We start from the raw sequence: 56,739 nt of genomic DNA, 5'->3' as shown, positions 1-56,739 counted from the left end.
GCTGGCTAACCGTGGAAGCGAACGATAACGGGGGATTCTACGGCACCGGCTGGAGCCGAAAGCCATCAGGGGAAAGCGTGTTCTACAGGTCGCTGTCCGAAGATGACGTCAGCCTTGAGGCGGCGATAGCTGCTGCGACAGAATGGGCTGAAAAATACAGCGTCCCGAAAATATGGGTTCAGCGCGAACCTTGGAATCTGGACCAAGACTGAACCTGGGAGCGCTGTCCACCCCCTTCAGACATTGTGCAGCGCCTTGCTCCCTAGGGCGCGGGACGTTCTGTGAGGAAGAATCGCGATTTGCGCAGCGCGCCAGCGGCGGGTTTAGACACGCGTTAGACAGCGCAAAGGCTGCTGCTGGGGCTGCTAGCAGACCCACCGACCCATTGAAATGGTATAGAAATTCTTGGTCGGGGCGACAGGATTCGAACCTGCGACCCCCACACCCCCAGTGTGATGCGCTACCAGGCTGCGCTACGCCCCGACCGAGGCGAGCGCGTCTATGCGGGTGTGGCGCAGGATGCAAGTGTCCGCATTGCCACACACCACGAATGTTGCGCGTCCCCGGTGATGATGATAGCGCCCGGCCCTTGTAGCGTGGGGCGTCCGTCCCGCCATCCCGCGATTCAGGTAGACCTATGTTCATCCCCTCCGCCTATGCCCAGACCGCCGGCGCTGCCGCTAGCAGCGGCATCGGCTCATTCCTCAGCCTCGCACCGCTGTTTCTCGTCTTCATCGTCTTCTATTTCCTGATGATCCGCCCGCAGCAACGCCGCATGAAGTCGCTGCAGGCATCGGTCGAAGCCGTGAAGAAGGGTGATTCGGTCGTCACGGCCGGCGGCATCCTGGGCAAGGTGACCAAGGTCGAGGAACAGTTCGTCGAGGTCGAGATCGCCCCGACGGTCAAGGTCCGCGTGGTCAAGGCGACGCTCACTGACGTGACCGGCCCGGGCAACGCCAAGCCGGCGAACGACTGACCCCATGCTGGATTTTCCGCGCTGGAAAGTAACGTCGATCGTCGCCTTCCTGGTGGCGCTGATGCTGCTTGCCGTTCCGAGCTTCCTGCCCGAGAGCACCACCAACTCCTGGGGCAAGTTCCCGCATCCGCGGATCAACCTTGGTCTCGATCTCGCCGGCGGTTCTTATCTGCTGCTCGAGGCGGATACCAAGGACATCGCGACGAAGCGCGTCGAGCTGATGCGCGAGCAGGTCGCGACGGGCATGCGCCGCGCCACGCCGCGAATCGACATTGGCGATATTTCGACACGTGACGGTACGCTGAGCTTCCTGCTGCGCGACGTGACCAAGGTCGACGCGGCGCGGGAAGTGCTCAACAAGCTCACCAGCGGCGTCGCCTTGACCGGCCAGCGCGACTGGGACCTGAACGTCGTCGATTCGAGCCGCATCGTGATGAAGCCGACCCAAGCCGGCCTGAACGCCGCGGTCGACCAGGCGATGGGCGACGCGACCGAAGTGGTGCGCAAGCGCATCGACGAACTCGGCACGCGCGAACCGACCATCGTGCGCCAGGGCTCCAACCGCATCGTCGTCCAGGTGCCCGGCCTGCAAAATCCCGATGCCCTGAAGAAGCTGCTCGGCGAGACCGCCGAACTCGAATTCAAGCTGGTCGACCAGACCGCTGATCCTGCGCTGCTCGCCAAGGGCACCGCGCCCATCGGCAGCCAGATTTTGCCCTATCCGAACAATCCCCAGGGGATGCCGGTCATCGCGGTCAAGCGCTCGCCCAACATCAGTGGCGACCAGCTGACCGATGCGCGCCAATCGTTCAACCAGCAGACCAATGAACCCGAAGTCGTCATCACCTTCGACAGCCAGGGCGGCAAGCGCTTCGCCAACCTGACTCAAGCCAATGTCGGCAAGCCGTTCGCGATCATCCTCGACAAGAAGGTGATCTCGGCTCCCAATATCAACGAACCGATCCTCGGCGGCACGGCGAGCATTTCGGGCAGCTTCACGGTCGATTCGGCCAATCAGCTCGCCATTGCGCTCCGCTCGGGCAAACTGCCGGTCGCGCTGAAGGTGGTCGAGGAATCGACCGTCGGTCCCGATCTCGGCAAGGAGTCGATCCGCGCCGGCATTCTCGCCTCGATCATCGCCGTCACCGCGGTCGTGGTGTTCATGCTGCTGACCTATGGCCGGTTCGGAATCTATGCCAATATCGCAGTGGTCATCAACGTCTTCATCATCGTCGGCGTGATGGCGGTCCTCAACGGGACCCTGACGCTGCCGGGCATCGCCGGCTTCGTGCTGACCATCGGTACCGCAGTCGATGCCAACGTGCTGATCAACGAGCGCATCCGCGAAGAACGAAGGCGCGGTCGAAATGTGGTTCAGGCGGTCGAGCTTGGCTATAAGGAGGCTAGTCGGACGATCTTCGAGGCCAACGTGACCCACGCCATCTCGGGCGTGATTATGTGGTTCATGGGCTCGGGACCGGTAAAGGGTTTCGCGACTGTGTTGCTGATCGGCATCGCCACGTCGGTGTTCACCGCCGTCGTCTTCACCCGGATGCTGGTCGCGCTGTGGCTGCGCAAGAACCGCCCCACCGACATCAATATTTGATCGGCGAAATACCATGCGCCTTCTGAAACTCGTTCCCGACAATACGAACCTCCCGTTCGTATCCTTGCGCAAATGGGCCTTCGCGCTGACCATGGCGCTGTCGCTCGCCGCGGTCGGACTGGTCTGGGCCAAAGGCCTGAACTTCGGCGTCGATTTCGTCGGCGGCCTGATGATCGAGGAGAAGTTCGCTACCGATCCCGATCTCAACAAGGTCCGTGAAGCCGTCGACAAGCTTGGTGTCGGCGATGCCACGCTGCAGCAATTCGGCGGTCCCCGCACGCTGACCATCCGCTTGCCGGCCGTCGCGAGCGCCGATGAGGGCGCGACCAACGCAGTGGTCAAGAAGGTCGAGACCGCACTGGCGGCGGAGTTCCCCGGCGCAACCTTCTCGCGCTACTCGACCGTCTCGGGCAAGGTCTCGGACGAACTGGTCCGCAACGGCATTCTCGCGGTCGTACTCGCGGTGATCGGCATCGGCCTGTTCGCGATCTTCCGCTTCGAATGGCAGTTCGGCGTGTCGACCGTGGTCGCGATCGTCCACGATCTGCTCATGACGCTTGGCTTTTTCGCACTGACGCAGCTCGACTTCGACCTCAACATCGTCGCAGCGGTGCTGACCATCATTGGCTATTCGATCAACGACAAGATCGTCATCGACGACCGTATCCGTGAGAATATGCGCCGCTATCGCAAGATGGACATGCCGGGGATCATCGATCTGTCGGTCAACGAGACGCTGCCGCGTACCGTGATGACCTCGTTGACCATCCTGCTGGCGCTTGGCGCGATGCTCGCCTTTGGCGGGCATGTGCTGCGCGGCTTCACCGCGGCGATGATCCTCGGCATCTTCGTCGGCACTTATTCGTCGATCTATGTCTCGTCGTCGCTGCTCATCTCACTCGGCTTGCGTGCCGACCCGAACAAGCCCGACGCGCCGACGGCACCCCAGAACGCGGAGCGGGTCGGTCCCAAAGACCGCCCCTGATGAAAATGGAAAAGGCCAGGACCGATGGCCCGATGATTTCGGGCTTTTCGGCTGGCGGTTTCAAGATCGATGACGGCGTCTATGCTGCGCTGCTGATCACGCCGGTGCGCGCCGATGGCTGGACGCCCCCCCCGGTCGCCGCGCTGACGCTGGCCGATCTCGACCCGCTGCTCGCGCTCGATCCGCTGCCTGAATTCCTGCTGCTCGGGACGGGCCGGTCTCTCGTCCGCCCACCGGTATCGCTGGTCAGGGCGATCGAGGCGCGCGGTTGCGGGATCGAGGCGATGGACAGTCGTGCCGCTGCGCGGGCCTGGGCCGTGCTGCGCGGCGAGGGCCGCTGGATCGCCGCCGCGCTCTACCCCTTCGCCTAACGGTCATATTCCGCCTGCGAACGCCCTACGCGCCCTCTCGACGCGAGCGCGCCAATCACGCTAGATTATCGCGAAAGAGGGAGGGAATGATGAAATCCACCGCGCTGCTGCTTGCCCTGATCGCGACACCCGCCATTGCCCAGACACCACCGACGACGTCGCCGCAAAACGCGCCGCCAGCTACGGTCAACGGACCGCCCCCTGCCCCTCCCACGCCGGCCAGCCCGGCACCCGCGCCGGATTACAAGCAGGACGCCAGCTGGCTGTGCCGCCCGGGCCGCGCCGATGCCTGCGCCGCCAATCAGGACGTCACGGTGATCCGCCCCGACGGCAAGCAGAAGATCGAGAAGTTCAAGCCCGATCCGCTGATCCAGTTCGACTGTTTCTATGTCTATCCGACCGTGTCGCTCGATGCGACGCCGAACAGCGACATGACCGCGGGGGACGAGGAAAGGAATGTCGCTGCATTCCAGGCCGCGCGCTTCGGCCAGAAGTGCAAGGTCTATGCGCCGCTCTATCGCCAGGTGACGCTGACCGCGCTTCAATCGATACTGCAGGGCAAGCCGGTCGCGATGGACCGCGCCATGGCCTATGCCGATGTGAAAGCGGCATGGGACGACTATCTCGAACGCGACAATAATGGCCGCGGCGTGGTGCTGATCGGCCATAGCCAGGGTGCCGGCATCCTGAAGGAACTGATCGCCAGGGAAATCGAGACCAACCCGGCAGTGCTGCGCAAGATCGCCTCGGCGATGCTGATCGGTACCAATGTCGCGGTGCCGACCGGCCAGGTGGTTGGCGGCGACCTGAAGAAGATGCCGCTATGCCGCGCCGACGGCCAGTATCGCTGCGTCGTCACTTACGTCACTTTCCGCGCCGATTCGCCGCCGCCGGCGACGAGCCGCTTCGGCAAGGTCGCAACTCCAGGTCAGTCGGTCGCTTGCACCAACCCGGCGGCGCTGGCCGGCGGCAAGGCCGTGACCGACGCGATCCTGGGTGCAAAGGGCGCAGGGTTGGGCAGCACGCCAATGGGTCCCTGGGCTGCGGGCGGCGCACCGGTCACCACCGGCTTCGTGAAGGTGCCGGGTTTGATCTCGGCCGAATGCGTGTCGAAGGACGGCTTCGACTATCTCGCGGTGACGGTGAATGCCGATCCGAAGGATGCGCGGACCGACACGATCGTCGGCGACGTCGTGATCGGCGGGCAGACGCTCAAGGATTGGGGCCTGCATTTGATCGACATGCCGGTCGAGATGGGCAATTTGGTAACGCTTGCCGATCGTCAGGCAGCGGAATGGCGCGGAGTGTCGTGGAAAACCCGGAAGTGATCGACCAATACTGAAAGATGCTCGTACAGCGCGGCGGTGTTCGCTTCCCACGTGAAGCGCGCCGCCGCGCTTCGTGTTTCATCGCGCGGCGCGGGTGCTGCAAGCAGGTCGGCGATCGCCGTTGCGAATGCAGCAGTGTCGCGCGGCACGATGCGACCGGCCGCTGGAGACGTCACCACCTCGCTTGCACCTCCAGCATCGGTGATGACGATCGGCGTGCCGCAGGCGAGCGACTCGACCCAGGCATTGGCGAGTCCCTCCGACGATGAGGCGAGCGCCATGACATCGGCGGCGGCAAGCAACGCGGGCAGATCGGCATGCGGTACGCTGCCGAGCAGGCGGACTCGGTCGCTCACCCCTGCTCGCGCAATCTCCGCCTCAAGCGCCGCGCGCTCCGGCCCCTCGCCCGCGATCAGCAGCGAGACGCCCGGCAGCGACGCGACCGCGTGCAGCACGATGTCATGCCCTTTGCGCGGGATCAGCGCGCCGAGCGACACGACCAGCGGACCAGTCACGCCGAACGCAGCCTTGCCCGCGCCTCGATCGCGAGGGGCGAAACGGCCGAGATCGACCCCGGTACTGTGCACGCGAATAGGCTCGGCCGGGATGCCGATCGCAATCATATCGGCCTTCATCGCCTGCGATACCGCGAGCATGCCCCGCGCTTGCCTTCCGGCAGCGACGACCTGAGCGGCGGTGGCCGGCGCCGTGCCCCAATGATGGATGTCCGCGCCCCGCGCCTTGATCGATACCGGCACGCCGAAATGCTCGCCCAGCGTCACCGCGGCTGGACCATCAGGGAAAAAGAATTCGGCGTCGATCACGTCGAACGCGAAATCGCGACGAATCTCCGCAAGCAAGGGCTTCAACCGGCGCACCAGTGCAGCCGCGTGGAAGCGCCCGCCGGTACCCGGGATCGTTGCGAAGCGGGGGCGGTATGTGTCGAGCCCCTTCCATGACTCTCGCCCGGGCAAGGCGGCGAGCGGCTTGTAATGTGCCAACGCGGCGAGCGGCCAGCCAGGCAGTCCGACCGGTGCGACGAGACGCACATCGACATCCGGATGTGCGGCGAGCCCCAGTGTCTGGCGTTCGACGAACACACCGAAATTGGGCCGCGAACTATCGGGGAACAAAGTCGAGAGGGTCAGGACACGAAGCATGGCGGATGCCGGTGTAGCGCGCGAAAGTTACTTTGGCCCTTCCTGCACATCAGATCCGCGTATCGCCTGGATAAGCGAACAACAGGTCGCTCCCGGCCGACGCCACGATCTCGGTCCTGCCGTCCAGCATCAGGCACTCGCCCGCCCGCCACGCGACTCCGTCCGCCATACCGTCACCGCTCACCGCGATGAACCAGCCCGACACGCCCGCCGGCAGCACGACCGAGCGTGTACCACCGGGCCAGCGTTCGAGCACGAATTTCGGCCCTTCGACCAGGATGATCCGGTCCTCCGCCACCCGGCCCGGCGCGGAGGGCGCGACGAACGGCACGGCATTGGCCACCGCTACGCCATCATCCAGATGCAGTTCGCGCGGGCGACCATAATCATAGAGGCGATAGGTCGTATCGGAATTCTGCTGAATCTCGATTATCGTGACGCCCTCGCCGATCGCGTGGATCGTGCCGCTCGCCGAATAGAAGAAGTCGCCCGCCTTGACCGGCTTCCAGTCGAGCTTGTGCTCGATCGACCCGTCGAGCGAAGAAGCCCGCAATTCTTCCTTCGACATCGGCGTGAGCGTACCGAGCGCAATGGTCGAATCGGGTTCGGCAGCAAGAATCACCCAGCATTCGTCCTTGCCGCGCGGCAAGCCGCGGGCACGTGCCTCGGCATCGCCAGGGTGGACCTGCACCGACAATTTTTCGGAGGTGAAGAGATATTTGATCAGCAGGTCGGCTTCGCCCGGATCCGGTGCCTCGAACCACACCTCGCCGATCGGCGCATCGGCGGCGGCCGGATCGGGAAAACCCGGCCACAACTTATGGCGGCCCCATGGCTTTTCCACCCGGCGCGTGGCGAGCAAGGTCGCGGTCATGTGTCGAATCCTCCGTGTGCCGGACTGGCATAGCTGCAACGCACAAATCCCGCCACGCGATCCCGCCGCGCCCCATGGCAAAAAACATTGTGAGGGTGCGGCGGGCTGGGCTAAGGGTAGCCGCGATGCGTATCTCAATGTCCCGTCCGCTAGCGCTTGCGCTCATCGCCGCGCTGGCGCTTCCGATTGCCGGTTGCGCCCGCAACCGCGGCAAGAACGACGTCCCCTATGTCGCGCGCGACGTCGGCACGCTGTATTCGGCCGCGAAGAAGCGGCTCGACCAGGGCCGCTACAAGGAAGCCGCGGCGTTGTTCGACGAAGTCGAGCGCCAGCATCCTTATTCGGTATGGGCACGCCGCGCGCAGTTGATGAGCTCGTTCAGCAACTATCTGAGCAAGGATTACACCAGCTCGATCCAGTCGTCGCAGCGCTTCCTGTCGGTCCATCCCGGCAACCGCGACGCTCCCTATGCCTATTACCTGATCGCGCTCGGTTATTACGAACAGATCAGCGACGTCACCCGCGATCAGAAGATCACGCAGCAAGCGCTCGATTCGCTCGGCGAACTGACCCGTCGCTATCCCAATACGCGCTACGCATCCGATGCGCGGCTCAAGATCGATCTGGTCCGCGACCATCTTGCCGGCAAGGAAATGGAAATCGGGCGCTTCTACGAATCGCGTGGCCAATGGCTCGGCGCGACGCTGCGCTTCCGCAAGGTGATCGACGATTATCAGACGACGACGCACACGCCCGAGGCGCTGATGCGGCTGACCGAAACCTATCTCGCGCTCGGCGTGCCCGATGAAGCGAAGAAATCCGCCGCGGTGCTTGGTGCGAACTATCCCGGCACCGACTGGTATAAGCGCGCCTACAAGCTGATCGACGATCACCCTGCGGTCGCGATGACGCCGGTCGAAAAGGGCCAGCAGATCATTCCAGATGGCACGGCGGGCGCGAAGCCAACCCTGCCCGGCTCCAACGCGGTTGCGCCGAAGGACGAAAAGGCCCCGGCCTCGTCCAACAGCAGCCCGAGCGGCAACTGACGCGGCGGCGTCGGTGCCGCAACCGGCCGCCAAAAGAACAATTCCAGAACACCGTGATTTCCGTTAAGGGCGGCGTGGAACCATGCTGACCGCGCTTTCCATCCGTGACGTCGTGCTGATCGAGGCACTCGACCTGGAGTTTCACGGCGGGCTCGGCGTGCTCACCGGGGAAACCGGCGCGGGCAAATCGATCCTGCTCGACGCGCTTGGCCTCACGCTCGGCGCGCGCGGCGATACCGCGCTGGTACGGCACGGTACGGCGCAGGCGGTGGTCACGGCGAGCTTCGACACCCCGCATCGCGACGGCCCGATTGCGGCGCTGCTGAGCGAGAACGGCCTCGACATCGATCCCGGGGAGCCGCTGATCGTGCGTCGCATCGTCAAGGCCGATGGTGGCAGCCGCGCCTTCATCAACGACCAGCCCGCCTCCGCCGGCCTGTTGCGCGAAGTGGGCGCATATCTGGTCGAGATTCACGGACAGCATGATGATCGCGGCCTGCTTGCGCCAGCCGGCCACCGTGCGCTGCTCGATGCATTCGGCCGGATCGATACCGGCCCGGCAACCCGGGCGCACCGCGTCTGGCGCGCGGCCGAGACGGCACTGGCAACGGCGCGCGACGAACTCGACGTACAGGCGCGTGATCGCGAATGGCTCGAGCATGCCGTCACCGAACTGACCGCCTTCGCTCCCGAAGCCGGCGAAGAGGAAGTCCTCGCCACTCGCCGTGCCGGGATGCAGCGCGGCGAGAAGATCGCCGGCGACTTGCAGGCGATCGCCGATCTGCTCGAAGGATCCGATGGCGGCCTGGCCCGCTTGCGCCAGGCGGCTCGGATCCTCGAACGCGTCGGCGAGGATCATGAAGCGCTGGGCGAAGCGCTCGCGGCGATCGACCGCGCGATCATCGAAAGCGCCGAGGCGCAGGAGAAGGTCGATGAAGCGGCCGCCGCGCTGGCATTCGACCCGGCGCGACTGGAAGAGGACGAGACGCGCCTGTTCGACTTGCGGGCACTGGCGCGCAAGCACCGGGTGCAGCCTGACGACCTTGCCGCGCTGAGCGAGGAACTGGCGGCCAAGCTGGAGCGGATCGAAAGCGGCGGCGCGGGAATCGCCGCACTGGAACGGGCGCTGGCCGAAGCGGCGAAGACTTATGACGCCGAAGCGGGGACGCTTACCGTGCGGCGCACCGAGGCGGCGGCGCGGCTCGACGCCGCGGTGAAGAGCGAACTCGCGCCGCTGAAGCTCGATGCCGCGCGCTTCCGTACCGCGATCGCGCCACTGGCCGCCGACAGCTGGGGCGCGGCAGGCAAGGATCGGGTCGAATTCGAAATTTCCACCAACCCCGGCGCGCCATTCGCCGCGCTGACCAAGATCGCCAGCGGCGGCGAGCTGTCGCGCTTCATCCTCGCGCTGAAGGTCGCACTGGCCGAGGAAGGCGGTGCGGCAACGATGATCTTCGACGAAATCGATCGCGGCGTCGGCGGCGCGGTTGCGAGCGCGATCGGCGAGCGGCTCGCGCGGCTGGCGGGCAATACTCAACTGCTTGTCGTCACGCATAGCCCGCAGGTCGCGGCGCGCGGCGGCCATCATCTGCTGATCGCCAAGAGCCATGACGGCATCGTCACCCGTACCGGCGTCCGGTCGCTCGATGATACGCAGCGCCGCGAAGAGATCGCGCGCATGCTCTCTGGTTCAACCATCACCGATGAAGCGCGGGCGCAGGCGGAGCGATTGCTGGAAACAGCGTAAACCCTGGCGCGCCGAAGGGGCGCGCCAAGGCTTTCATTGGGGTCATCAGAAGCGGAACGATCCGCCCAGCGACAATCGGTTCTGGCGCAGATTTTTGTCGAAATTGGTCCGGTTATACTCGCCGCGCAGCGAGAAGGACGAACTCAGCGCAAGCTCCACGCCGGCGCCATAGGTCCAGCCGCCATCGGTCTGCTTGTACACGCCGTTGCCGGTGGTCTGGCCGGTGATTTCTTCCTTGCTGCGCATCCAGCGATAGCCGCCACGCCCATAGATCAGCAAATTCTTCACTGGCATGACACCCGCGCGCGCGGTGAGGTCATAAGTGAGACCGGGGCGGAAACGGTATGTGCCGCCCGCAAGCGAGCGCTGCTTGAACGAGCGTCCACCCGTACCGATTCCGGCTTCCGCGCCGACCAGAAAATTGGAACCAAGCGCCGCATCATAGCCGACGGCGCCACGGAGTTTGGCGAGGCCCGCCTTGTGCTCGAAGGGCTTCGATGCCGGGGCGCCGTCCTGACGGACCTTGGTGTCGTTGCGGCCGATTTCGACGGTGGCGTGCGTGCCGGCAAAGGGCGACGGCTCGCCCTGCGTCCGCGACGCACCCTGTGCGGAACGGTCCTGCGCTTGCGCGGCGATCGGCAGTGCAAGGGCCGCAACTACCAGGAGCGGAAAAGTCTTCTTCATCATGTATCTCCCTGATGACAATGCAGCCGAAACAGGTGCCGGCCGATGGGCAGGGATATCGATGGCGACTGTGGAGATTGGATCAGTATCGTGTGGAGATCATGTGGAGCGGCCCGCCCCGGGGCAGCCGCATGGTGAAGACCGTGCCGCCGCCATCATGGCTTTCCAGAGTCGCGCTCCCGCCATGGGCTTCGACGATGACGCGCACGATGGCAAGGCCAAGGCCAGTGCCACCGCTATGGCGCGCGCGCGATCCTTCGGCGCGCCAGAAGCGGTCAAAGGCGAGCTCGCTGGTGCCGGGCGGCAGACCCGGCCCATGGTCGACAATCTCCAGCACCACGTCGTCGTCCTCGATCCTGGTATGGATGCGCAGCACGCCACTCTGCGCGGCATAGCGTTGGGCATTGTTCAGCACCGCACTGATCGCCTGGCGCAGCCGGGCGCCATCGGCGACCACCATCGTGGAAACCATATCGAGGACAGGATCGAGGCCCGCCGCCTCCAGGTCCGGCCTGACCACGGCCAGGACATGTTCGACCTGCTCGGACAGGTCGATCGTCACCAGGTCGAGCAACATGCGATCGGATTTGGCCAGATTGAGCGTCTGCAGGTCATCGATCAGGCGACCAAGCCCTTCGACCTGAAAGAGCAGGCCACGCATTTCTTCCGGCCCGCCGGGAAAAACTCCATCCTCTATACCATGCAGGCGGCCACGCAGGATGGTCAGCGGCGTCCGCAATTCATGCGCCACGGCAGCGGTGCTTTCGGCCAGTTCGCGCTCCGCCCGTTGCAGCGACCGGGACATCGCATTGAAATCGGACGCGAGCTGGAACTCTTCGCGGGATGCCCATTTCGGCGCGGATGCCTGGGCCGACAGGTCGCCTTCCGCGACGCGTCGGGCGGCATGGGCGACATTGTTGAGACCGCGACCAAGGCGTCCCAGCAGGACATATCCGAGTGCGAAGCCTGCGGTCGCAGCAAGCAGCGTGAAGAGTGCAAGCGCGGTATTGATTCGTTCGTCGACCAGGTCTTCCATACCCCGGGTTTCCCGAAGATAGGCCGCAAGATCCTCGGTTCGCGGCAAGCGGCTCGCCTCCGACGCCTTGAGCGCACGCGCCGCCGCCGGCGAGAGTGTCTGCTCGATACGTCGCTCTTCTATTGAGACGAAGATGGTCATCGTCACCACGAACAGAACGGCATTCATCAGCACGGCGCCCGCCAGGACGGTCGCAATCTGACGCGACAGCGGCCAGCGTCGCCAACGTCTGCCGCGGATCGGGGACTCGGTCATGCTGCCATCAGCCTGTATCCCACGCCCCGCACGACCACGCACAATCCGGACGCGCCGGCCTGATCGAGTTTGCGGCGAAGATTGCTGACATGGCTATCGACGGTGCGCTCCAGCGCGTTGCTTTCGGGAAGACACGCGTCGACCAGGTCCCCCCGGGTGAAGACACGCCGGGGCGCGCGGGCAAGATGCGCGAGCAGCCGATACTCCGTCAAGGTGAGGTCCAGGACGATGCGGTCGCCGTCCTTTGCGACCGACGCCCGGTAATTCTCGGTATCCACCTCAAGCACGTCGACGCGTAACAGGGGCTGCCCGAAATCCTCTCCCCGCGTTCGGCGCAGCACCGCCTTGACTCGTGCCACGACTTCCATCGGATTGAACGGCTTCACCACATAATCATCCGCCCCGATACGCAGGGCCGACAATTTGTCGAGATCCTCCGCTCGTGCGGTCGTCATGATCACCGGCGTGTTTTCCCGGCCGCGAATCTCGGTGAGAACCGAGAAACCGTCACGCCGCGGCAATCCGATATCGAGCAGCACCAGGTCGGGCCGCAGCGTCTTGAGGTGAGTCAGCGCGATCTCGCCATCGGCGGCGCAAACGGTACGGAAGCCATCGCGCTCCAGATAGGATTGCAGGATCCGCGCGATTTCGGGTTCGTCCTCGACGATCAGAATCAACGCGTTTTCCACGGTCTGCCAAGCTCCTTCGATACTCATGCAGCTTAATGCCGCCCGACAATATTTTCACAGAAATGTGGAGATCGCGTGGAGCGCGCGACCATTGCGCCGGTGACGCCGTGACAATCCCGTTTCCGGCACCAGGACTGCGCCGCTATCGGTCCGCGGAGATGACATGCCCGATCCCGTGCAATGCTTGAATCGCCGCCGACAGCGGCTGCGGGGAAGCCCGGCGAGAGATATGTTACACCCGAATGTAACATATCTCGTTTCGCCACCGTCTTGGCGGACAGTGATAATATCGTTGTATATCAAATATTAAGAAGAATAATCGCGGATGACGCGCGCAGCGTTTTTGTCTAGAAGGGCATCGTCACGGACACCATGATCCGCTTGTCGATCAGTCCGTCGGGGCGACCGACCGAGGTGGAATAGATATTGCCGTGCGCCTGACCGATGTCGAAATCCACGCCCGGGCCGTCGATCGGCGGCTTCATGCCGGCCGGAAGCGGAATCGGCTTGAGACGAAACTGATCGTCATGACGCTTGTCGCACACCATGATTTCGTCCGACTCCGGTGATACCTCGCACGGCCGCCGCACCCGAAGCGGCATATCGACTCGCGTGCCACGAATCTGTGCGCCTTGAGTCGGCGGGCTTTCGGGGGAACTCGCCACCTGCAACAACAGCATCAGGGGAACCATCATCGGACACCGTCTCCGGATCGTACGACATAACGGTATTACGCGGCGATAAGGCGATAATAGGGCCTGAGCTAAACGATGCGACAATTCCGCAAAACCATGCTATAAGTCTTTTATCGCGCGACATTGCCCACAAGCATCGCACGACTGAGAGACCTTCGCGCTCCCGCTTGTTTTAAGCTTCGGAGCTACAGTTGGACCTCGATACGCCGCTTGGCTCCAAACTATTTCGCACCGTCTTCGACCAATCGGCCGACTGACGCGATACGCCTTCGAAATGCACCGGCCGGGGCCGGACGGTGCTTTCGGTTTTTCTTCCCGGCTCCGTCTACCCAAGGAAATATCTATGCCGATCGGCACCGTAAAATTCTTCAACGCCGACAAGGGCTATGGCTTCATCGCGCCTGAAGGCGGCGGGAACGACGCCTTTGTCCATATCAGTGCCGTTGAAGCAGCCGGCATGCGCACGCTCGATAAGGAGCAGCGCGTTTCGTACGAGCTCGAGCAGGATCGTCGCGGCAAGATGTCCGCTGTGAACCTCGCTTCTGCGTGATTGACACGCGGGCGCCGGATTCGTCCGGCGCCCGCGCGCTTTCACCCGGAACCCGAGGAGACATCCCACGAATACCACCGCACTGTTCTATCGCGATCGCGCTCGTCAGGCTGAGGCCGACGCCGATTCCGCGACCCTCGACAATGTCCGCTCGCGCTGGCTCCGCGCCGCAAAGGCATGGGACGAAATGGCGACCCGCGCCGAAAAGACCGCCGAACGCCGCTCCGTCAACGAAGAAGCCAAGGCGCTGATCGGCGAAGACGACGATTAGCGTCTCCAGCCAGCCATCCCGTTAAACCGTTCGTTTCGAGCGTAGTCGAGAAACACGTCCCAAACGCCAAGGCCGGTTTCTCGACTACGCTCGAAACGAACGGGGTCGGGGCGTTCGGCTCCCAGCCATGTCCCGAACCAATCCCGGTTTGACTCCCTGGTTTGACTCCCCGATTTGACTCAAAGCCGCTTGATTGCCCCCCGGCCCCTCCGGTAGCGCTGGCGCATGACCGCGCCCCGACCCGCCGACTTGCCCGAAACCGACGACGAAGCCGCTGCCGAACTGGCCCGGCTCGCCGCCGAGATCGCGCATCACAATGCACTCTATCACACCGACGACGCGCCCGAGATTTCGGATGCCGACTATGACGCGCTGGTGCGCCGCAACGGCGCGATCGAAACAGCCTTCCCGCATCTGGTCCGCATCGATTCGCCGAGTGTTCAGGTCGGCGCCGCGCCCGCGAGCCACCTTGCCAAGGTCGCGCATGCCCGGCCGATGATGAGCCTGGAGAACGGCTTTGCCGATGAGGACATTGTCGAGTTCGTCGCCCGCGTCCGCCGCTTCCTGCTGCTGCCGGAGGGTGAGCCCGTCGCGCTGACCGCCGAACCGAAGATCGACGGCCTGTCCTGCTCGCTGCGGTACGAGAACCGCCTTCTGGTCCGCGCGCTGACTCGTGGCGATGGCCAGGTCGGTGAGGATGTGACCGAGAATGTCCGCACGATCGATGACATTCCGAAGCGGCTCCCCGCCGCCGCGCCCGATCTCTTCGAAGTGCGCGGCGAGGTCTATATGGACAAGGCTGCTTTCGCCGCCCTCAACGCGCGGCTGCTCGCCGAGGCCGAGGCGGCAGGCGACGCATCGAAGGCGCGCCAGTTCGCCAACCCGCGCAACGCCGCCGCCGGATCGCTGCGGCAAAAGGATCCGGGCGTCACCGCGTCGCGGCCGCTGCGCTTCCTTGCCCATGGCTGGGGTGAAACCAGCGCCGTACCGGGCGAGACCCAGACCGAGGTGGTCGCGGCGATCCGCAGCTGGAACATCCCGGTCGCCGCTGCCTTTACCCGGGTCGAATCGGTCGACGATGCGCTGACTGTCTATCGCGGTATCGAAGCGGGCCGGGCTGACATGCCGTTCGATATCGACGGTGTGGTCTACAAGGTCGACCGGCTCGACTGGCAGGCCCGGCTCGGCGCGGTGGCGCGCGCGCCACGCTGGGCGATCGCGCATAAATTCCCCGCCGAGCGCGCACAGACATTGCTCGAGCGGATCGATATCCAGGTTGGCCGCACCGGCAAGCTCACGCCGGTCGCGCGGCTGACGCCGGTGACGGTCGGCGGCGTGGTGGTGACCAATGCGACCTTGCACAATGCCGACGAGATCGCGCGGCTGAACGTCTGGCCGGGCGACCGCGTCGTGCTGCAGCGCGCGGGCGATGTCATTCCGCAGATCGTCGAAAATCTGTCGCGCGACGAAACGCGCGGCCCCTGGCCCTTCCCGAGCGTCTGCCCCGAATGCCAGTCCGACGCGGTGCGCGAGGAAGGCGAAGTCGATATCCGCTGCACCGGCGGGCTGATCTGCCCGGCGCAGCGGATCGAACGGCTGCGCCATTTCGTCGGCCGCGCCGCACTCGATATCGAAGGCCTTGGTCTGAAGCAGATCGAGGATTTCTTCCATGACGGGCTGATCCACAGCCCCGCCGACATCTTCCGCCTGACCGAGGAGCAATTGCTCGCGCGCAAGAAGGACGGCCGTGTCTGGGCGACCAATCTGCTCGCCGCGATCGAGGCCAAGCGCACCCCCGATCCGGCGCGGTTCCTGTTCGGGCTCGGCATCCGCCATATCGGCGCGGTCACCGCGCGCGACCTGGTCAAGGCGTTCGGCACGGTCGAACGCATCGCCGAGGTCGCGCAGGATCCGGAGGCAAAGGCCGAACTCGAATCGGTCGAGGGCGTCGGCCCGGTGGTCGCCGAAGCGCTGGTCGATTTCTTCGCCGAGGAGCATAATCGCGAAGCCTGGGCCGACCTGCTCTCCGAAGTCTCACCCGCCGCTTATGTCTCCAATGTCCGCGAATCGCAGGTCAGCGGCAAGACCCTGGTGTTCACCGGTAGCCTCGAAACCATCAGCCGCGACGAAGCCAAGGCCCAGGCCGAAGCGCTTGGCGCGCGGGTCGCGGGATCGGTATCGGCCAAGACCGACCTGGTGATCGCCGGGCCGGGCGCCGGATCGAAGCTCAAAAAGGCTGCAGAACTGGGGATTCGAGTCGTAGATGAAGCCGCATGGGCGGAGATTGTCATCGCCGCGCAATAAGTTCATCATGGATTCATGTGATGCTTTTTTGCAACGCACCATGATTGAGTCGAACGGGGTCTAGCGTAAGTGCCCCGATGTCATCTATCCGAAATAATCAAGTCGCATGGGGCCAGCAACGGCGAGATACGCCGCAGTCTCAGCGACTTCGCGCTAAAAGGGGAATACCATTGCGACATCAGCTATTTATTGGCGCGGCCGTGGCCGCGCTCATCGTGCCAATGGCCGTGCAGGCACAGCAGATCACCTCGGGAATCGAAGGCATTGTCACCGATGACGCCGGCGCGCCGCTGTCGGGCGCACAGGTAACGATCACCGATACGCGCACCGGTGCCGCGCGCACCGTCACCACCGGCACGTCGGGCACCTTCACCACCACCGGCCTGGTCACCGGCGGACCCTACACGGTATCGGCCTCGGCCAATGGCTTCGAAGGCCAGACCGTTCAGGACATCATCACCACGCTGCAGGGCAACACCAACCTGACCCTGGCGCTGGCATCGGGTTCGGGCGACATCGTCGTCACCGCATCGCGCGCCAAGGTAACGCAGCTCGCCGTCGGCCCGGGCCGCTCGTTCGGTGCCGAAGTGCTGGCCAACGCGCCAAGCTTCAACCGCGACGTCCGCGACATCATCCGCCTCGATCCGCGCGTCAGCCTCGACCGTGACGACACCGGCTCGGGCCAGGACCGCATTTCGTGCCTGGGCGGCAACGACCGCGGCAACACCTTCACCGTCGACGGCATTCCGCAGAGCGACATTTACGGCCTTAACGACACCGGCTTCTCGTCGCGCAGCTCAACCCCGCTGCCTTATGACGCGGTCCGTGAAACGCAGGTCCAGTTCGCACCGTTCGATGTCGATTATGGCCAGTTCACCGGCTGCGCGATCAACGTCGTGACCAAGTCGGGCACCAACAAGATCCAGGGCGGGGGCTTCTTCGAATATTCGAATGCGAACCTGCGCGGCAAGGACATTGCCGGCAAGCCGGTAGCGCCAGTCAAGCCGGAGAAGCGCTGGGGCGTCTCACTCGGCGGCCCGATCATCAAGGACCGGCTGTTCATCTATGGCGCCTATGAGCATCAGGAAGCCGGCCAGTCCCAGGACGACGGCCCGACCGGCGCCGGCTATGCCAATCAGCAGACCGGCATCTCTGCGGCACAGTTCAACGAGATTCGCGATGTCCTGAAGAACCAGTACGGCATCGAGACCGGCGATCTGGTGCACAACCGCGACTATACCAACGACCGCTATTTTGTCCGCGCCGACTTGCAGATCAGCGACAAGCATCGCCTGGAAGTAACCTATCAGCGCCTTGAAGAAGCGACGGTCAAGCCCGACGACCTGTTTACCGGCAACTCGCCTCAAGCAGTGGGTAGGAATACCTTCTATAATAGCGGCACCATCTCGAATTATTATTCGGGCCGCCTCTATTCGCAATGGTCGGATAATTTCTCGACCGAATTGCGCTATGCACGTTCGGAAATCACCGATCGCCAGGATCCGATCGGCGGTGGCGAGGCCCAGTCGGGCAAGCCGATCCCACGCATCATCGTCGGCATCGACAATGCGACGGGCATCGACGGCGCCGTGCTTGCGGGCCCGGGAACGTCACGCTCGGCCAACGACCTGCGCACCAAGGTCGAACAGTACCGTGCGGTCGCCAAGGTCTCGATCGGCGACCATAATCTCAAGATCGGCGCCGAACTGAACCGTGCCGATCTGTTCAACCTGTTCGTGCAGAACGCAACCGGCACGCTGGCTTTCCGGAATGTTGCCGACCTGCGCGCGGGCCTATTGTCGCCGGGTGTTCGGCCGGCGGGCGCTAACCCGCCGTGCACGAGCGCAACGGCCACTGCGACCCCGGTCAACCTCGTCAATGGCTGCACCTTCGGTGCGTTCGGCAACTTCTCGCAGGACGGCAATATCAACAGCGCCGCGGCGAAGTTCACCCGCAGCATTTATTCGATCTATGCCCAGGACGACTGGCGCGTGAACGATTCGCTGAAGGTCACTGCCGGCGTCCGTGCCGATTGGTATGACGGCGGCCATCCGGATTATAATCCGGTCTTCGCGCGTCGCTACGGCATCGCCAACAACAGCAGCTTCAGCAATGTCGACCCGGTAATCCTGCCCCGCGCCGCGGTTACCTATGACTTTGGCGACACCGGCCCGTTCGGCCGCGCCCAGTTGCGCGCCGGTGTCGGCATCTTCTCCGGCGGCGATCCGCTGGTCTGGTTCGGCAATGTGTTCCAGAACGACGGCAGCGGCTTCGGGCTGGGCACCAGCCAAGCAGCAGCCTGCGGGACCGGTCAGATCAGCGTGCTGAACGGCGGCAAGTTCACAGGCGTGCCGTCGTGCATCGCCGCCAGCGGCCAGGCGCAAGCCGCGGCCAGCCAGGGCAGCACTCAGTCGATCGATCCCAACATCAAGATGCCGACCGTATTCCGTGCGAACCTGGGCTTCCAGGCCGAGCTGAATCCGGGTTCGAGCTTCTTCAACAGCTGGAACCTCGGCCTCGACTATATCTACAGCAAATACCGGAATCCGTTCACGCTGGTCGACCTCGCTCAGGCAATCAATGTCAGCGGCACCAAGGGCAAGAACGGCTTTACGGTCGATGGACGCCCAGTCTATTCATCGGTCGACCTGCTCCTTCCGGGCTGCACCGCGCAGTTGACCAATCCAGGCGCGCCGCCGGTCTTTACCGGTCTTACTGCGGCGTGCTTCAACAACAGCACCCGCGGCGCCGATCTGATGCTGACCAACTCGAAGGGCTATCGCAGCCATATCGCATCGGTGCTGCTGTCGAAGGACTTCAAGGGCGGTGTGATCACACCGGGCGGTTCGACCTATATTTCGTTCGGCTATGCCTATACCAACTCGCATGACCGCCGGAGCATGTACAACTCGACCGCGGGTTCGAACTACGGCCAGACCGCCGCGTTCGACCGTCAGAATCCGGACGAATCGACCGGCTTCTTCCAGAGCCGCCACAACATCACCTTCGCGGCGAATTTCCGGAACGAGTTCTTCTCGGATCTCGGCACGTCGTTGGGTCTGACGTTCGTTGCACGGTCAGGACGTCCATACAGCCTGACCTTCACCGGCAACAACGTGTTCAACGCCACCACTGGCGGCCTGACCACCAACGACAACGCGCTGGTCTACATCCCGACCGGCCTGAACGACCCGAACATCTCGCCGACCTCGAACGCAGATGCGGTCAACCAGCTGGTCGGTTTTGCCAAGAGCCTGGATTGCGCCAAGGATTTCATCGGCAAATCGGTAACGCGCAACAGCTGCACCAACGACTGGTATTTCGACCTGGATCTGTCCTTCTCGCAGGAACTGCCCGGACCGGGCCGCTTCTTCGGTCGTGACGACAAGATCCGCCTCTATGCAACGGTCGACAACTTCCTGAACCTGCTCGACAGCAGCTGGAACGTCCAAAATCGCCGCAACTTCTTCGGCGTTCAGGATATTGCCGGCGGTGGTGTCGACGCTCAGGGCCGGTACATCATCACGAGCTTCACCGGAAATACATTCAAGGCCGACAACCAGGTCAACGTCTCCTCGTCGGTTTGGCGTCTGAAGGTCGGTGTCAGCTACAACTTCTGATCCCGATATCAGGACAACAAAAGAGCCGCCGTACCTTCGGGTACGGCGGCTTTTTTCATGCCCGGCGCTGTTTGCACATGCTCTACCGCATCAACACCAGTTCTTCCGCCATCGACGGATGCAGCGCCACGGTCTGGTCGAACGCGTCCTTGGTCAGGCCCGCTTTCACCGCCACCGCCGCCGCCTGCAGGATTTCCGGCGCATCCGGCCCGATCATGTGCAGGCCGAGCACTTTCCCCGTCTCGCTGTCGCACACCATCTTGTAGAGCGCGCGTTCGTTGCGCCCGGCGAGGACATTCTTCATCGGCCGGAAATCGGACGTATAGACCTTGCACGAGCCGAGCTTGTTCTTCGCCTGGCTCTCGGTCATGCCAACGCCCGCCATGGGCGGGTGGCTGAACACCGCGGACGGGATGCAATCATAATCAACCCGGGTCGGCTTGTTGCCGAAGATCGTGTCGGCGAACGCCTGCCCCTCGCGGATCGCGACCGGGGTCAGCTGCACGCGGTTGGTGACGTCACCAACCGCGTAGATGCTCGGGCAGGTCGAACGGTTGTCCGCATCGACCTTGATCGCGCCCTTCTCGTCGATCTCCACGCCCGCGCTGTCCAGGCCGAGCCCCGCGGTATTGGGATCGCGCCCGGTGGCGAACATCACCGCGTCGACCGTGACTGGTTCATGGTTCGACATGCTGACCGTCAGGCAGCCATTCTTTTCCTTCTTGATGCCCTGGAACGCGGCGTGGAAGCGGAACTCGATCCCCTTCATCATCGAAATCTGCAGCAACCGGTCGCGGATCGATTCATCATAGCCGCGCAGGATCACATCGGTGCGATTGATCAACGTGACGTGCGCGCCGAGCTGATGGAAGATGCCGGCGAATTCATTGGCGATATAGCCCGCGCCAGCGATCAGGATGCGCTTCGGCACGGCATCGAGATGGAACGCCTCGTTCGAGGTGATGCCATGCTCATGCCCCGGACAATCGGGCACCGACGGCGTCGCGCCGGTCGCGACGAGGATGATCTTCGCGGTGACCTCACGCCCGCTTGCCAGCTTCAGGCTGTTGGGCCCGGTGATCACCGCGCGCTCGGCAATGATCTCAACACCGTGATTTTCCAGCGTCGCGGTATAGGCGCCGTTGATCCGGTCGACTTCCTCCAGCACATTGTCGCGCAGCACCGTCCAGTCGAAATCGCATTCCGGCACGTTCCAGCCAAAGCGGCGCGCATCGGCGAGATCCTCGGCGAAATGCGCGCCATAGATCAGCAGCTTCTTGGGCACGCAGCCGCGAATGACGCAGGTGCCGCCAACGCGATATTCCTCCGCCACCGCGACCCTCGCACCATGCGCGGCGGACACCCGTGCCGCGCGCACGCCGCCCGAGCCTGCGCCAATGACGAACAGGTCATAATCATATTTGGTGGTCGGCATTATCTTCAATCTCCGTCACCCCGATTCCGGGGAAATCGCTTCCCCGGCGAAGGCCGGGGTCCAGTAGAGGCACAGCTGAATTGATCGCTGCGCGTCGTTACTTCTGACATCATGACTAGGCCAGCATCGGGTTGAACATACCCCGCATGTTCAAGGATCGTCCGGGGGACGATCCGACCCGATGCTCCTTCGCCGGGGAAGCAGCATGGTTTTCGTTTACCCGAACGCCCGCTTGATCAAATCATCGGTCGAAGCATCGAAATGCTGGTTCCCGGCAATCGCCGCTTTGGCCATTTCCTTGCCCAGCTCGACCCCGAACTGATCGAACGGATTGATGCCGAGCAGCACCGCATTCACGAACACGCGATGTTCGTAGAAAGCGATCAGCGCGCCAAGGCTTCGGCCATCGAGATCGTCGATCAGGATGGTCGATGACGGGCGATCGCCCGAATAGCTGCGCGCGGGGTCCTCGACCTGCTTGCCCGCCATCAGCGCGGCGCGTTGCGCAAAGGCGTTGAGCAACAGCTGGCGGTGATGATCCTCGGCCAGCGTGTCGCCCGCCTCGATCACCGCGACGAATTCGACCGGTACGAGATGCGTGCCCTGGTGAAGCAGCTGGAACACGGCATGCTGCGCATCGGTGCCGACCCCGCCCCAGGTGATCGCCGCGCTCGGACGGTCGAGCGGCTTGCCGTCGATGGTCACGCCCTTGCCGTTCGATTCCATCTCCAGCTGCTGGAGATAGGAGGGAAGCAGCCGCAGCCGTTCGTCATAGGCGAAGGTCGCGCGCGTCTCGGCGTGGCGCACTTGCGTATAATAGAGATCGGCAAAGGCGGCGAGCGCGGGGGCATTCTCATGCAGCGCGGTCAGCCGGAAATGCCGGTCCATCTCGGCCGCGCCCTCGAGCAATTCCTCGAAACAGTCCCAGCCAAGCGCCAGCGCCGCCGGAAAGCCGATCGACGACCAGAGCGAATAACGCCCGCCGACCGATTCGCTGAACGGCAGGATACGCGTCTCGTCGACGCCCCATTCGAGCGCCTTGTCGGGATCGGCGGTCAGTGCGACGACGCGGCCATAAATGTCCTCCACGCCATGTTCGGTCATCCATTGCAGCACGCTTTGCGCGTTGAGCATGGTTTCGGTGGTGGTGAAGGTCTTCGATGCGATGACCAGCAGTGTCGCGGCGGGATCGAATTTCGCAAACGCCTCCTCCAGCGCCACGCCATCGACATTGGACACGATCGCCACGTCGTAACGGCCAGATTCGCGGCCCAGCGCGTCGACCAGCAAGTGCGGGCCAAGCGCCGATCCGCCAATGCCGACATGCAAGATGTGGCGGATCGGGCCAAGCGCCTCGCCCTCGATCGCGTCGATCAGCGCACGCATCCGGGCGTGCAGCGCACGTGCGCGCGCAACGCTCTCGGCCCGGCCCTCACCGCGTTCGGCGGTGTGTTCGGCGGCACGGCCTTCGGTGACGTTGATCTCCTCGCCGGCAAACAATGCCTCGCGCTTGCCCGCCAGGCCCTGCGCCTTGGCCAGCGCTTCGAACGCGGACACCGCCTCCGCCGTCAGGTGCGTCTTCGACCAGTCGAAATGGATGCCGGCGACATCGGCGGACAAGCGTTTCACCCGGTCGGGGTCGTCCGCAAACAGGTTCTTCAGCGGGATCGCGGGGAGCGCCTCGATCTTGGTCCAGTCGGCTGCGGGCATGAATACCTCAGGGTTCGGGTTGGCCGGTCGTGTCGATGTGGTGCGCCTTACTGGGTTCACAACCCATCCGCCAGCTTGACGCCCAGCTTGACGGCTCGCCCGCGCATGCCCAAACCGCGCCGATGGCCGATACCGACACCTTGCCCGACTCCCCAGCCCTGCCGGGGACGCCCAATCCGAAACCGGTCAAGCGCCGGTCGGAGACGGCCGATACGCTGATCTTCCTGGTGAAGCTCGCCGCGGTCGTGCTGCTGTTCCGCAGCTTCATCTTCTCGCCGTTCAGCATTCCGTCGCAATCGATGCTGCCGCGGCTGTATATCGGCGACTATCTGTTCATCTCGAAATGGAATTACGGCTATTCGCGCTATTCGCTGCCGCTCAGCCTGCCGCTGATCCCCGGGCGCATCTTCGGGCGTGATCCGACGCGCGGCGATGTCGTGGTGTTTCGCGGCCCCGCCGACCAGGATGGCCATGCCAATGACGTGATCAAGCGCGTGATCGGCCTGCCCGGCGATACCATCCAGATGCGGGCCGGCCAGGTCATTCTGAACGGCACCGCTGTCCCCAAGGAACGCGTCGCCGACTTCACCATCCCGCTCACGCCGAATTATTCGGGCCCGGAATGCCCGGCCGAATTCCAGCAGGTTGATCCCGCCGGCAAGCCGATCTGCCGCTATGAGCGCTTCCGTGAAACGCTGCCCGGCGGCAAATCCTATATGGTGCTCGATCGCGGCGAAATGCCGGTGGCCGACGAGACATCGGTCTATTCGGTCCCTGCCGGCCATGTCTTCGTGATGGGCGACAATCGCGACGATAGCGGCGACAGCCGGTTCGAGCCGCCCCAGGGCATGGGCATGGTCCCGATGGAGCGGATCGAGGGCAAGGCCGTGGTCAGCTTCTTCTCGACCGACGGTTCGGCGAATTATATCCTGCCATGGACCTGGTTCACAGCGGCGCGGTGGAGCCGCATCGGGGAAGGCTTTTGAGCGCCAGTTCCGGAGAGAGCCTCGAACGCTGGATCGTCCGGACCTTCGGCCATACCCCTGCCGACATCGCACCGTTCGAACGCGCGCTGACTCATGGCAGCCAGGCGGCGGCGAACTACGAGCGGCTTGAATTCCTCGGCGACCGCGTGCTCGGCCTGACCATGGCGGAATGGCTGTTCACGCTGTTCCCGAACGAGCCGGAAGGCGCGCTGTCGAAGCGGCTCAACGCATTGGTCACCGGCGCGGTATGCGCCGATGTCGCGCGCGGCCTGGGCGTGGCGGACCATCTGAAACTCGGCAAGCAAGCGCGCGATGACGGCGCGGCGGGCAGCGACAATGTGCTGGGCGATGTGATGGAGGCGCTGATCGGCGCGCTCTATCTCGATGGCGGGATGGAGGTCGCGCGGGCGGCGATCCGCAGCGGCTGGGGCGAGCGGGTCAAGACGCAAGGCTCGGCGCCACAGCACCCCAAGTCCGCACTGCAGGAATGGGCCGCGGCGCATAACCGGCGCACCCCGGCCTATGACGTGGTCGATCGCTCCGGCCCGCACCATGCGCCGCGCTTCACGGTGAAGGCGTCGATCGGAACCCTGGCCGAAGCAACCGCCGAGGGGAGCTCGAAGCAGGAGGCGGAAACGGCGGCGGCGGCGGCGCTGCTGGCGAAACTGGGGTGAGCGCGTGACATGCGCTTCGACAAGCTCAGCGCGAACGGATGTTGTAGTGACGACACTCTTGCCCCCGTTCGCCCTGAGCCTGTCGAAGGGCAAGAACGCAACATCGATCTGATCGCATGACCTTCTGGGCCTATCTGCTTCGCTGCTCCGATGGCAGCTACTATACCGGCCACACCGACAATCTCGAAGCGCGCATCGGCTACCACCAGAGCGGGCTGGTCGAAGGTTACACGCAAAAGCGTCGGCCCGTGACGCTTGTCTGGAGCCAGGATTTTCCCGCACGCCTGGAAGCATTGGAAGCCGAACGCCGCATCAAAGGCTGGACGCGCGCCAAGAAGGAGGCGCTGATCGCTGGCGATTGGGGCCGACTTTCTGTACTCGCACGCAATCATCAGGACGAGAGAAGCCCTTCGACAGGCTCAGGGCGAACGGAAGAGCCGGATGTGCTGGCCCCCAATCCCGTTCGCCCTGAGCCTGTCGAAGGGCCTTTCACGCGTAAGGACAGTTTATGACCACCCAAAAATGCGGCCTCGTCGCCGTCGTCGGCGCGCCGAACGCAGGCAAGTCCACTTTGGTCAATGCACTGGTCGGGCAGAAGGTCGCGATCGTCAGCCCCAAGGCGCAGACCACGCGCGTGCGGCTGATGGGTGTCGCGATCGAAGGCGAGACGCAGCTGCTGCTGGTCGACACGCCCGGCATCTTCGAACCCAAGCGCCGGCTCGACCGCGCGATGGTCGCGGCCGCCTGGGGCGGGGCCGAGGGCGCGGACGTGCTCGCGCTGGTGGTCGATGCCAAGGGCGGTCTGGGCAGCAAGGTCACCACCATCGCCGAGGCGATCGCGCATCGTAGCGAACCGAAATACCTCATCCTCAACAAGGTCGATCTCGCCGACAAGGCCAAGCTGCTGGTCCATGCCGAGAAACTCAATGCGCTGGTCCAGTTCGACGAGACCTTCTTCGTCAGCGCGACGACCGGCGACGGGCTGGCCGATCTCAAAAAGCATCTCGCCAGGGCGATGCCGGAAAGCCCGTGGCATTTCCCCGAGGATCAGGTGTCCGACGCGACCGAGCGCAGCCTGGCTTCGGAAGTGACGCGCGAACAGCTCTATCTGCAGCTTCACGCCGAACTGCCATACGCCAGCGCGGTCGAGACCGAGCAATACAAGGAGCGCGAGGACGGATCGGTCGAGATCCACCAGCAGATCCTGGTCGAGCGCCCGACCCAGCGCGCGATCATCCTCGGCAAGGGCGGCACGCGGATCAAGGAGATCGGCGCACGATCGCGGACCGAACTCGCCGCGATCATGGGCCGCCCGGTGCATCTCTACCTTCATGTGAAGGTGAAGCCGGGCTGGGACGAGGAACGCGATGTGTATCGCGACATGGGCCTCGACTGGGTGGATTGACCTGGTGCCTCCCCGGCGCGGGGAGGAATTAGGCGCTCAAAACCTCGCCCACCCATTCAGGCACCAGCACACCCGCGGCGCCCATGCGCGCTTCGTGAAAATACACGCTCCCGGCCGACGGCTCGAGATTGAGCTCCAGCGTCTGCGCGCCGTGATAGCGCGCGGTCTGCACGAACCCGGCGGCGGGATAGACCGCGCCCGATGTGCCGATCGAGACGAACAGATCGGCCCGCGACAGCGCGCGTTCGATCGCGTCCATGCGGTACGGCATCTCCCCGAAGAACACGATGTCGGGGCGGAGCGTCGTCGCGCCGCATGCCGCGCACACCGACCCGGGCGGCAGGCTGCCGCGCCACTCGGCCTGGACACCACAATCCGCGCACAGCGCCGAGTTCAGCTCGCCATGCATATGCAGCATGCGCGTCGCCCCGGCACGCTCGTGCAGATCGTCGACATTCTGCGTGACGATCAGCAGCTCCCCCGGCCATTCCCGGTCAAGCCGCGCCAGCGCATCATGCGCGGCATTAGGTATCACCGTGTCGAGCGCAGCCCGTCGTAAATCGTAGAAGCGGTGGACCAGCGCCGGATCGTGCGCGAGCGCCTGTGGCGTACAGACATCCTCGACCCGGTGCCCCTCCCACAAGCCGCCCGGCCCGCGAAAAGTGGCGATGCCGCTCTCGGCGGAAATGCCCGCGCCAGTGAGGATGACGATGTTCTGGATATCACGCATAAGGGGCGTTTAACGCAGCAGGAGCAGGTGCGGAATGGGTGGAACCCGAAAACTGGCACCAACGCGCCAAATGCGTAAGGTGATCGCGTGAGCGACCGAATAGCGCGATTCCACAAAGTTGCCGCATATGGCGCAGAACCGACGCCGACCAGGAGATTAGTGGCGGCCGCACTTGCAGGGTCTCTCTCATTCGCCCTGACCCAATTGCTTCTCGGCACGATGTTGGACGCCGGCTGGAGCGCGACCTTTTTCTCTTCCATCGCCTTTGCGGTCGCTGCGGCAGTGGCGGCGATGACGATGAAGCCCGCCAGGGCGATCGTTTACGGGTTGGTCGCCGCGATATGGCTGCTGCTGGAGATTGTGGCGACGGTGATAGGAGTTATCGCCGCAGGATTGGGATGATGACCTGTTGCGTCGCCTGGCGCTTCGGATAGCGTGGATCGATGTCGCTGTTTCCACCATCCGACGAGGGACGCGCTATCCTCGCGTTGAGCTTTGAACCGTCAGCGGATGGCTTTTTCTACTATTGCTGGCGCTGGTCGCGCGGCATTCCCGTCACAATGGAGGAACGCGAGGCCTATCTGAAGATACCCGCCTGGGGTTCGCGACGCGCCTGGAGGAAGGGGATCGCGAACCGGTCGACAGTGCCGCCTCGCCCATTCGGGCCGACGCATCAGAAACTGCTGGTGGCGATACCGGTCAGCGCGATTGTCGTAGTTCTGCTGAGCGGTCTGATATTCTCCCTGTCGGGAGCATCTGACATATCGTCGATCGGCGGCGTTGCCAGCCTGATCGCCGGCCTGGTGCTGATCTGGTTCGGTTGCCGGGTGATCCTTGCGAAGATCAGGCACGCCCGAACGGGTGCAGCCCCGTCTCCTTGATGATCATATGCGCAGGCCATGCACCGCGAAGCGCGGATAATCGACATGCATCCCATGCGCCGAAGATATAGATCAGCTTATGGCCCCGGCAGACCAAATCGAAATTCCGATGCGGATCATCATCGAACAGCCCGTCCCGGGCGTTCTCCACAGCCTGCAATCAAAGGACGACCAGCCGCTCGATCCGAAACGCTCGCACGGCGGCGAACCGCTGGCGTTCGATTTTCCGATCCGCATTGCCCCCGGCCCCCGATTTCTCGGCGATCAGGTGCGGCGTGAGGGGCCGGAGCGGCGGTTCGTCTATATCCGGATCGGGCAATCGGCTGGCGACCATGCGTCGCCCTCGTCGCGGCGGATGAAGATCGACATCCATGACCTCGAACCGGGCCTGCTCGATCGCGCGGCGGCGGGTGACGGGGTGATCGAGATAGCGGTCAATGGCACCGGCAAGGACGGCACGCCCGCTTGCGCCACCGTGCGCCCGACAGGGCGCAGGCTCGCGTAGCGCCGCTCACTCCTTCACGATCAGCCGATACCCAACCCCTGGCTCGTTGATGATCAGCCGCGGCGAGGCCGGGTCCGCCTCCAGCTTCAGGCGCAGGTTCCGCACCACGATGCGCAGATAATCGACTTGCGTCTCATGCGCCGCGCCCCACACGTCGCGGAGCAGCTGGCTATGCCCGATGATCCGCCCCGGCCGCCGGGCGAGTTCCGCCAGCACGCCATATTCCTTGGGGGAAAGATGGATCTCCTCACCGGCCCGATCGACCCGGCGCATGGCGAGGTCGATCGTGACCTCGCCCGCCTGAACCGGTGCGGGATCGGCATCGTCGCGGCGATGGTGGCGCAGCGCGGTGCGGATGCGCGCGAGCAATTCGTCGGTATCGAACGGCTTGGTCAGATAATCGTCAGCGCCAAGATCGAGCGCCGCGACCTTCTCCGCCGTATCGTCGCGCGCCGACACGACCAGCACCGCCGCGCCGCGCTTCTTCATCAGCTGGATCAGTTCGAGCCCATCGCGGTCGGGCAGGCCGAGATCGAGCAGCACCACTTCAGGCTTGTCGATGTCGAGCAGCGACAGCGCCTCGCGCGCTGTCGCTGCTTCGCCGACCTGCCATCCCGCTCGCTCCACCGCCACCCGCAACAGGCGGCGGATATGCGTGTCGTCCTCGACGACCAGGATCCTGGGCATGATCGGCATGCCTCCTTGTTAGGACGCTGCGCGCGTCCGGTCGAGCGCGCGGTTGAGCTCGAGCACATTGACGCGCGGTTCGCCGAGAAAGCCGAACAGGGGATATTCGACTCGCTCCTGCACCAGAGCGCGGAGCGCGGCAGCGTCGAGACGCCGTGCCTTCGCGACACGCGCGACCTGATAAAAAGCCGCCTCGGGGCTGATATGGGGGTCGAGCCCCGAGGCGGAGGTGGTCACCAGGTCAGGGGGAACCAAGGACCCCGGTGAAGTGCGGATGGCGGCGAGATCGGTGGCGACACGGTCGTGCAGCGCCTGCGATGCCGGGCCGAAATTGGAACCTGCCGAGGCGCTGGCGTCATAGCCCTTGCCGGCGGCGGACGGACGGCCATGGAAATAGCGCTCGCTGGCGAAACCCTGGCCGATCAACGACGATCCGATCACCTTGCCATTGTCGGTGATCAGGCTGCCATTGGCCTGGCTCGGAAAGGCCAGCTGGCCGATGCCGGTCAGCGCCAGCGGATAGGCAAGGCCAAGCAGAAGGGTGAAAGCGAGAGTCATGGCGAGCGCAGGGCGCAGCGCGGTCTTGATATCGGTGAGCATGGTTCAAATCCTCAGGCGAGGTGGAGAGCGGTGACGGCGAGATCAATCAGCTTGATGCCGATGAACGGCGCGAGCAGCCCGCCCAGGCCGTAGACGGCCAGGTTGCGCGCCAGCAGCGGCCCCGCCGGCATCGGCCGATAGGTCACGCCCTTCAGCGCGAGCGGCACAAGCAGCGGGATGATCAGCGCATTGAAGATGATCGCCGACAGGATCGCGCTTTGCGGCGTCGACAGGCCCATCACATTGAGCACGCCGAGCCCCGGATAAAGCGCCACGAACATTGCCGGGATGATCGCGAAATATTTCGCCACGTCATTGGCGACCGAGAACGTGGTCAGCGCGCCGCGCGTCATGAGCAATTGCTTGCCCAGGCCCACCACCTCGATCAGCTTGGTCGGGTCGCTGTCGAGATCGACCATATTGCCGGCCTCGCGCGCGGCCTGGGTGCCGGTGTTCATCGCCACGCCGACATCGGCCTGCGCCAGTGCGGGCGCGTCGTTGGTGCCGTCGCCGCACATCGCCACCAGCCGCCCGCCCTGCTGTTCCTTGCGGATCAGCGCGAGCTTGTCCTCCGGCGTCGCTTCGGCGAGGAAATCATCGACCCCCGCCTCGGCGGCGATCGCGGCGGCGGTCAGCGGATTGTCGCCGGTAATCATCACCGTGCGGATGCCCATCTGGCGCAGTTCGCCAAAGCGTTCGCGGATGCCCGCCTTGACCACATCCTTCAGTGCGATCGCGCCAAGCAGAACGCCGTCGCGCGACACGGCGAGCGGGGTCGCGCCGGAGCGGGCGATCTCCTCGGTCACGCGGCGCAGTTCCGCGGCGGCGGGCGTGTCGCCAAGCCCGGCATCGGCGCGCAGGATCGAATCCACCGCGCCCTTGCGCACCACGCTCTCGCCGACCTTCACGCCGGAAAAGCGCGTCTGTGCGGTGAACGGGATGATCGTCGCACCGTCGGGCAATGCATCGAGCCGCTGGGCATATTTGCCGCGCGCCAGCACCACGATCGAACGGCCTTCGGGCGTTTCGTCGGCAAAACTCGCCAGCAACGCCGCGCCGGCCAGCATATCGACGCTGGTGCCGCCGACGGGGTGAAATTCGCTCGCCTGGCGGTCGCCAATGGTGATCGTGCCGGTCTTGTCGAGCAGCAGCACGTCGATATCGCCCGCCGCCTCGACCGCGCGGCCCGACTTGGCGAGCACGTTGAAGCGCACCAACCGGTCCATCCCCGCGATACCGATCGCCGAAAGCAGGGCGGCGATGGTCGTCGGGATCAGCGTGATGAGCAACGCGGCTAGGATCGCCACTGGCACCTGGCCGCCGGCGAAACTGGCGAAGCTCGGGATCGTGCCGACCGCGATCAGGAAGATGATCGTCAACCCAACAAGCAGGATGGTCAGCGCGATCTCGTTCGGGGTCTTCTGCCGCTCGGCGCCTTCGACCAGGGCGATCATGCGATCGAGAAAACCCTGACCCGGTTCGGCGGTGACGCGGACCTTGATACTGTCGGAGATCACGCGCGTGCCCGCCGTGACGGCCGACCGGTCGCCGCCCGCCTCGCGGATCACCGGCGCGCTTTCGCCGGTGATCGCCGCTTCGTTGACTGAGGCGACGCCGAAGATCACTTCGCCATCGGCCGGGATCAGGTCGCCGGTTTCGACCAGCACCTCATCGCCCTTTTCGAGCCGGTGCGCCGCGATCAGCCCCCAGGTCTCGCCCACGCCAAGCAGGCGCTTGGCGGTCAGATCGGCCTTGGTCGCGCGGAGCGACGCGGCCTGCGCCCGGCCCCGCCCTTCGGCCAGCGCCTCGGCAAAAGTGCCGAACAGCACGGTCAGCCACAGCCAGACGATCAGCTGGATCTGGAAGAAAGTGCCAAGCGGCTCGCCGCCGAGGATCAGCAGCACGGTGAGCAAGGTCGCGACCGTGGCGGTCACGAACATCACCGGATTCTTGATCAGCGCGCGCGGATCGAGCTTCTTGAACGAGTCGCCGATCGCGGGGATCAGCAGCTTTGCGGTGAAGATCGAGGTCGGTGTGGAGGTTGATGCGGACATGATCGTCGCTTCTCTCAGGAGAGGTGGCCGCCGAGCATCGCGAGATGATCGGCAACGGGACCAAGCGCGAGGCTCGGCAGGAAGGTGAGACCGCCCAGGATCAGGATGATGCCGACAAGCAGTCCGACCCAGAGCGGCCCGGTGGTCGGGAACGATCCCGACGAAGGCGGCGTGACCTTCTTCGCAGCAAGGCTGCCGGCGATCGCCAGCATCGGCACGATCACGAAGAACCGCCCGCCCCACATCGCGATGCCCAGCATGGCGTTGTAGAAGGGCGTGCCCGCCGACAGGCCGGCAAAGGCGGAGCCGTTGTTCCCGACCGCGCTGGTGAACGCGTAGAGGATCTCCGAGAAACCATGCGGTCCCTTGGCGAGCGGCCCGGCCAGCCCGGCGGTCACCACCGAGGCGATCGAGGTGCCACCCAGGATCATCAGCGGCAGTACGGCGATCGCCAGCACCGCGAGCTTGACCTCTCGGCTCTCGATCTTCTTGCCGACATATTCCGGCGTTCGCCCGACCATCAGCCCGGCGACAAACACCGCGAGGATGGCGAAGAGCAGGAAGCCATAGATGCCCGCACCGACGCCGCCGATCACGACTTCGCCCAGCTGCATGTTGATCAGCGGGATCATCCCGCCAAGCGCGGTGAAGCTGTCATGCATCGCATTGACCGCGCCGCACGAGGCGGCGGTGGTGACGCTGGCGAACAGGGCCGACGCGGCAATGCCGAAGCGCACCTCCTTGCCCTCCAGGTTTCCGCCGGCCACGCCGAGCTGGTGCAGCACGGGGTTGCCCGCCGCTTCCTGCCAATAAGCGACCGAAGTGCCGGCCAGGAACAACAGGGTCATCGCGGCGAGGATCGCCCAGCCCTGACGCGGATTGCCGACCGCCTTGCCGAAGGTCCAGGTCAGGCCGAAGCCGATCAGGAAGATCGACAGCATCTGCACCAGATTGGTCAGCGCGGTCGGGTTCTCGAATGGATGCGCGCTATTGGCGTTGAAGAAACCGCCACCATTGGTGCCAAGCATCTTGATCGCTTCCTGGCTCGCCACCGGGCCAAGTGCGATGACTTGCTTCACGCCTTCCAGCGTGGTCGCGTCGACGCTTTGCGCCAGGGTCTGCGGCACGCCGCTGGCGATCAGGAACACGGCGTAAACGACGCAGATCGGCAGCAGCAGATAGAGCGTGACGCGCGTCATATCGGCCCAGAAATTGCCGATCGCCTTGGCTTCGCGCCGCGCAAAGCCGCGGAACAAGGCGAAGGCGAGCGCGATGCCGGTCGATGCCGAGAGAAAATTATGGATCGTCAGGCCGACCATCTGGCTGAAGTTCGACAGTGCGACTTCGCCCGAATACCATTGCCAGTTGGTGTTGGTTGTAAAGCTGACCGCGGTGTTGAACGCACCATCGGGCGCCATACCGGACAACCCGAGCGGGTTCATCGGCAGCACGCCCTGCAACCGCAGGATCGCATAGGTCAGCAGCAGCAGCGCAAGGTTGAACGCCAGCATATGCACGGCGTAGCGCCGCCAGCCTTGCTCGACCGTCGGGTCGATCCCGGCCAGCTTGTAGAAGCCGGTCTCGACCGGACCAAGCACGCGGTGCAGCACCGTGCGGCGGCCTTCATACAGCGCGAACAACCACAGCCCCATCGGCTTGGCCAGCGCCCAGAGAATGATGATGAATAGGGCGATCAGCCCCCAGCCCTGAAGCGTCATGGCGCTATCCGTTCAGAAACGCTCGGGCCGCAAAAGCACGGCCACGAGATAAAGGAGGAGACCAGCGGCGGTGACCGCGGCGAGCGTGAGGTGCAGCGTCATCGGCTCAGGCCTCGTCACACAGGCGGGCATAAGCCAAAGTCAGCGCGACCAGCCCGGCAAGCGCGCCGAGCCACAGGATATCGGTCATATGAAATGCCTTTGTTGCGGCGCGGGTCGCCGGCTCGGCAAGGCAGATAGGCGCGGGGGGCATTAAGGTGCGCGGGCGAATTCGCGACGATCGCATTAAGATTGCATATAGATTGGCGTTGCGGCGTGGTGTTGACCGCCCCACACGCCTAGCTTGTTGCTTCCAACTCATTGCGTCCCCGGCAAAAGGCCGGGGTCCCGTTGCGGAACGCCGATGAAATGAATGCTGCGCTGAATGACTCCTGCCTTCCCGACTGGATCCCGGCCTTTGCCGGGCAGGCAGAAGTGTGACACCCGACAAGCGCCCCTCCCCCGACGCGCTGCTGCGCACCGCGCGGCGCGAAGCGCGTGGCGCGCTGAAGATCTTCCTCGGCGCCGCCCCCGGGGTCGGCAAGACCTATGAAATGCTCAGCGAAGGCGCGGCACGGGCAAAGGCCGGCATCGATGCCGTCCTCGCCGTTGTCGAGACTCATGGCCGCGCCGAAACCGAAGCGCTGGTCGCGCCGCTGGAAATCATCCCGCGCCGGACGATCGACTATCGCGGCCAGCAACTGACCGAAATGGACATCGATGCGGTGCTGGAACGGCGGCCGCAACTCGCGCTGGTCGACGAACTCGCGCACAGCAATGTCGAGGGCAGCCGCCACCCGAAGCGCTGGCAGGATATCGTCGAACTGCTCGACGCCGGCATCAACGTCTACACCACGCTCAACATCCAGCACGTCGAAAGCCTCAACGACGTGGTCGCCAGCTTCACGCATGTCCGGGTGCGCGAGACCGTGCCCGACAGCGTGCTCGAGGATGCCGAAATCGAAGTGGTCGACATCCCGCCGGACGAGCTGATCGAGCGCTTGAAGGACGGCAAGGTCTATATCCCGACCGAAGCGACGCGCGCGCTCAGCCATTTCTTCTCCAAGGCCAATCTCTCGGCGCTGCGCGAAATGGCGCTGCGCCGCGCGGCGCAGAATGTCGATCGCCAGATGCTCGAGCATCTCGACGCGAGCGCGACGCCCGGCACCGTCGCGGCGGGCGAACGCGTGCTCGTCGCGCTCAACGAACTGCCCGGCGGCGAAGCGCTGGTGCGCACCACCAAGCGGCTCGCCGATGCGCTCCACGCCCCCTGGACCGCGGTGTTCATCGAAACGCCGCGCGCGGAAAGTTTCGACGCCGCGGCCAAGGCACGGCTCGCGGCGACCTTGCGGCTTGCGGCGAGTCTTGGCGCGACGATCGTCACCGTGCCCGCCGAAAGCGTGATCGCGGGGCTTCGCGCGCAAGTCGCGGCGATGCGCGCGACTCAGCTGGTGATTGGCAAGTCACGGCGCAGCTGGTGGTTCGAACTGCGCCACGGATCGGTCGTCACCACCATGTTGCGCGAAGCGGCCGGGCTGGCGGTGCATGTCATCCCGGCGATCGGAGAAGTGGCCGCGAGCCGCCCGCAGCGCGTGCGCGGCAATGACGAGGGCCCGATCGTCTATCTTTATGTCGCCGGGTTGATTGCCATCGCCACGGGGGTCGCGCGCCTTGCCCTGCCGCTGATCGGCACGGGCGCGATCGATTTGCTGTATCTGCTGCCCGTCGCGCTGTCCGCGCGGCTTTATGGCCTGAGGCCCGGCCTCGCCGCCGGGATGATGGCGGCACTGGCGTTCAACTTCTTCTTCCTGCCGCCACTCTACACCTTCACCATCGGCGAGCCGCAAAGCGTGCTGACCTTCGTCATCCTGCTCGGCATTGCCGCGTTCATCAGCCGGCTGACCGGCGACATGCGCTCGCGCGCCGCGATCGGCGTGCGCGGCGCGCGCGAGAATGCCGCGCTGGCCGGCTTCGCCCAGGCGCTGACTCGCGTGTCGGATGCGCAGCAGACCGCCGAGACGATCTGCAGCCAGGTCGCCGGCCTGCTCGACGTCAACACGGTCCTGCTCACCGAAGGCGAGGGCGCGCTGGCGATCGTCGCGACCAGCCCGTCCGAGATCGAGTTGACGCCGGTCGATCGCGCAGCGGCCGAATGGGCCCTGAAGCGCGGCGAGACCGCCGGCTATGGTACCGCGACGCTGAGCGGGTCGGACTGGCAATTCCATCCGCTCAAAACGTCGCTTGGCGTGCTCGCGGTGCTCGGCATCGCACGCGGCGACGGGGGAGAACCGGTGCCGTCCGATCGGGCGGTGCTGCTCTCGACCCTGATCGGGCAAGCCTCGCTCGCGCAGGAGCGGCTGCGGCTTGAGACCGAAACCCGCCAGCTTTCGGTGCTTGAGGAGCGCGACCGGCTGCGCGTCGCGCTGCTGTCCTCGATCGGCCACGATCTGCGCACCCCGCTGACCTCGGTCCGCGCCGCGATCGAGACGATCGCGGCCGAGCATCCGACATCGCCCGCGACACCCGTCGCGCGCAGCGCGGTCGACCGGCTGCAGCGTTTCCTCGACAATCTCCTGTCGATGCTGCGGCTCGATTCAGGGGCACTGACTCCCGCGAGTGAAGCGGTCGACCTGACCGATGCGGTCGGCAGCGCGGTCGCCGATCTGCGCGACTTGCTTGGCGGCAAGCACATCGACTTGCGCGTACCGGCCAATCTGCCGCTGGTCCGCGCCGATCCGGTGCTGCTGCATCATGTGCTGATCAATCTGCTGGCCAATTCGGTGCAGCATGGCGGCGCCGACGGCATCGTCACGATCGAGGGCAGCCGCACCGCGAACGGCATCACGCTGACCATCCGCGACGACGGGCCGGGCCTCGATCCGGCGAGCGAGGACCGCATCTTCGACATGTTCGCCAGCGGCACCGGCACTGACCGGTCCGGCGGCAGCGGGCTGGGCCTGGCGATCGTCAAGGGCTTTGCCGATGCGATGAAGATCAAGGTGAGCGCGGGAACCCACCCCGATGGCGGCGCCGCCTTCTCGCTGATGTTCACCGATCTGGTCGAGATCGACGAGAGCTGAGATCGGCCGGATCAGGGCTTGGCCGGAACCGTGCTGGCCGGCGTCAGGCGATCGAAATAGATCAGGGCGTCGAACGCGATCCTTGGCGTGACTTCCATCTCGGTGGTGAAATTGGCCCGTATCGACTGGGTTTGCGCGAGCCATGCCGCAACCGGCGCCGCGTCCCGGGCCTGGCGGATATCGAGCAGGAAATGCCCGGATCCGACTTTGGCCAGCGCGCTGTCCAGGCTCCCGGAGCCTTTGGTGCCGGCAGGAAGGCCGGGACCATTTTCCGAAGACATGATCGGCATGATCAGCAGGTCGCGGCCCAGCGCGGTGCGCAAATGCTGCCCCATCGTCGCCGGGGCCTGCGCATAGACCGTCCATATGCCGCCCCGGGTCGGGGCATTCATGATGTGTCCGTCATGCGCGAACACCAGCACCCGGCCCGCCGCCCCTTCGCGCTCGACCACCCAGCGGACATTCTCGGCCATCGCCGCATCGCGGGCGGCATCCGCCTTGTAGAAGTCGGGCGAAAGCTGGTCGCCCGGCTCGGGCGGCGGCGACACCTGGAACACCTGTTCGAGCTGGCGCGCGACCAGCGCGTTGCGGCGCGCCCAGTCATAATCGCTGCGCATGGAGGCCGCGACGAGCGCCGTGCGGTTGCGCCCGAAATAGCCGATCAGGCCCTCGATCGCGGCACGCTGGCGCACGCGCTCGGCCGGCGGCAATGCGACATAGCCGGAGTGGGTGAACCGATCGAGGAACGGCGCGACCGCTTGCCGGGCGGCGCGCGACCGGCGCGGCGCGGCACGCGACAGATAGTCCAGGCTGTCCTGCAGCATGACCCGGGCATTGAGCCACCGGCCGCTGCTCTCGCCGCCACTCAGGTCGATGCCGTAGAAATTGACCTTTCGCGTGTGGCGGGGGTCGGCATTGTACCCGCGAATCCATTCGAGCAGCGCGACATTTTCGGCGAACCTCCCGAAACCCCAGGTGAAGCCGTTACGAGCAAGCTGCCGGACATCGCCCGGCCCGCCCGCCGCATAATCATGCAGCCGGCGTGATTCACTCAGGCCGGATTCGATTGCGATCGCGGTGAACCCGTCATGCTCGACCAGATAGCGAAACAGGCAATTCCGAAACGCGAGCGGCTCCTGTGCGCCATGCGCCGGTTCACCCAGCGCGACGACCCGAACATCGCCGACAACGGCCTTGATCCCGTCCATTGCGGCCGGGACCGCTGCCGAAGCACAAGCCGGCAGGGAAACAACATGATCCCGTGCCCATGCGGCGAACCCCGCTGACGCGGCCTCAGGCTGTTGCGCCAGTGCGGGGAGCGGCAGGGCGACACCGATCGCGATGCAGAACCAGGCCCGCAAAAGCCCGCCCGGCCGCATCGCTTCGCTCACGGCAAGTCGATCCGGTACAAGGGCGCACCGCTCATCGTCAGCCGCTGCACCTGTCCGTCGATGACCGTGTCGAAGGCAAGCCATTCCGGCGAAAAGGCCGGCCTGGCGAAGCGGAACCGCGTCGGTCCGTCCGCATCGAGCGGCAGAGCATCGTCGCCTCCATCGATATGGGTCAGCATCAGGCGGCCATTGCGCACGAAGATGCGGACCCCCTGCCCTTCCTCGCCATGCGCCTTGTAGCGGCCGACCAGCGGGCGATAGGCGATCGGCGCCTCGGCGATCGCGACGCCGCTGCCCGGCCTGGCATAGCCCGAAACCCCTTCCGCCACGTCAGTCACGACGCCCGAGGCATTGCGGAAGAAGGTGAAGGCGCGCGGTCCCTTTGCGGTCAGGTACAAACCCCAGCTGTCATTGCCGAGACGCGTCAGGGGCAAGCCGGCACCAACCTCTTCAAGCCGCAGGCCGCCGGTGGCATCCGCCGCGAAGACCAGCGCATCGTCCTTGCGGCCAATGAACCGCCCGGCGAAGTTCGTGGCGTCGGCATGGTGCTGCGGTTCGCTGTCCGTGGCGTCCCCGACCTTTGGGGCGGCTTTGGGCTGGCCACTCGCTCCCTGCGTCAGTCGGGCAATGATGCGGTCGCGCAACGCGTCGTCGAGCGGCCCGTTGCTGAGGAAGACGATCCCGACGCCATGGGCCAGATCGGCCCGGAGATACGCCTCGAAACCGGCGATCGATCCGCCATGCGCGAGGACCTGGCCATGCTCCTTGACGTCGATGCCATAGCCATAATCTTCAAGCACCGCTGTCGCGAACCGGTCAAAGGCGCGCGCCGAGATCAGCCGCCCTTTGGGTGTATCGCCGCGCGCGAGCAGCATCCGGGCATAAGCGCTCATATCGGCTCCGGTCGAAACGATCGCGCCATCCGCGGCGAGATAGTCGAACCATGGCGCTGCCGCATAGCTGCCGTTGCGCAAGCGCACATAGCTGGTCGCGATCGCGCCTTGCAGCCGGTCGTCGATCTGCGGTTCGGTCGCCGCCATGCCGAGCCGGTCGAGCACGCGGTGCTTCAGGACCAGCGGGAAAGGCCGCTGCTCGATCCGTTCGGCCGCATAGCCGAGCAATTGATAGCCCGAATTGGAATACCAGAAATGCGCGCCGGGCGCGTAGCGCGGCTCGAAATCGTTCAACGCGGCAACCAGGAAACGCATCGACGCGACATTGGTCAGATAATTGGGCAAGCCTGCGGTGTGCGTCATCAGCGCATGCCCGGTGATCGCGGGAAATGTCGAGCGCGGATGGAAATCGGGCAGATAACGGGCGATCGGCGCCTGTGGGTCGAACCGGCCTTCGTCGGCAAGCTGCAACAGCGTGATCGCGGTGAAGGATTTGGAGATCGAGCCGATCGCGAAGCGCGTATCCGCCGTCACCGGTCGCCGCGTGTCGATATCGGCATAACCATGCGTCGCCACCAGCAACAGCCGTTCGCGGTCGGTGACGGCGACGACCAGGCCCAGCTCGCCCGGCGCCGTCTCGACCATGACGCGGACGTCATCCAGCGCGGCGTTGAGGGTAGCGGAGGGTTTCGCCGGCTCGGCGCCGGCGGGCGCGGCGAGGGCGAACCCCAGCATCAGCGACAAGAATAAACGCATCATCCGAGACATGCCTCCACCAGTTCATCCAGCGCCGGGCCGGGCCGCATCGGGTCCGCCACCGGCATAGCCCATTGATCGGCCCGGCGCGCGATCAGATCCGCCGCTTCCCCGGCCGAAAGCCCGGCGGTGTTGAGCGACACCCCGGCACAGCGTGCACGCGGATTGGTCAGCCGCGCCAGCCGCAGCGACAGCTCGACCGCCTCGCCGATCGCGGGCAGCGGATAATCGGGCAGGCCAACGATACGCTCGCGTCCATGGGCATGGCACAGCACCAGAATATCGGGCTGCGAGCCGTGCAGCAGCCCGAGCGACACGCCGGCATAGGAGGGATGGAAGATCGAGCCCTGCCCCTCGATCACATCCCAGTGATCGGGGTCGGCATCCGGGCTGAGCAATTCCGCCGCCCCGGCAAGGAAATCGCCGATCACCGCATCGATCGGAATCCCCGATCCCGCGATCATGATCCCGGTCTGGCCGGTCGCGCGGAAATCGGCGGCGAGCCCGCGTGCGCGGAACGCCGCGGCAAGCGCCAACGCGGTGTATTTCTTGCCCAGCGCGCAATCGGTCCCGACCGTGAGCAGGCGCTTGCCGCTGCGCCGCCGGCCGGTCGCGATCGGCAAGCCGGACGGTGGGCGGCGGATGTCGATCAGGCGTCGGCCCAGCCGCTCCGCCGTGGTGCGCAGGCGCGGATCGTCCGACAGCCGGTCATGCGCGCCGCTGACGATATCCAGCCCCGCCTCAAGCGCCGCGAGCAGATCGGGAATCCATGCTTCGCGGATCGCCCCGCCGATCGACGCCGCGGCCAGCACCAGCGCACGCGCCCCGGCGGCATGAGCCTGATCGGGCCGCATGAAGGGCAACCCAAGCGAAGCGCGCGCGCCGGCGCATTTATATTCGGCGACGCACAGCGCCGGCGCCCAGTCGCGCAAGCCCAGCCCCGTCTTCAGGAAAATCGTGTCATCAGCATCGCCGAGGAACAGCAGATAGGGACGCGGCAGATCGATCATCGTCGCCGCGGGCGGCAACGGCGCGGTCGCCGGGATCCGGTCGGCCAGGCTCATGGCTTGCCTCCCGACAGGATCGGCCGTCCCGGCCGCACGTCCGGCACCAGCACGCCGCCATCGACGACCAGCACGCCATTCACCATCACGTAGCGAAAGCCCTCCGAATAACGCGCGGCATCGCCATAAACCGCCCTGGCGCCGACCGTCGCCGGATCGAACATCACGATATCGGCATCCGCGCCGGCCTGGAGCCGGCCCTTGTGCCGCATCGACGGCACGAACCCTTCCAGCCGCTGCGCCGGCATCAGCGCCATCTTGCGGATCGCATCGCTCCAGTTCAGCGCTTTCGTCTCGCGCACATAATGGCCGAGCACGCGCGCGAATGTCCCGGCGGAGCGTGGATGGCCGTTCGGCCCCTCGATCTTGCCGCCGTCGCTCGCCACCAGCACCAGCGGATCCTGCAGCAATGCTGTGAGCGTCGCTTCCGTGTTCATGTGCATGATGACGCCGTCGTCGCCACTACCCGACCGCAGGGCATCGAATTCCGCCTGGGTCAGCCGCTTGCCGGTGCTGCGCGACTGAAGGTCGCCGACGCGCACGCCCCAGCGTTTCTCCCAGCCGGGATCGAAGATCACGCTGCGGATCTCGTCGACCGATCCGTCCCAGGGATAGAATTCGGTCGACACGTCGATGCCGCGCTCACGCGCCTCGCGCATCAACTGCACCATCAGCGGCGCATCCGACATCGCCATGCTGTTGATATGGACAACATGGACGCATGCCTTGGCGATCGCCGCGTTCGCGATGCTTTCCTGCACCGATTCAAGCGTGCTGCCCGGTTCGACCAGGCTGCCAAAGCGCACATGGGTGAAGACGCAGCTTCGCGTCCGGCCGGCGACGCGGGTGACGTCGAGCATTTCCTTGTGCGTGATGCCGGGGGCATATTGCGTGCCGCTGCCGACGCCGATCGCCCCGTCGTGCAGTCCTTGCTCGAGCAACGGCACCAACTGCCCATAGACCGCATCGGGAATGGGCTGGGCGATCTCGGCGGCGGAGAACAGCGCCTCCGGATCGCGGAGCGCCGCGAGCCCCGCCGCGCCGCCGCCCTTTTGCAGGAAATAACGAACCGCGGTGTGGCCGACGCTGGTGCCATAATTGAGCAGTTCGCGACCCGCTCTCGCCTTGTACCAGTCGCTGACCGGATAAGCGCCGATCTCCAGCTCCAGCCGCGTGGTGACGCCGTCCTTCGCCTGATAGCCGGCGGTCTCCTGGCCGGTCGCGTGCGAATGCAGGTCGATAAAGCCCGGCGCGGCGATCAGCCCGCGCGCATCGATCGTCCGCCGGCCCTTGAGCGGTACCTCCGTCACTGCAACGATCTTGCCGCCATCGACCGCGATGTTGCGCACTGCGTCGAGGCCGGTTTCCGGATCGATCGCCCGTGCGCCGAGATAGACCAGATCATGGACCGGTGCCGATTGCGCACCCACCGGCCCGGCAAGCAGGACCGAGGCCAGCATCAACTCGCGAAGGCGCAGGCGGCGCATCAGAATGCTGCCCGCAGCGAGAGGGTCACGCTGCGCGGTTCGCCGACGACATTGCCGTAGAACAGGGTCTGGTAGTTGTTGATGTAATAAAGCTTGTCGAAGATGTTCTTGACGTTGAGCTGCAGCCGCCAGCGGTTGAGATTATAGCCGAGCGAGCCATCGACCAGCGTGTAGCCGGGCAGGTCGCGGGTCGCATTGTCGCTCGCGGTCTTGACCGAACCGACATAGCGGACGCCGGCGCCGGCAAACACACCGCCCGCGAAATCATAGCTGGTATAAAGGCTGGCGGTGGCCTTGGGCAGGAAGGTGACGGTCTTGCCGACCATTGCCAGGTCACCGTCCTTGCTGATCTTCGGGTCGAGAATGGCAAGGCCGGCATTGACCTGCCACGCCTTGGTCACGCGGCCGATCGCTTCGAATTCCATGCCGCGATAGCGCACTTCGCCCAGCGCGCGGTAACGGTCGAAGCCATCCGGGCCCTGCCGGTCGTAAACCCCCTGGTTCGCCTGCCGCAAATCGAACAGCGCGCCGGTGAGCAGGATGCGCCGGTCGGGCGAGACATATTTGGCGCCCAGTTCATATTGCTTGCCGCTGAGCGGCGGCAGGACATTGTCGTTGATGTCGATGGTCAGCTGCGGCTGGAAGGATTCGCTGTAGGAAAGATAGACATTGAGCCCGGCAATCGGCTCCACCGTTGCGGCGGCGCGGTAGCTCATCTGGCCGTCGCCGCTGAAGTCTTGCCACGGACCGTCGTTCGCCCGGGTGGAGATGTCGGGCTTGGAATAGGATAGCCCCCCAAGCAGAGTCAGCGGCCCCGCCACCTTCAGTACTGCCTGGCCGGACAAAGTGACGAATTTGCGCCGCCGCCGGTCAAGGAAAGCCGCGCCCGGAAAGACGGCGGAGCTGATGATCGCGTCGATCGCCTCCACGCCGTCAAAGATGTTGGCGTGCCCCGTCCCGCTGCCGCCGATCAGCGGCAGGCTCTGATGCACCATCGAGTCTGTGCTCTGATAGATCGCCGAACCGGAGAGGAAGCTTTCGGACATGCCGAGCGCGTCGAGCTTGTAGATGGTCGAGGCGCCGATGCTGAAATCCTGCTTTTCGTCCTTCAGGATATTCTGGATCTGGAACGAGAAGTCGCCATTGGCCTGGAGATCATAGGCGTACGGCGCGGGGCCATGGGTAGCGCTGCGCTGATAATTGGCCTTGAGAGCGATCGACCAGAGCGACGACACTTTCCAGTCGAGGCCGGCATTGACGCGCTTCACGTCAGTGACGAGTTCGAAGTCCTTCGCGCCGATGAAGAAGGAGCGGTTGACCGGTGCGGGAGAGCCGTCCGCCAGCGTCGGAATGCCGTCGAACGCGGTGCGACGATAATGTTCGTAGCCGCCATGGACATAGCCGGTCAGGCCGTCGGCAATATCGGCATCCACGCCGCCATAGACTACGGTCTTGCTGGAATTGACGTTCTTCATGAAGCTGCCGGCCTCTTCATGCGCGGCAAGACCTATCGCACGTATCGAGCCCGAGCTGTTGAGCGCGCCCGCGACCTGCCCCTCCAGCCGCCAGCGTTTCCATGAGCCGCCAAGCAGTTCGACATAATTCGGCGTGTTTGCCTTGGCGTGTTTCGACACCAGGTTGATGATGCCGCCGGGGCTGGCCGCGCCATAGACCACCGATGCCGGGCCCTTGACGATCTCCATCCGTTCGACGGTCGCGTTGTCGGGCTCATAATTGAGCGTGCCGATGGTCAGCCCGTCGAACGCATAGCCCGCCGCGAAACCGCGCAGTTTGACGATCGAGCCGAACCCCTCCTGATTGCCGGCAAACAGCGCACCCGGCGAATATTGCGCGACTTCCCCCAGCGTCTTGAGGTCCGCCGCCTTGAGGAAGTCCTGGCTCACCAGACTGATCGATTGCGGCACTTCCTCGATCGGCAGCGGCAGGCCGGTGGTCCCGCTCGTGTCTTCGCTCAGATAACGATAACCGCTCACCACGATGTCGTCGCGCGACTCCCTTGCGGGCTCTTCGCTCGCCGCGACCGGCGGCGTGCCGGCATCCTGTGCCCGCGCGACGCCCGCACCCAGCCCGATCTGGGCCGCAAGCCCGCTCGCCGCGAGCAGATATTTCAGCCGGCTGCGACGCCGCCCCGTCCGCGAACCTTGATCTTGCCCGAGCGTCTTCATCGCGCCCCTCCCCTCATTCTGAAACTGACCGGCGAGCCTGTCGGCCGCCCCGCCCGACATCGCGCCGGGAAGCGGGATCAAGGCGACAATGATATATTTCTGTCAATAGATAGTTTTATTGGAAAACTAACATCGGCTACGCTATAGGGAGCGAAGAAGAGGATGTGACGGCATGAGCCAGGATCGAACCGACGCAAGCGACAGCCCGGAAACCCCGCCGACTGAGGCTGCCGTCATCCCGCTCGCCATTCCCAATATGCCGCTGCTGCGCCGGCTGCAGGCCGGGCTGGACGGCTATACCTCGGCCGAACGTGCGATCGCCGGCCATATCCTCGCCCATTATACGACGCTTGCGTTCGAGACCGCCGAATCGCTGGCGGGCAAGGTCGGCGTCAGCGCGATCACCGTCGGCCGCTTTGCCCGGCAGCTCGGTTACCGCAATTTCAAGGCGCTGAAGAATGAACTCAAGGACAGCACCGGTGAGGCCATTCCCTGGCTGATCGGCGCCGAACTCGCCGAGTTCGTCGACTCGCCCGGTGCGCTGGACGACCTGGAAAGCAGCCATCAGCGCGAAATGAATTCGCTGCTCGAGGTCTATCGCCTGGCGACGACGCCGGGCTGGGCGGCGGTGGTCGCGTTGCTCGCCCAGTCGCGCACCGTCCATATCGCGGGCTTCCAGACCGAGCGCGGCATTGCCATGCTGCTCGCCAACCATCTGCAATTCATGCGCGACGGAGTGCGGCTGGTCGATGTGAGCGCGGGCAATTACGCCGATGTCTTCGCGCAGGAAGACGCCGATGCCTGCCTCGTCGTGATCGACATCCGCCGCTATTCGCGCCAGTCCTACCTGATCGCCGAACAGGCCAGCCAGCACGGCATTCCGCTGATCGTGCTGACCGACATCTTCTGCGACTGGGCGCCGCGCTTCACCCCGCATGTCGTCGCGGTGCCGACTCAGACCGGCATGTTCTGGAGCTCACCGGTCGCCCTGGTCTGCGCGGTCAACCTGATGGTCAACGGCGTGATCAAGCTGATCGGCGCGAGCGTCGAGCAAAGGCTGGAAAAACTGACCCGCCTCCACCAGACCTTCACCGGCTATGCCGGCCATCAGCCGCCCCGCCCGAAACTGCCCTGACCGTCACGCCCCGGCCACCACGGGGCGCTTACGGCTTGACCACGCGCTGCTCGACCACCTGGTCGAGCGTCCAGCGGATCGACGATCCGTCGGCGGGCGGGTTGGCGACCTTTTCCTCGATGATCCGCAACCGGTATTCGATCCCCGGCTCAGGCTGGAAATCGACGATCCCGCCATAGAACAGCTCCCACGGATCGCTTTCCTTTTCGCGGATCTGCAGGCACGTCATCGGCCCGACGCCCGTGCACGGCCTGGTCTCGGCCGAGACATAGATGAACTTGCGCGGCGCATTGGCCGCGGGCTTGTGCGCCGCCTGATACATCAGCGTCTCGCCCTTGGCGGTACGCAGCACCAGCCGGTCGCCGGCCAGCGTATAGCGCGTCACGCTCGACAGCCGCCCGGTATAGGCGCGCTCCACCGCCATCGCGTCGCCGGGGCACGCCATCAGCGTGGTGGCGAAACCGCTCTTCCCGTCGCCGAAGCGAATCGCATTGTCCATGACGCGATAGGCGCCGGCGGCGCGGTTGCACCCGGTGCTGCTCGAAAACTGCCCGCGCACCAAATCGAAATCGAGCCGCAACGGCTTGCCCTGCGGCAGCTTGCGCCCGCTCCACGCCACCAGATCCCAATGCTGCGCCGCCAACTGGTGCGCGCTTTTCGCCCCCTGTATCGCGCCGCGCCGGTCGCGCGCATCGGCGCTGCTCGCCGACATCATCATGGCGGTCAGACCGACCAGCACGCCACCGGCCTTGAAAGTGAAACTCATCTGAAAACTCCTTTTCGTCCGCGGCGCCTGGCCCAAACCGACTGAACAGGCCCTGTCGCCTTTGTTGTCTCAGCGAAAGCCATGCGCGCGACCGGCATCGCGGCAGGGAATGACCCATGTTCCGGATGCGGCCTTGCATAGCCTGTTCCATGACGGAGTCCGCCATGAATCCCCTCCTCCCAGGTGTCGGAGCCACCGGCAAACCACCCCGGATCTGCCGGGTTATCTCCTCATCTTCCGGTTGTAAGCCGTTGCGATATAAGTAAGCGGTGATATTGTGCCGCGATGCGAGAACCCAACGAACGTGCGATCAGGGGAAGACATTTGATGCTGATGCCCAGGGTCTTGCTGCCCCTATCATGCGTGCTGATTCTGACCGCGTGCCAGAAGCCGGATACGCCGCAACACGGCGGGACGGACGGCGTCGCGATCGCCTCCCCGGCGCCCAGGCCCGAAAACGGCGCTGCTCCGGCAGCAATGGATGCGCAGAATACCCTCGATGAGAATGACCGCATCATCGCGGACAATAAACGGATGGTCGCCGCATTGCAGGAATATTCCCGCATCGATTCCGCGAAACTGAATCGGCTGACGACCGTTTGTCAGGGCAAGCTGGGCGGCACTCTGGCGGATGGCGGCGCAAAGAAAGTATTCGACTGCATAAAATCGTCCTGGTGATAACAGCGTAAAGCTTTCGAGGAGTAATTCGATGAGCGACCGGTTACAAAGCTTCATCAACCAGATAAATCTCGCGCAGAATGACTGGCGCGTCACCGTCGGAAATCCGTACATCAGCTCCTATACGCAAGCCTATGCCAACTATCAGAAAGTATTGGGTAAGCAGAAGGAATCAGACAAGGAGGCCGGCGAATTGTTCGTGACGGCCGCCTGCATTGCCACGGGGTCAATCCTGCTGGCCAGCGTGGGGAGTGTCACCATGCGCCTGGTCGCGCGCCGTACGGTCGCCAGGATCGCCACACGCACCCTGAGCAACAATTTCCAGCAGCTGTTCCGGGCCACCCGCAAGAACGAAGGCGTCATCTTTGCCGCTGGCAAATTCGTTGACATGGCAAAAGGCGGGCTGAAGAAAAAAGCCGAGAAGATCGCGACGGATCATCTGCAAAGCGTATCCAGCATCATCAGCCCCGAACCGCTCGTGCAATATCTGCAGATGGACTCCTTCATGCGCGCCAATGTGAATTGCGCGATCCGAATGGCTCAGGCGGTCGAGGAGGATTCCAGCGCGAGCGCTCAGGAGAAGGCCGAGGCTTATGACATGCTGAAGGCAGCCCCGATCTACAGTTCGCCCACCAGCCGTTCGACGCCCTCCAAGGCAACATTGGCCGAACTGATCGAACTGACATTCTATCTGTCGGAGATGCTGGAAACCGACACGCTGGTCAGCTGGCCCGCTTCCTATGCCCAGGCCGGCGAGGGAGGCCAGTTCGACAATGCGAGGCGAGCAACCTCGGTCCCCATCTCACAAAACCCCGGTGCCCGCGATTATCCCCGACCGGCAACGCCCAGACCATCCTACACGGGATACACGCCGGCCCATCAGTCCATCGCGATTTCCCGCGCCGGCGGTGACATTCAGGACCGCACCAACGAATTGTGCAAGAAGGTTTTCGACAAGTCGATCTACAGTTCGACCTTCTTCGGCATGGGCGGTCCGGCCGATACCCTGAAACCGGCAGAGTTGCGCCAGGCCGAAGTTTTTCTCAACAAATTGTCCGGCATGCTGAAACCGCAAAACCCGCTCGACGCGATGCGGTAAGGGGCGGCGGCACGATCGGCCCGCCTCGCCACATCGGCTGCGACGGGATCATCGCATGCTGGGCTTACGCATTGCATTGCATGGCCGCTTGCCCCCACAACGGATGCGGGGCTGAACATCGGGGGCCGCGACCATGTCATTGGGTAATGCCGTGAATAAGAACCGCGCCTGATGCACGGCCTCGCCGCGTTCGAACTCGTGCTTGGGCTGCTGGCTCTGGTCGTCGCGCTGCACTGGTGCGCGCTCAAGCTGCGCCTGCCGCCCGCCACCGCCCTGCTCATCGGCGGCGGCGCGCTGGCCTTTATCCCCGCGCTGCCCGCCATCTCGCTCGATCCGGAGCTGGCGCTGGTCCTGTTCCTGCCGCCCTTGTTGATGGACGGGGCCTATTACACTGCGCTCGGCCGCTTCCGGCGGCATTTGCCGGGCATCCTGTCGCTCGCGGTCGGCGCGGTGATTTTCACCACGCTTGCCGTCGGCATCGTCACGCACTGGCTCGTGCCGCAATTGCCCTGGGCGGCCTGTTTTGCACTCGGCGCGATCGTTTCGCCGCCCGATGCCATCTCGGCCAGAGCGGTACTGAAAGGCGTGCCCCTGCCGCGCCGGCTCGCCGCGCTGCTTGAGGGCGAAAGCCTGCTCAATGACGCGACCGGCCTGATCCTGTTCCGCTTTGCCGTCGCGGCGACGCTCAGCGGCACCTTCCATGCCGGTGAAGCGGTGCGCAGCTTTGCCCTGGTGTCGATCGGCGGCGTGCTCGTCGGCCTGGGGGTCGCCGCGATCTGGGTCTTCGTGGTCCGGCGCCTGCGGGACCGGATGCTGGTGGTCATCACCACCACCTCGCTTGGCTGGGCCGCCTATCTTGCCGGTGAAGCCTTTCATGTCTCCGGCGTGATCGCCACCGTCGTCGCCGGGCTGGCGCTTGGCTGGTATCAGCATGTGATCCTGTCCGCCGACGTCCGGCTGGTCGGCAATTCCGTGTGGCAGATCACCGTGTTCATCCTCGAAGCCCTGGTCTTCATCCTGATCGGCTTCTCGCTGCGCGGCGTGGTCGAACGGATTGGCGGGATCCAGGCGGTCCCGGCATCGATGATCTATGCGGTGCTTGGCGTCGTGCTGACCGTCACCCTCGCCCGGTTCGTGTGGATCTTCGCGTCGGAGGGCGTGTTGAAAGCCGCGCGCCTGGCCGGCGTGAAGCGCGCGCGGCCGCTGGGCTGGCGACAGGCCACCATCCTGGGCTGGGCCGGGATGCGCGGCGTCGTGACTCTGGCGGTCCCGCTGACCCTGCCGATCGACATGCCCGGCCGCGACCTGATGCTGGTCAGCGCCTTCGCCGCCATCTTCGCGACCGTGGTGGTGCAGGGATCGAGCCTGGGCTGGCTCATCCGCCGGATTCGGCCGGTCGACCAGGATCCGCCCGCGAAAATGGACATGCCGGCGGCCGAAACGGCGATGGCGCGGGCACGCATGGCGGTGATCGAAGTGGTCGCCTATGGCCCGGACGGGACGCTGATCCACCCCAAATTGCTCAAGGAACATCAGCGCCGGATGGAATTCATGGAGCGTTATGCCGAGGACGCCGCCACCACGATGGAAAATCTGCGCCCGCATCTCGACGCCATATTGGCGGGCATCGCCGGGGCGCGGCAGGAACTGATCCGGATTCACCGCGCCGGGCTGATCGAGGATGAGGTCCTCCATGAACTGGAGCGCGACCTCGATGTCGAGCAGATGGGGGTCACCTTCCAGCGCGGCGAGTAAGCGCGAAAACGCGTGCCCCCCGTTCCCGGGAAGCACGCGCCCCTCACTGGCCCCGTATCAATGGACCAGCGTGTCAGCGGATCAGCGCAGACCGCCGCTCGCGGTAAGCTTCTCGCCGGTCAGCCAGCGCGCATCGTCGGAGGCCAGGAACACCGCGACGGTCGCGATGTCGTCCGGCTGGCCAAGCCGGCCAAGCGGCGTCTGCGCGACGATATTGTTCACGAAGTCCGATCCTATAAAGCCGGCGCTATGCGTGCCTTCGGTCTCGACCGCGCCCGGGTTGATCGCATTGACGCGGATCTTGCGCGGACCGAATTCGACCGCCAGCACGCCGGTGATCGCGTCGACCGCGCCCTTGGTGCCGGTATAGACCGCCGATTCCGGCGGGAACAGGCTGGTCACCGCTGACGAGATGTTGATCACGCTGCCGCCTTCGCCAAGATGCTTCGACGCCGCCTGAGTGGTCAGCAGCACGCCGAGCACATTGACGTCGAACATCCTGCGATAATGCTCCTCCGTCACCGCTTCGATCGCGGCGAATTCATACACGCCGGAATTATTGACCAGCACGTCCAGCCGCCCGAAATTCGCCACCGCCGCGTCGACCACGGCCTTGGCCTGGTCGGCCTTGGTCACATCGCCCTGCACCGCGACGGCCTTGCCGCCGGCATCGGTAATCGCCTGGACCACCACATCCGCGCCCGCCTTGCTCGACGCGTAATTGACCACCACCGCGGCGCCTTCCGCCGCCAGCGCCTTGGCGATGCTTGCGCCGATGCCCTTCGATGCCCCGGTAACGACCGCGACCTTGCCTGCCAGTTTCGACATGATTCATTCCTTCCGACGATAGACCGGTCGCCGACATGGCAGGCCTTAGTCCCGTTGTTCGGAATGTTGGAACTATTGAACTTATCGTCAAGCCCCGCTATTTAAAAAATCATGCGACCGTTGCTGCACCCCTCGATCGACGACATCCGGCCTGAAGCGGTGCTTCATGCCCTGTCCGATCCGGTGCGCGCGGCGATCTTCGCCGAGGTCGCGAGCGCCGGTTGTGCCGAGAAATGCTCGGCCTTTGCCAGCGTCGGCGACCGGGTCATCCCCAAATCCTCGCTGTCGCAACATTTCAAGATCCTGCGCGAGGCCGGCCTGATCCGCTCCGAGCGGCACGGCGTGGAAATGCGCAACACCTCCCGCTGCGGGGAGGTGGACGCGCGCTTTCCTGGCTTGGTGCTGGCGATACTGACTGCTTATGCGCGGAGTGCTGGGCAGGATGTGGGCGCTGGGTGAGGCGGGAGCCAACGCGCTGCGCGCGGATTTCGGCCGCTCCCCGTTCGTCGAGCCCAAGAGTTCCAGCGGGCGCTCTCGACTATCAGATGTGGGCTGCTTTGCACCCCAATTCTGGACGTCCAGCGATCGGCTTTGACTTCCCGAAAGCCGACATTCGCTCGTCGAGTCCGGGTTGCTCGGTCAGACCTCCTTTGGGGTTCATCGACCTAGCAGATTGCGGCAGCCGCTCGGTAGATGCAGCGAATCAAGCATAAGCGGTCTTTGCAAGCGCCGCGGCTGCGCCCCCGGTCCCGCGGTCGATGACCGCGAGGAAGCAGCGCTTCGCCTCGCCCGCGTCGCGCGTCTGATCGAAGAGGTTCTGCGCTTCACTGAAGGCGACGTTCCAGGTCGATACGATCAGGCCGGCGGCAAGATGAGCATTGGGATCGCCTGCAGGTCGGTTGCTGGTATCGGCCAATACTATTGCCAAGGCGCGGGTAAAATCGTCGCGCATCTCCCGCGCGCGTGCCTTGAGCGCTGCGCTGGCAAGGGCCGTCCTGATGAACCAACTCGTGTCTTCGGACAGCATCACGAATTCGTGATCCTGGGTAACGAGATCATGCGCCAGTCTGCGGGTCGCTTCGATCGGCGAGACGCCGGCCCCCCGCTGGCGAATGGCATCAAAGGCCAATGTCTGTATCTCTTCCTCGCGGTCGAAGAACATATCCTCCTTGCGATGGAAGTGATTGAAGACCGTCATGCGTCCGACATCGGCGGCAGCGGCGATGTCGTCGATCGTGACGGCATCGAAGCCTCGTTCCAGAAACAGGCGGGTCGCCGTGTCCGAAATGCTCTGGCGCGTGGCCAAGCGCTTTCGGGTCCGGCGGTTGTCCTTATCGATCATCAGTCCTTGCCTTTATATATACTGAGTATATGTTGGGACTGAATATAGTTCAACACTCCTCTTCGTGGATCCCCCTATGACCAACCCCCTTGTTCCAGTCCAGAATCCTGCCCCGCGGTCGGGCTCTCTTGTGCTCGTCAGTGGCGCGAGCTTCGCGGGCTTGGCGACGGCTTTCTGGCTGGACCGCCTGGGCTACCAGGTCACGATCGTCGAGGTTGCAAGTGGACTTCGCAGGGGTGGCACGCCGGTCGATATCGAAGGCGAAACCATCGCCATTCTCGAGCGCATGGGCATGTTCGACGCCGTTCGCGCCAAAGCACTTCTCCCGCGCGCGTTCGCGTTCAAGGACGCCGACGATCGCACCCTCGGCGGCTTCGGCGTCGGAACGGGCGCGGAAGAGCCGTCGCGCACCCGATTCGAGATACATCGCGATGACCTGCTCGATGTCCTTTTCTCCGGGATCGATGGATCGGTCGAGATGCTGTTCGGCCGGTCGATCAAACAACTCGAGGAGGCACCGGACGGCGTCACGGTCACGCTGGACGACGGAACGCGGCGCACTTTTGCCTTGGTGTTCGGCTGCGACGGCAATCGCTCCCAAACCAGGAAGCTGGTGTTCGGCGACGAGGAGAACTTCACCTACTTCATGGGAGGCTATGTCTATCTGAAGGTCGTGCCGGTAACCGGCATATTGCCGGCCAACGTATCCGAGGTGTTCAGCCTGCCGGGCCGGACCGCGATGCTTAACGGCTATGACGACCGAACCGACATCGGCCTCGCTTTTCGCACCGAAGGCGAAATCGAATATGATTATCGCGACCGTGCGCAGCAGCGCGCGCTGATCCACGACCATTTCGATGGGCTGGGCTGGAAGGTGCCGACCGCCCTGAAGCATATGGGGACCGACGACGATTTCTACTTCGACAGGATCAACCAGATCCGGATGCCGTCCTGGTCGAAGGGGCGGGTCGTTCTCGTGGGGGACGCGGGGTATTGCGTATCACCGGTCGCAGGCATGGGCGGCTCAATGGCAATCATCGGAGCGGGGCGGATCGCTGAAGCCCTGGAACTACATGGCGCCGACTACCTGGCCGCCTTCCAGGACTATCACGACAAACTGCATGCCTTTGTCGAAGAGATTCAGGAAAGGGCAGCCAATGACGGCATGGCAACAATATTTCCAGCTGACGACGCTGAAATGACGGAACGTGACCGAAAACTCCGCGACGGCGATTTCGATCTTTAGCTGCCCGATGCGACAGCGCCGCCGTCGCTGCAACGTCCGAAATCCGGGCCAAGACTGGCGACCGCGAATGGCCGAGATTGGGTCGCGAACTGCCGGGCGGTTATGCGCCCAATCCTCGCCGTTCAGCGATGAAAATCTCGATCCCGGAAGCTGCCATACGTTCATGTTTGGCGATCACGCAGTCGACCGGCGGACTTTGGGAGATAGCCGTTAGGTAGACTCCGAGTACCGCTTGGGCTCAAGCAGCCCTTGTTCATAGGCTTCTTGGACATGCGCGCCCTGTCCTTCGTTTCGGGATTGTAATAAGTTGCCCGGATACTTGAGGGGGGAATCATGCGGATCTCGCGACGCGAATTTACGATCGGCGCGGCTTCGCTCGCTGTTCCCGGTGAGCTTGTTTCCGTACCGGCGCATGCTCAAACTCCGAGGCCCGACGACCAAGCGCCCCTCTATCCTGACGCTGCCGCCTCGGACCCGGTCGCGCTAGGGTGGATGCAGGGGACGCCGCCGCCGCCCGGGCGGCAGATCCGGTTTGAGGATGGAGGCTTTCTGCGCTTCCCTCAGCAGCGCTGGACCTTCTCGCACTGGCGCCAGTTCCGTCCGACGGTGAAGATTGCGCGCGGGGGATCCGTGACTGTGCTGCCCCGCGCCGAGCGCGCAGATCTAGATGCGGTCACCTTCACGCCCATCGGGGCGGCGACCCCGATGACGTGGAGACAGTCGCTATCGGCCAACTACACCGATGGGATCGTCGTCCTGCACAGGGGCCGGATCGTCTATGAACGCTATTTAGGCGCATTGCGGCCGGACGGCGAACACATCGCCTTCTCGGTCAGCAAGTCGCTCTTCGGGACGATCGGCGCGATGCTGGTCGACGAAAGCAAGCTCGACCGCGATGCGGCGGTGGTGCGCAGCATCCCTGAACTGGCCGGCAGCGGGTTCGCCGACGCGACGGTCGGCCAGGTGTTGGATATGACCACAGCGCTGAACTTCAGCGAGAACTATGTCGCCACCAGCGGTGACTTCGCAGCCTATCGTCTGGCGCGCGGAACCTCGCCGCTTCCCGCCGGATATGACGGACCGAATTCGGCATACGAGTTCGATCGGCGCATCGCGAGGAATGGTGAGCATGGCCGCGCCTTCGTCTACCGGACGCCGAATACCGACGTGTTGGGATGGCTCATCAGCCGCGTCGAGTCCAAGCCGCTGGATCAGGTGGTGAGCGAGCGGATCTGGAGCCAGATCGGGGCCGAGGCCGACGCCTATTTCCACGTTGACCCGAGCGGCGTTCCTCATGCCGGCTCCGGCTTCAACTGCGGCCTGCGCGATCTCGCCCGCTTCGGCGAGATGATGCGCGGAAACGGGCGCATCAACGGGCGGCAGGTAGTCCCGGCCGCAGTGGTCGAGCGGATTCGCAGGGGCGGCGACCCCGCCAAGTTCAACGGCTACGCGACCCTGCCCGGCTGGAGCTATGGCAACCAGTGGTGGCACGCACATGATGCCCACGGCGTCTACATGGCCCGCGGCACCTACGGGCAAGCGATCTACATCGATCCGGCGGCCGAAATGGTGATCGCCCGCTTCGCTTCGCATCCGCTGGCTGGCAACGTGAACTTGGATCCGACCTCGCTTCCGGCCTACCGGGCCGTGGCCGAGCATTTGACGACGGCGTGGCGCTAGAGGGTCATCGACTCCCGCTAACGGCCGCAATGGGTCGTGAGAATTTGGGGACACTATACTTAATTGGCGCACCTTATTGCGCATGCCCGGATCCAGAAAGCCCCTAGATAATTTAGTATAGTGTCCCCGAAATGCCAGGATTTGGCGAAAGGTCCGCTTCACCGTGTGCCCAGCATTCCGGGACAAGCCTGGGTACACCGATGGCGGGTGACGTTCGGAAGCTGTAGCAGTATGACGCTGTATGCGCCGACCCGTAGACTACCGAACAAGGCCTGGTTTGTTGGTCGCGCTGGAGAGATTGATCCGGCGTACGCCCCAAGGCTGGTCCCTGTCTCGTTTCAGGGGGATCAAATTAGAAATTCCGAGAACAAACCGTGCGTTGGGTTTATTGCGAATGATTGTTCTGGATCATCCGATTATGGTTGAACAAGACAACACACATAATCCCAACGCGTCTCCCTATCCCGTTCCCGCCATATCGACCCATTTAATTCTTTATAATGGCCAATACTTTCCAACCGCGCCTGTCACTGTCAGCGTACGCGCTCGCTACACATCAAAGGAAGCGAGCGAATTTTATAACGAGCAGGTTCGGATTCCGATCTTACTGCCAGGCGAATGCATAGAGCGCGAGTTCATAACTCACGGCTCCGTCGTTGAAATCGACGCCGCCTGATTTTCGAAATCGCCGGAAATGGCTGGTTGACGCCAAAAGCGGCCTATTCAAGCGAGGAATAGCAGAATGTGGTGGGTATTTGCGGTTAGCTACGGCTTCGTCGCGACCGTTCCCCAGCCGTCATAACGCACGCCGTATTTCTCTTCGACGCTTAAAGCCGCTTCGGTCAAATTGCGTATCGCTGCGCGATCAGTGGTTTGATCCGTTTGCACATCGAGCGCCATCTCGCCGCCGTCGACCGGCACTCTCTGCACAACGCGCCATCCCAGGGCACCGATCTCGTTCTGAAGTTTCACAATATTCCCAACCTGACCGACGAACCGCACGTCCACCGGACGTTTGATAGTTGGGTCATCGCCGTTCCGTTCCAGCGATTTCAAAACATCTGCATCCGCTGCCATCTCTGCCTCGATGCGCCCAAAATCGACGGGCCTTGATGATGTGGCAGTCGCCTGTGCAAAGAGCAGGAGCAGGAATGGATACATGCTGTTTCATCGCCGATTGTGTGAATGGCCGAAGAGGCTGGATCGCCTCCCGGCCACCCTAAGGTTCGCCTACCCCTTATCCTCGCCCAACGTATGGGCAACGAGCGCATTTGCATGGCCATGACCCATGCCGTGCTCGTCCTTGAGCATGGCGACGAGTTCCATGTGCTTGGCAGGGTAACGCCCGCGTAAAAACGCTTTCCATTCCGCGATAGTACGGCCGTATTTTTTCTCGATGGACGGGAAATAGGAGGCAGGGCCGGTGATTTTCTCTTCGCTCATGCGCGCCATTCAATTCGCCAAATGCTGACGGGTCAAGTGCTCATGGGGCCTCGCTGAATGTCATCCCATTCGATTCAACCCCACCCCCCCCCCCCCCCCTCCTCCACTCCTCCCCTCCCACCCCCCCCCCCCCGCGCTCGCATCTGTCCTTTCGCTTGCCTGAATAAAAAACAACCAACGCATCGACTGAGCAGGTTTGCTGTAAAAGATAGAACATGGTCTGGTGCTGAAGCCGAGGTGCATGACGACGAGCGACACAGTGGAGGCGAAGCGTCGGGCGGTGTGCCAG

Annotated in this window: 52 protein-coding genes and 1 tRNA gene (1 of these 53 only partly in view); 27 read left to right on the top strand and 26 right to left on the bottom strand. The window is 64.3% G+C overall.

What is annotated here, in order from left to right; genetic code table 11:
• On the top strand, positions 1-212 hold the 3' portion of the coding sequence (locus OO12_RS13860) for a hypothetical protein (RefSeq protein ID WP_034159300.1). 64 nt of this gene lie to the left of the window's left edge; 212 of the gene's 276 nt are visible here — the last part of the coding sequence; its start codon lies beyond the left edge, outside the window; the stop codon is at positions 210-212.
• Positions 213-406: 194 nt separating this feature from the next.
• Here the strand turns inward: OO12_RS13860 and OO12_RS13855 are convergent.
• Positions 407-483 (bottom strand) — tRNA-Pro (locus tag OO12_RS13855).
• Positions 484-637: 154 nt separating this feature from the next.
• Between OO12_RS13855 and yajC the strand changes: the two genes are divergently transcribed.
• The 5 genes from yajC (at position 638) to OO12_RS13830 (ending at position 5,266) form a co-directional block, all read left to right on the top strand.
• Positions 638-976 carry a preprotein translocase subunit YajC gene (gene yajC / locus OO12_RS13850; protein WP_034159299.1) on the top strand — a complete coding sequence of 113 codons (339 nt, stop codon included), beginning with the start codon at positions 638-640 and terminating at the stop codon, positions 974-976.
• Positions 977-980: 4 nt separating this feature from the next.
• The gene (gene secD, locus OO12_RS13845) at positions 981-2,582 is read left to right on the top strand and encodes a protein translocase subunit SecD (RefSeq protein WP_034159298.1); all 1,602 of its coding nucleotides are present in this window, start codon (positions 981-983) and stop codon (positions 2,580-2,582) included.
• 13 nt (positions 2,583-2,595) lie between these two features.
• A complete protein-coding gene (gene secF / locus OO12_RS13840) occupies positions 2,596-3,567 on the top strand; it encodes a protein translocase subunit SecF (protein WP_034159297.1) in 972 nt (323 codons plus the stop codon).
• Entirely contained in the window at positions 3,567-3,938 is a 372-nt protein-coding gene (locus OO12_RS13835; RefSeq protein WP_034159296.1) for an Mth938-like domain-containing protein, read from the top strand. The genes secF and OO12_RS13835 overlap by 1 nt, the downstream gene beginning before the upstream one ends.
• 89 nt (positions 3,939-4,027) lie before the next feature.
• Positions 4,028-5,266: a DUF3089 domain-containing protein gene (locus OO12_RS13830; protein ID WP_052215878.1), complete on the top strand. Its 1,239-nt coding sequence runs from the start codon at positions 4,028-4,030 to the stop codon at positions 5,264-5,266.
• On the opposite strand, the gene OO12_RS13825 is transcribed toward OO12_RS13830, so the two are convergent.
• The gene (locus OO12_RS13825) at positions 5,221-6,426 is read right to left on the bottom strand and encodes a glycosyltransferase (RefSeq protein WP_034159295.1); all 1,206 of its coding nucleotides are present in this window, start codon (positions 6,424-6,426) and stop codon (positions 5,221-5,223) included. The two genes, OO12_RS13830 and OO12_RS13825, sit on opposite strands and share 46 nt — an antisense overlap.
• 49 nt (positions 6,427-6,475) lie before the next feature.
• Entirely contained in the window at positions 6,476-7,300 is an 825-nt protein-coding gene (locus OO12_RS13820; protein ID WP_034159294.1) for a class I mannose-6-phosphate isomerase, read from the bottom strand.
• 125 nt (positions 7,301-7,425) lie between these two features.
• Between OO12_RS13820 and OO12_RS13815 the strand changes: the two genes are divergently transcribed.
• Complete coding sequence (locus OO12_RS13815) at positions 7,426-8,346, top strand: outer membrane protein assembly factor BamD (protein WP_034159293.1); 921 nt, start codon at positions 7,426-7,428, stop codon at positions 8,344-8,346.
• Positions 8,347-8,428: 82 nt separating this feature from the next.
• Entirely contained in the window at positions 8,429-10,093 is a 1,665-nt protein-coding gene (recN, locus tag OO12_RS13810; protein ID WP_034159292.1) for a DNA repair protein RecN, read from the top strand.
• 45 nt (positions 10,094-10,138) lie between these two features.
• Here the strand turns inward: recN and OO12_RS13805 are convergent, their stop codons facing one another.
• The 4 genes from OO12_RS13805 to OO12_RS13790 form a co-directional block, all read right to left on the bottom strand.
• Positions 10,139-10,777 carry an outer membrane protein gene (locus OO12_RS13805; protein WP_160296813.1) on the bottom strand — a complete coding sequence of 213 codons (639 nt, stop codon included), beginning with the start codon at positions 10,775-10,777 and terminating at the stop codon, positions 10,139-10,141.
• Between the two features lie 82 nt (positions 10,778-10,859).
• Positions 10,860-12,068, bottom strand: coding sequence for an ATP-binding protein (locus OO12_RS13800; RefSeq protein ID WP_052215875.1), 1,209 nt, complete (start codon positions 12,066-12,068; stop codon positions 10,860-10,862).
• On the bottom strand, positions 12,065-12,757 hold the full coding sequence (locus OO12_RS13795) for a response regulator (protein WP_235364790.1): 693 nt from the start codon (positions 12,755-12,757) through the stop codon (positions 12,065-12,067). Before OO12_RS13795 ends, OO12_RS13800 begins: the two co-directional genes overlap by 4 nt.
• Positions 12,758-13,104: 347 nt before the next feature.
• Positions 13,105-13,452 (bottom strand): hypothetical protein, encoded by a 348-nt coding sequence (locus OO12_RS13790; RefSeq protein WP_034159289.1) that lies wholly within the window; start codon positions 13,450-13,452, stop codon positions 13,105-13,107.
• Positions 13,453-13,795: 343 nt separating this feature from the next.
• On the opposite strand from OO12_RS13790, the gene OO12_RS13785 reads away from it, so the two are divergent.
• The 3 genes from OO12_RS13785 (at position 13,796) to OO12_RS13775 (ending at position 20,197) form a co-directional block, all read left to right on the top strand.
• Positions 13,796-14,002, top strand: coding sequence for a cold-shock protein (locus OO12_RS13785; RefSeq protein ID WP_034159288.1), 207 nt, complete (start codon positions 13,796-13,798; stop codon positions 14,000-14,002).
• 496 nt (positions 14,003-14,498) lie between these two features.
• On the top strand, positions 14,499-16,577 hold the full coding sequence (gene ligA, locus OO12_RS13780; protein ID WP_034159287.1) for an NAD-dependent DNA ligase LigA: 2,079 nt from the start codon (positions 14,499-14,501) through the stop codon (positions 16,575-16,577).
• Between the two features lie 200 nt (positions 16,578-16,777).
• Positions 16,778-20,197, top strand: coding sequence for a TonB-dependent receptor (locus tag OO12_RS13775; RefSeq protein WP_235364789.1), 3,420 nt, complete (start codon positions 16,778-16,780; stop codon positions 20,195-20,197).
• A gap of 82 nt (positions 20,198-20,279) precedes the next feature.
• On the opposite strand, the gene gorA is transcribed toward OO12_RS13775, so the two are convergent.
• Positions 20,280-21,632, bottom strand: a complete 1,353-nt coding sequence (gene gorA, locus OO12_RS13770) for a glutathione-disulfide reductase (protein ID WP_034159286.1) — start codon at positions 21,630-21,632, stop codon at positions 20,280-20,282.
• Between the two features lie 216 nt (positions 21,633-21,848).
• Positions 21,849-23,342 (bottom strand): glucose-6-phosphate isomerase, encoded by a 1,494-nt coding sequence (gene pgi, locus OO12_RS13765; RefSeq protein ID WP_034159285.1) that lies wholly within the window; start codon positions 23,340-23,342, stop codon positions 21,849-21,851.
• 122 nt (positions 23,343-23,464) lie between these two features.
• Between pgi and lepB the strand changes: the two genes are divergently transcribed.
• The 4 genes from lepB (at position 23,465) to era (ending at position 26,407) form a co-directional block, all read left to right on the top strand.
• Positions 23,465-24,328, top strand: coding sequence for a signal peptidase I (gene lepB, locus OO12_RS13760; protein WP_034159312.1), 864 nt, complete (start codon positions 23,465-23,467; stop codon positions 24,326-24,328).
• Complete coding sequence (gene rnc / locus OO12_RS13755) at positions 24,277-25,002, top strand: ribonuclease III (RefSeq protein ID WP_082006529.1); 726 nt, start codon at positions 24,277-24,279, stop codon at positions 25,000-25,002. The genes lepB and rnc overlap by 52 nt, the downstream gene beginning before the upstream one ends.
• Before the next feature lie 116 nt (positions 25,003-25,118).
• Complete coding sequence (locus OO12_RS13750; RefSeq protein WP_052215874.1) at positions 25,119-25,514, top strand: GIY-YIG nuclease family protein; 396 nt, start codon at positions 25,119-25,121, stop codon at positions 25,512-25,514.
• Positions 25,511-26,407, top strand: a complete 897-nt coding sequence (gene era, locus OO12_RS13745; protein ID WP_034159283.1) for a GTPase Era — start codon at positions 25,511-25,513, stop codon at positions 26,405-26,407. The genes OO12_RS13750 and era overlap by 4 nt, the downstream gene beginning before the upstream one ends.
• A gap of 28 nt (positions 26,408-26,435) precedes the next feature.
• Here the strand turns inward: era and OO12_RS13740 are convergent, their stop codons facing one another.
• Entirely contained in the window at positions 26,436-27,137 is a 702-nt protein-coding gene (locus OO12_RS13740; protein WP_034159282.1) for an NAD-dependent deacylase, read from the bottom strand.
• Between the two features lie 159 nt (positions 27,138-27,296).
• Between OO12_RS13740 and OO12_RS13735 the strand changes: the two genes are divergently transcribed.
• The 3 genes from OO12_RS13735 to OO12_RS13725 all read left to right on the top strand — a co-directional run bounded on the left by OO12_RS13735 (position 27,297) and on the right by OO12_RS13725 (position 28,523).
• On the top strand, positions 27,297-27,539 hold the full coding sequence (locus tag OO12_RS13735) for a hypothetical protein (RefSeq protein WP_152616430.1): 243 nt from the start codon (positions 27,297-27,299) through the stop codon (positions 27,537-27,539).
• A 41-nt stretch (positions 27,540-27,580) separates the two neighbouring features.
• Positions 27,581-28,018 carry a hypothetical protein gene (locus OO12_RS13730; protein ID WP_034159280.1) on the top strand — a complete coding sequence of 146 codons (438 nt, stop codon included), beginning with the start codon at positions 27,581-27,583 and terminating at the stop codon, positions 28,016-28,018.
• Between the two features lie 79 nt (positions 28,019-28,097).
• Positions 28,098-28,523: a DUF5990 family protein gene (locus tag OO12_RS13725; RefSeq protein WP_034159279.1), complete on the top strand. Its 426-nt coding sequence runs from the start codon at positions 28,098-28,100 to the stop codon at positions 28,521-28,523.
• Between the two features lie 6 nt (positions 28,524-28,529).
• Here OO12_RS13725 and OO12_RS13720 read toward each other — a convergent pair whose 3' ends face one another.
• Genes OO12_RS13720 through OO12_RS28605 form a run of 6 tightly spaced genes read right to left on the bottom strand, consistent with a single transcriptional unit; the run spans position 28,530 to position 33,835 of the window.
• Positions 28,530-29,219: a response regulator gene (locus tag OO12_RS13720; RefSeq protein WP_200887466.1), complete on the bottom strand. Its 690-nt coding sequence runs from the start codon at positions 29,217-29,219 to the stop codon at positions 28,530-28,532.
• A 9-nt stretch (positions 29,220-29,228) separates the two neighbouring features.
• Entirely contained in the window at positions 29,229-29,810 is a 582-nt protein-coding gene (gene kdpC, locus OO12_RS13715) for a potassium-transporting ATPase subunit KdpC (protein ID WP_034159278.1), read from the bottom strand.
• 11 nt (positions 29,811-29,821) lie between these two features.
• On the bottom strand, positions 29,822-31,864 hold the full coding sequence (gene kdpB / locus OO12_RS13710; RefSeq protein WP_034159277.1) for a potassium-transporting ATPase subunit KdpB: 2,043 nt from the start codon (positions 31,862-31,864) through the stop codon (positions 29,822-29,824).
• A gap of 14 nt (positions 31,865-31,878) precedes the next feature.
• Positions 31,879-33,582 carry a potassium-transporting ATPase subunit KdpA gene (kdpA, locus tag OO12_RS13705; protein ID WP_034159276.1) on the bottom strand — a complete coding sequence of 568 codons (1,704 nt, stop codon included), beginning with the start codon at positions 33,580-33,582 and terminating at the stop codon, positions 31,879-31,881.
• Between the two features lie 12 nt (positions 33,583-33,594).
• Positions 33,595-33,684: a K(+)-transporting ATPase subunit F gene (gene kdpF / locus OO12_RS13700; RefSeq protein ID WP_034159275.1), complete on the bottom strand. Its 90-nt coding sequence runs from the start codon at positions 33,682-33,684 to the stop codon at positions 33,595-33,597.
• Between the two features lie 4 nt (positions 33,685-33,688).
• Positions 33,689-33,835 (bottom strand): hypothetical protein, encoded by a 147-nt coding sequence (locus OO12_RS28605; RefSeq protein WP_160296812.1) that lies wholly within the window; start codon positions 33,833-33,835, stop codon positions 33,689-33,691.
• Positions 33,836-34,058: 223 nt separating this feature from the next.
• On the opposite strand from OO12_RS28605, the gene OO12_RS13695 reads away from it, so the two are divergent.
• Entirely contained in the window at positions 34,059-36,701 is a 2,643-nt protein-coding gene (locus OO12_RS13695) for a sensor histidine kinase (RefSeq protein WP_034159274.1), read from the top strand.
• A gap of 11 nt (positions 36,702-36,712) precedes the next feature.
• Here the strand turns inward: OO12_RS13695 and OO12_RS13690 are convergent, their stop codons facing one another.
• From OO12_RS13690 to OO12_RS13670, 5 genes are read right to left on the bottom strand one after another with little or no spacing between them, the layout of a single operon-like run.
• Entirely contained in the window at positions 36,713-38,092 is a 1,380-nt protein-coding gene (locus OO12_RS13690) for an erythromycin esterase family protein (protein ID WP_235364788.1), read from the bottom strand.
• Complete coding sequence (locus OO12_RS13685) at positions 38,089-39,744, bottom strand: serine hydrolase domain-containing protein (RefSeq protein ID WP_235364787.1); 1,656 nt, start codon at positions 39,742-39,744, stop codon at positions 38,089-38,091. Before OO12_RS13685 ends, OO12_RS13690 begins: the two co-directional genes overlap by 4 nt.
• Positions 39,741-40,805 (bottom strand): DUF1611 domain-containing protein, encoded by a 1,065-nt coding sequence (locus OO12_RS13680; RefSeq protein WP_052215873.1) that lies wholly within the window; start codon positions 40,803-40,805, stop codon positions 39,741-39,743. The genes OO12_RS13685 and OO12_RS13680 overlap by 4 nt, the downstream gene beginning before the upstream one ends.
• Positions 40,802-42,292 carry an amidohydrolase family protein gene (locus OO12_RS13675; RefSeq protein WP_034159272.1) on the bottom strand — a complete coding sequence of 497 codons (1,491 nt, stop codon included), beginning with the start codon at positions 42,290-42,292 and terminating at the stop codon, positions 40,802-40,804. The genes OO12_RS13680 and OO12_RS13675 overlap by 4 nt, the downstream gene beginning before the upstream one ends.
• A complete protein-coding gene (locus tag OO12_RS13670) occupies positions 42,292-44,559 on the bottom strand; it encodes a TonB-dependent siderophore receptor (RefSeq protein ID WP_235364786.1) in 2,268 nt (755 codons plus the stop codon). The genes OO12_RS13675 and OO12_RS13670 overlap by 1 nt, the downstream gene beginning before the upstream one ends.
• Positions 44,560-44,650: 91 nt before the next feature.
• Between OO12_RS13670 and OO12_RS13665 the strand changes: the two genes are divergently transcribed.
• Positions 44,651-45,613 (top strand): MurR/RpiR family transcriptional regulator, encoded by a 963-nt coding sequence (locus OO12_RS13665; RefSeq protein WP_082006527.1) that lies wholly within the window; start codon positions 44,651-44,653, stop codon positions 45,611-45,613.
• A gap of 28 nt (positions 45,614-45,641) precedes the next feature.
• On the opposite strand, the gene OO12_RS13660 is transcribed toward OO12_RS13665, so the two are convergent.
• Complete coding sequence (locus tag OO12_RS13660) at positions 45,642-46,379, bottom strand: META and DUF4377 domain-containing protein (RefSeq protein ID WP_034159271.1); 738 nt, start codon at positions 46,377-46,379, stop codon at positions 45,642-45,644.
• A 363-nt stretch (positions 46,380-46,742) separates the two neighbouring features.
• Between OO12_RS13660 and OO12_RS13655 the strand changes: the two genes are divergently transcribed.
• The 3 genes from OO12_RS13655 (at position 46,743) to OO12_RS13645 (ending at position 49,911) form a co-directional block, all read left to right on the top strand.
• Positions 46,743-47,057: a hypothetical protein gene (locus OO12_RS13655; protein WP_160296811.1), complete on the top strand. Its 315-nt coding sequence runs from the start codon at positions 46,743-46,745 to the stop codon at positions 47,055-47,057.
• 31 nt (positions 47,058-47,088) lie between these two features.
• Positions 47,089-48,156: a hypothetical protein gene (locus tag OO12_RS13650; protein ID WP_034159269.1), complete on the top strand. Its 1,068-nt coding sequence runs from the start codon at positions 47,089-47,091 to the stop codon at positions 48,154-48,156.
• Positions 48,157-48,327: 171 nt separating this feature from the next.
• Positions 48,328-49,911 carry a Na+/H+ antiporter gene (locus OO12_RS13645; protein WP_034159268.1) on the top strand — a complete coding sequence of 528 codons (1,584 nt, stop codon included), beginning with the start codon at positions 48,328-48,330 and terminating at the stop codon, positions 49,909-49,911.
• 81 nt (positions 49,912-49,992) lie between these two features.
• Here the strand turns inward: OO12_RS13645 and OO12_RS13640 are convergent, their stop codons facing one another.
• Positions 49,993-50,739 carry a glucose 1-dehydrogenase gene (locus OO12_RS13640; protein WP_034159267.1) on the bottom strand — a complete coding sequence of 249 codons (747 nt, stop codon included), beginning with the start codon at positions 50,737-50,739 and terminating at the stop codon, positions 49,993-49,995.
• Between the two features lie 111 nt (positions 50,740-50,850).
• Here OO12_RS13640 and OO12_RS13635 point away from each other — a divergent pair, with 111 nt between their 5' ends.
• The gene (locus OO12_RS13635; RefSeq protein WP_034159266.1) at positions 50,851-51,198 is read left to right on the top strand and encodes an ArsR/SmtB family transcription factor; all 348 of its coding nucleotides are present in this window, start codon (positions 50,851-50,853) and stop codon (positions 51,196-51,198) included.
• Positions 51,199-51,442: 244 nt separating this feature from the next.
• Here the strand turns inward: OO12_RS13635 and OO12_RS13630 are convergent, their stop codons facing one another.
• Positions 51,443-52,081 (bottom strand): TetR/AcrR family transcriptional regulator, encoded by a 639-nt coding sequence (locus tag OO12_RS13630; RefSeq protein WP_034159265.1) that lies wholly within the window; start codon positions 52,079-52,081, stop codon positions 51,443-51,445.
• A gap of 76 nt (positions 52,082-52,157) precedes the next feature.
• Between OO12_RS13630 and OO12_RS13625 the strand changes: the two genes are divergently transcribed.
• The 3 genes from OO12_RS13625 (at position 52,158) to OO12_RS28045 (ending at position 55,683) form a co-directional block, all read left to right on the top strand.
• Positions 52,158-53,327, top strand: coding sequence for an FAD-dependent monooxygenase (locus OO12_RS13625; RefSeq protein ID WP_082006526.1), 1,170 nt, complete (start codon positions 52,158-52,160; stop codon positions 53,325-53,327).
• Between the two features lie 333 nt (positions 53,328-53,660).
• Complete coding sequence (locus tag OO12_RS13620) at positions 53,661-55,007, top strand: serine hydrolase domain-containing protein (protein WP_034159263.1); 1,347 nt, start codon at positions 53,661-53,663, stop codon at positions 55,005-55,007.
• Between the two features lie 280 nt (positions 55,008-55,287).
• Positions 55,288-55,683: a hypothetical protein gene (locus tag OO12_RS28045; RefSeq protein WP_152616428.1), complete on the top strand. Its 396-nt coding sequence runs from the start codon at positions 55,288-55,290 to the stop codon at positions 55,681-55,683.
• An 89-nt stretch (positions 55,684-55,772) separates the two neighbouring features.
• Here OO12_RS28045 and OO12_RS13615 read toward each other — a convergent pair whose 3' ends face one another.
• Together OO12_RS13615 and OO12_RS13610 are read right to left on the bottom strand one after the other, a co-directional pair.
• Entirely contained in the window at positions 55,773-56,168 is a 396-nt protein-coding gene (locus OO12_RS13615) for a ribonuclease E inhibitor RraB (RefSeq protein WP_052215872.1), read from the bottom strand.
• Positions 56,169-56,237: 69 nt separating this feature from the next.
• Positions 56,238-56,450: a DUF4287 domain-containing protein gene (locus tag OO12_RS13610; RefSeq protein WP_034159304.1), complete on the bottom strand. Its 213-nt coding sequence runs from the start codon at positions 56,448-56,450 to the stop codon at positions 56,238-56,240.
• Between the last annotated feature and the right edge of the window lie 289 nt (positions 56,451-56,739).

Origin of the sequence: Sphingomonas sp. ERG5 (assembly GCF_000803065.1) — a bacterium.
Classification (GTDB): domain Bacteria; phylum Pseudomonadota; class Alphaproteobacteria; order Sphingomonadales; family Sphingomonadaceae; genus Sphingomonas.
The sequence above is the reverse complement of the archived record's forward strand: the minus strand, read 5'-3'. Positions and strand labels throughout refer to the sequence as shown.

Coding starts and splice junctions, on each gene's coding strand:
- yajC (WP_034159299.1), top strand. CDS start 638: ATGTTCATCCCCTCCGCCTATGCCCAGACCGCCGGCGCTGCCGCTAGC.
- secD (WP_034159298.1), top strand. CDS start 981: ATGCTGGATTTTCCGCGCTGGAAAGTAACGTCGATCGTCGCCTTCCTG.
- secF (WP_034159297.1), top strand. CDS start 2,596: ATGCGCCTTCTGAAACTCGTTCCCGACAATACGAACCTCCCGTTCGTA.
- OO12_RS13835 (WP_034159296.1), top strand. CDS start 3,567: ATGAAAATGGAAAAGGCCAGGACCGATGGCCCGATGATTTCGGGCTTT.
- OO12_RS13830 (WP_052215878.1), top strand. CDS start 4,028: ATGAAATCCACCGCGCTGCTGCTTGCCCTGATCGCGACACCCGCCATT.
- OO12_RS13825 (WP_034159295.1), bottom strand. CDS start 6,426: ATGCTTCGTGTCCTGACCCTCTCGACTTTGTTCCCCGATAGTTCGCGG.
- OO12_RS13820 (WP_034159294.1), bottom strand. CDS start 7,300: ATGACCGCGACCTTGCTCGCCACGCGCCGGGTGGAAAAGCCATGGGGC.
- OO12_RS13815 (WP_034159293.1), top strand. CDS start 7,426: ATGCGTATCTCAATGTCCCGTCCGCTAGCGCTTGCGCTCATCGCCGCG.
- recN (WP_034159292.1), top strand. CDS start 8,429: ATGCTGACCGCGCTTTCCATCCGTGACGTCGTGCTGATCGAGGCACTC.
- OO12_RS13805 (WP_160296813.1), bottom strand. CDS start 10,777: ATGAAGAAGACTTTTCCGCTCCTGGTAGTTGCGGCCCTTGCACTGCCG.
- OO12_RS13800 (WP_052215875.1), bottom strand. CDS start 12,068: ATGACCGAGTCCCCGATCCGCGGCAGACGTTGGCGACGCTGGCCGCTG.
- OO12_RS13790 (WP_034159289.1), bottom strand. CDS start 13,452: ATGATGGTTCCCCTGATGCTGTTGTTGCAGGTGGCGAGTTCCCCCGAA.
- OO12_RS13785 (WP_034159288.1), top strand. CDS start 13,796: ATGCCGATCGGCACCGTAAAATTCTTCAACGCCGACAAGGGCTATGGC.
- ligA (WP_034159287.1), top strand. CDS start 14,499: ATGACCGCGCCCCGACCCGCCGACTTGCCCGAAACCGACGACGAAGCC.
- gorA (WP_034159286.1), bottom strand. CDS start 21,632: ATGCCGACCACCAAATATGATTATGACCTGTTCGTCATTGGCGCAGGC.
- pgi (WP_034159285.1), bottom strand. CDS start 23,342: ATGCCCGCAGCCGACTGGACCAAGATCGAGGCGCTCCCCGCGATCCCG.
- lepB (WP_034159312.1), top strand. CDS start 23,465: ATGGCCGATACCGACACCTTGCCCGACTCCCCAGCCCTGCCGGGGACG.
- rnc (WP_082006529.1), top strand. CDS start 24,277: ATGGACCTGGTTCACAGCGGCGCGGTGGAGCCGCATCGGGGAAGGCTT.
- OO12_RS13750 (WP_052215874.1), top strand. CDS start 25,119: ATGACCTTCTGGGCCTATCTGCTTCGCTGCTCCGATGGCAGCTACTAT.
- era (WP_034159283.1), top strand. CDS start 25,511: ATGACCACCCAAAAATGCGGCCTCGTCGCCGTCGTCGGCGCGCCGAAC.
- OO12_RS13740 (WP_034159282.1), bottom strand. CDS start 27,137: ATGCGTGATATCCAGAACATCGTCATCCTCACTGGCGCGGGCATTTCC.
- OO12_RS13730 (WP_034159280.1), top strand. CDS start 27,581: ATGTCGCTGTTTCCACCATCCGACGAGGGACGCGCTATCCTCGCGTTG.
- OO12_RS13725 (WP_034159279.1), top strand. CDS start 28,098: ATGGCCCCGGCAGACCAAATCGAAATTCCGATGCGGATCATCATCGAA.
- OO12_RS13720 (WP_200887466.1), bottom strand. CDS start 29,219: ATGCCGATCATGCCCAGGATCCTGGTCGTCGAGGACGACACGCATATC.
- kdpC (WP_034159278.1), bottom strand. CDS start 29,810: ATGCTCACCGATATCAAGACCGCGCTGCGCCCTGCGCTCGCCATGACT.
- kdpB (WP_034159277.1), bottom strand. CDS start 31,864: ATGTCCGCATCAACCTCCACACCGACCTCGATCTTCACCGCAAAGCTG.
- kdpA (WP_034159276.1), bottom strand. CDS start 33,582: ATGACGCTTCAGGGCTGGGGGCTGATCGCCCTATTCATCATCATTCTC.
- kdpF (WP_034159275.1), bottom strand. CDS start 33,684: ATGACGCTGCACCTCACGCTCGCCGCGGTCACCGCCGCTGGTCTCCTC.
- OO12_RS28605 (WP_160296812.1), bottom strand. CDS start 33,835: ATGCCCCCCGCGCCTATCTGCCTTGCCGAGCCGGCGACCCGCGCCGCA.
- OO12_RS13685 (WP_235364787.1), bottom strand. CDS start 39,744: ATGATGCGTTTATTCTTGTCGCTGATGCTGGGGTTCGCCCTCGCCGCG.
- OO12_RS13680 (WP_052215873.1), bottom strand. CDS start 40,805: ATGAGCCTGGCCGACCGGATCCCGGCGACCGCGCCGTTGCCGCCCGCG.
- OO12_RS13675 (WP_034159272.1), bottom strand. CDS start 42,292: ATGCGCCGCCTGCGCCTTCGCGAGTTGATGCTGGCCTCGGTCCTGCTT.
- OO12_RS13665 (WP_082006527.1), top strand. CDS start 44,651: ATGAGCCAGGATCGAACCGACGCAAGCGACAGCCCGGAAACCCCGCCG.
- OO12_RS13660 (WP_034159271.1), bottom strand. CDS start 46,379: ATGAGTTTCACTTTCAAGGCCGGTGGCGTGCTGGTCGGTCTGACCGCC.
- OO12_RS13650 (WP_034159269.1), top strand. CDS start 47,089: ATGAGCGACCGGTTACAAAGCTTCATCAACCAGATAAATCTCGCGCAG.
- OO12_RS13645 (WP_034159268.1), top strand. CDS start 48,328: ATGCACGGCCTCGCCGCGTTCGAACTCGTGCTTGGGCTGCTGGCTCTG.
- OO12_RS13640 (WP_034159267.1), bottom strand. CDS start 50,739: ATGTCGAAACTGGCAGGCAAGGTCGCGGTCGTTACCGGGGCATCGAAG.
- OO12_RS13635 (WP_034159266.1), top strand. CDS start 50,851: ATGCGACCGTTGCTGCACCCCTCGATCGACGACATCCGGCCTGAAGCG.
- OO12_RS13630 (WP_034159265.1), bottom strand. CDS start 52,081: ATGATCGATAAGGACAACCGCCGGACCCGAAAGCGCTTGGCCACGCGC.
- OO12_RS13625 (WP_082006526.1), top strand. CDS start 52,158: ATGACCAACCCCCTTGTTCCAGTCCAGAATCCTGCCCCGCGGTCGGGC.
- OO12_RS13620 (WP_034159263.1), top strand. CDS start 53,661: ATGCGGATCTCGCGACGCGAATTTACGATCGGCGCGGCTTCGCTCGCT.
- OO12_RS13615 (WP_052215872.1), bottom strand. CDS start 56,168: ATGTATCCATTCCTGCTCCTGCTCTTTGCACAGGCGACTGCCACATCA.
- OO12_RS13610 (WP_034159304.1), bottom strand. CDS start 56,450: ATGAGCGAAGAGAAAATCACCGGCCCTGCCTCCTATTTCCCGTCCATC.